Origin of the sequence: Lutibacter citreus (genome assembly GCF_003260195.1) — a bacterium.
Taxonomy (GTDB): domain Bacteria; phylum Bacteroidota; class Bacteroidia; order Flavobacteriales; family Flavobacteriaceae; genus Lutibacter; species Lutibacter citreus.
In genome coordinates, this window is sequence record NZ_QEIH01000013.1 from 57,672 (window position 1) to 114,991 (window position 57,320).

Annotated in this window: 52 protein-coding genes and 1 riboswitch (1 of these 53 only partly in view); of the genes, 37 read left to right on the top strand and 15 right to left on the bottom strand. The window is 27.9% G+C overall.

Features of this window, described 5'->3' with window-relative positions:
* Window positions 1–1,886 carry the 5' portion of a phage tail sheath C-terminal domain-containing protein gene (locus tag DAD81_RS19530; RefSeq protein ID WP_111710003.1) on the bottom strand. The gene continues 28 nt to the left of window position 1, outside the view, so the window shows 1,886 of its 1,914 coding nt (coding positions 1–1,886); its start codon is at window positions 1,884–1,886; its stop codon lies beyond the left edge, outside the window.
* 21 nt (window positions 1,887–1,907) lie between these two features.
* Complete coding sequence (locus DAD81_RS19535; protein ID WP_111710004.1) at window positions 1,908–2,558, bottom strand: DUF4255 domain-containing protein; 651 nt, start codon at window positions 2,556–2,558, stop codon at window positions 1,908–1,910.
* A 701-nt stretch (window positions 2,559–3,259) separates the two neighbouring features.
* Between DAD81_RS19535 and DAD81_RS19540 the strand changes: the two genes are divergently transcribed.
* The 13 genes from DAD81_RS19540 (at window position 3,260) to DAD81_RS19600 (ending at window position 17,003) form a co-directional block, all read left to right on the top strand.
* A complete protein-coding gene (locus tag DAD81_RS19540; RefSeq protein ID WP_111710005.1) occupies window positions 3,260–4,123 on the top strand; it encodes an AraC family transcriptional regulator in 864 nt (287 codons plus the stop codon).
* Window positions 4,124–4,222: 99 nt separating this feature from the next.
* The gene (locus DAD81_RS19545; RefSeq protein WP_111710006.1) at window positions 4,223–4,672 is read left to right on the top strand and encodes a MoaF-related domain-containing protein; all 450 of its coding nucleotides are present in this window, start codon (window positions 4,223–4,225) and stop codon (window positions 4,670–4,672) included.
* A 221-nt stretch (window positions 4,673–4,893) separates the two neighbouring features.
* A complete protein-coding gene (locus DAD81_RS19550; RefSeq protein WP_111710007.1) occupies window positions 4,894–5,856 on the top strand; it encodes an MBL fold metallo-hydrolase in 963 nt (320 codons plus the stop codon).
* Window positions 5,857–6,167: 311 nt separating this feature from the next.
* On the top strand, window positions 6,168–6,365 hold the full coding sequence (locus tag DAD81_RS19555; protein ID WP_111710008.1) for a hypothetical protein: 198 nt from the start codon (window positions 6,168–6,170) through the stop codon (window positions 6,363–6,365).
* 2 nt (window positions 6,366–6,367) lie between these two features.
* Window positions 6,368–6,748: a nuclear transport factor 2 family protein gene (locus DAD81_RS19560; RefSeq protein ID WP_111710009.1), complete on the top strand. Its 381-nt coding sequence runs from the start codon at window positions 6,368–6,370 to the stop codon at window positions 6,746–6,748.
* A 2-nt stretch (window positions 6,749–6,750) separates the two neighbouring features.
* Window positions 6,751–7,380, top strand: coding sequence for a ferric reductase (locus DAD81_RS19565; protein ID WP_111710010.1), 630 nt, complete (start codon window positions 6,751–6,753; stop codon window positions 7,378–7,380).
* A gap of 4 nt (window positions 7,381–7,384) precedes the next feature.
* Window positions 7,385–8,533, top strand: a complete 1,149-nt coding sequence (gene egtB, locus DAD81_RS19570; protein ID WP_111710011.1) for an ergothioneine biosynthesis protein EgtB — start codon at window positions 7,385–7,387, stop codon at window positions 8,531–8,533.
* Entirely contained in the window at window positions 8,534–9,481 is a 948-nt protein-coding gene (locus DAD81_RS19575; RefSeq protein WP_111710012.1) for an L-histidine N(alpha)-methyltransferase, read from the top strand.
* A 3-nt stretch (window positions 9,482–9,484) separates the two neighbouring features.
* On the top strand, window positions 9,485–10,150 hold the full coding sequence (locus tag DAD81_RS19580; protein ID WP_111710013.1) for an aspartate/glutamate racemase family protein: 666 nt from the start codon (window positions 9,485–9,487) through the stop codon (window positions 10,148–10,150).
* 102 nt (window positions 10,151–10,252) lie between these two features.
* Window positions 10,253–11,113, top strand: a complete 861-nt coding sequence (locus tag DAD81_RS19585; RefSeq protein ID WP_111710014.1) for an SDR family oxidoreductase — start codon at window positions 10,253–10,255, stop codon at window positions 11,111–11,113.
* 11 nt (window positions 11,114–11,124) lie between these two features.
* Window positions 11,125–11,853 (top strand): FAD-binding oxidoreductase, encoded by a 729-nt coding sequence (locus DAD81_RS19590; RefSeq protein ID WP_111710015.1) that lies wholly within the window; start codon window positions 11,125–11,127, stop codon window positions 11,851–11,853.
* Window positions 11,854–12,456: 603 nt separating this feature from the next.
* A complete protein-coding gene (locus DAD81_RS19595; RefSeq protein ID WP_111710016.1) occupies window positions 12,457–15,507 on the top strand; it encodes a SusC/RagA family TonB-linked outer membrane protein in 3,051 nt (1,016 codons plus the stop codon).
* 11 nt (window positions 15,508–15,518) lie between these two features.
* A complete protein-coding gene (locus DAD81_RS19600) occupies window positions 15,519–17,003 on the top strand; it encodes a SusD/RagB family nutrient-binding outer membrane lipoprotein (RefSeq protein ID WP_111710017.1) in 1,485 nt (494 codons plus the stop codon).
* A 246-nt stretch (window positions 17,004–17,249) separates the two neighbouring features.
* Here the strand turns inward: DAD81_RS19600 and DAD81_RS19605 are convergent, their stop codons facing one another.
* Window positions 17,250–19,802, bottom strand: a complete 2,553-nt coding sequence (locus tag DAD81_RS19605) for an ATP-binding protein (protein WP_111710018.1) — start codon at window positions 19,800–19,802, stop codon at window positions 17,250–17,252.
* A gap of 542 nt (window positions 19,803–20,344) precedes the next feature.
* Window positions 20,345–20,785: a hypothetical protein gene (locus DAD81_RS19610; protein WP_111710019.1), complete on the bottom strand. Its 441-nt coding sequence runs from the start codon at window positions 20,783–20,785 to the stop codon at window positions 20,345–20,347.
* A 314-nt stretch (window positions 20,786–21,099) separates the two neighbouring features.
* On the opposite strand from DAD81_RS19610, the gene DAD81_RS19615 reads away from it, so the two are divergent.
* Both DAD81_RS19615 and DAD81_RS19620 read left to right on the top strand, forming a co-directional pair.
* Window positions 21,100–21,705, top strand: coding sequence for a WG repeat-containing protein (locus DAD81_RS19615; protein ID WP_111710020.1), 606 nt, complete (start codon window positions 21,100–21,102; stop codon window positions 21,703–21,705).
* Between the two features lie 11 nt (window positions 21,706–21,716).
* On the top strand, window positions 21,717–22,148 hold the full coding sequence (locus DAD81_RS19620; RefSeq protein ID WP_111710021.1) for a DUF2267 domain-containing protein: 432 nt from the start codon (window positions 21,717–21,719) through the stop codon (window positions 22,146–22,148).
* Window positions 22,149–22,229: 81 nt separating this feature from the next.
* On the opposite strand, the gene DAD81_RS19625 is transcribed toward DAD81_RS19620, so the two are convergent.
* The 4 genes from DAD81_RS19625 to DAD81_RS19645 form a co-directional block, all read right to left on the bottom strand.
* Entirely contained in the window at window positions 22,230–22,532 is a 303-nt protein-coding gene (locus DAD81_RS19625; protein WP_111710071.1) for an HPF/RaiA family ribosome-associated protein, read from the bottom strand.
* A 986-nt stretch (window positions 22,533–23,518) separates the two neighbouring features.
* Entirely contained in the window at window positions 23,519–24,355 is an 837-nt protein-coding gene (locus DAD81_RS19635) for a universal stress protein (protein ID WP_111710023.1), read from the bottom strand.
* Window positions 24,356–24,447: 92 nt separating this feature from the next.
* Window positions 24,448–25,506, bottom strand: a complete 1,059-nt coding sequence (locus tag DAD81_RS19640; protein ID WP_111710024.1) for a response regulator — start codon at window positions 25,504–25,506, stop codon at window positions 24,448–24,450.
* Window positions 25,503–26,747, bottom strand: coding sequence for a PAS domain-containing sensor histidine kinase (locus tag DAD81_RS19645; RefSeq protein ID WP_111710025.1), 1,245 nt, complete (start codon window positions 26,745–26,747; stop codon window positions 25,503–25,505). Before DAD81_RS19645 ends, DAD81_RS19640 begins: the two co-directional genes overlap by 4 nt.
* A 226-nt stretch (window positions 26,748–26,973) precedes the next feature.
* Between DAD81_RS19645 and DAD81_RS19650 the strand changes: the two genes are divergently transcribed.
* Window positions 26,974–28,191, top strand: coding sequence for a metallophosphoesterase (locus DAD81_RS19650; RefSeq protein WP_111710026.1), 1,218 nt, complete (start codon window positions 26,974–26,976; stop codon window positions 28,189–28,191).
* Window positions 28,192–28,351: 160 nt separating this feature from the next.
* On the opposite strand, the gene DAD81_RS19655 is transcribed toward DAD81_RS19650, so the two are convergent.
* Genes DAD81_RS19655 through DAD81_RS19670 form a run of 4 tightly spaced genes read right to left on the bottom strand, consistent with a single transcriptional unit; the run spans window position 28,352 to window position 31,385 of the window.
* Window positions 28,352–28,846, bottom strand: coding sequence for a hypothetical protein (locus DAD81_RS19655; RefSeq protein ID WP_111710027.1), 495 nt, complete (start codon window positions 28,844–28,846; stop codon window positions 28,352–28,354).
* A gap of 18 nt (window positions 28,847–28,864) precedes the next feature.
* A complete protein-coding gene (locus tag DAD81_RS19660) occupies window positions 28,865–29,851 on the bottom strand; it encodes an MlaD family protein (protein WP_111710028.1) in 987 nt (328 codons plus the stop codon).
* 8 nt (window positions 29,852–29,859) lie between these two features.
* Window positions 29,860–30,600, bottom strand: coding sequence for an ABC transporter ATP-binding protein (locus DAD81_RS19665; RefSeq protein WP_111710029.1), 741 nt, complete (start codon window positions 30,598–30,600; stop codon window positions 29,860–29,862).
* 2 nt (window positions 30,601–30,602) lie between these two features.
* The gene (locus tag DAD81_RS19670) at window positions 30,603–31,385 is read right to left on the bottom strand and encodes an MlaE family ABC transporter permease (RefSeq protein WP_111710030.1); all 783 of its coding nucleotides are present in this window, start codon (window positions 31,383–31,385) and stop codon (window positions 30,603–30,605) included.
* A 165-nt stretch (window positions 31,386–31,550) separates the two neighbouring features.
* Between DAD81_RS19670 and DAD81_RS19675 the strand changes: the two genes are divergently transcribed.
* A complete protein-coding gene (locus DAD81_RS19675) occupies window positions 31,551–32,477 on the top strand; it encodes a L,D-transpeptidase (protein ID WP_245949375.1) in 927 nt (308 codons plus the stop codon).
* Window positions 32,478–32,539: 62 nt separating this feature from the next.
* Here DAD81_RS19675 and DAD81_RS19680 read toward each other — a convergent pair whose 3' ends face one another.
* Window positions 32,540–33,049: a nicotinate-nucleotide adenylyltransferase gene (locus tag DAD81_RS19680; protein WP_111710031.1), complete on the bottom strand. Its 510-nt coding sequence runs from the start codon at window positions 33,047–33,049 to the stop codon at window positions 32,540–32,542.
* Between the two features lie 559 nt (window positions 33,050–33,608).
* Here DAD81_RS19680 and DAD81_RS20780 point away from each other — a divergent pair.
* The 16 genes from DAD81_RS20780 to DAD81_RS19760 all read left to right on the top strand — a co-directional run bounded on the left by DAD81_RS20780 (window position 33,609) and on the right by DAD81_RS19760 (window position 52,029).
* Window positions 33,609–33,800 (top strand): hypothetical protein, encoded by a 192-nt coding sequence (locus tag DAD81_RS20780; RefSeq protein ID WP_157961199.1) that lies wholly within the window; start codon window positions 33,609–33,611, stop codon window positions 33,798–33,800.
* A gap of 5 nt (window positions 33,801–33,805) precedes the next feature.
* Window positions 33,806–34,177, top strand: coding sequence for a GerW family sporulation protein (locus DAD81_RS19690; protein WP_111710033.1), 372 nt, complete (start codon window positions 33,806–33,808; stop codon window positions 34,175–34,177).
* Between the two features lie 362 nt (window positions 34,178–34,539).
* The gene (locus DAD81_RS19695) at window positions 34,540–34,953 is read left to right on the top strand and encodes an HYC_CC_PP family protein (protein WP_111710034.1); all 414 of its coding nucleotides are present in this window, start codon (window positions 34,540–34,542) and stop codon (window positions 34,951–34,953) included.
* 109 nt (window positions 34,954–35,062) lie between these two features.
* Complete coding sequence (locus DAD81_RS19700; RefSeq protein ID WP_111710035.1) at window positions 35,063–38,827, top strand: efflux RND transporter permease subunit; 3,765 nt, start codon at window positions 35,063–35,065, stop codon at window positions 38,825–38,827.
* Between the two features lie 11 nt (window positions 38,828–38,838).
* Window positions 38,839–40,080, top strand: a complete 1,242-nt coding sequence (locus DAD81_RS19705) for a TolC family protein (protein ID WP_111710036.1) — start codon at window positions 38,839–38,841, stop codon at window positions 40,078–40,080.
* Between the two features lies 1 nt (window position 40,081).
* A complete protein-coding gene (locus tag DAD81_RS19710; protein WP_111710037.1) occupies window positions 40,082–40,639 on the top strand; it encodes a helix-turn-helix domain-containing protein in 558 nt (185 codons plus the stop codon).
* A 75-nt stretch (window positions 40,640–40,714) separates the two neighbouring features.
* Window positions 40,715–43,216 carry a heavy metal translocating P-type ATPase gene (locus DAD81_RS19715; protein WP_111710038.1) on the top strand — a complete coding sequence of 834 codons (2,502 nt, stop codon included), beginning with the start codon at window positions 40,715–40,717 and terminating at the stop codon, window positions 43,214–43,216.
* Between the two features lie 4 nt (window positions 43,217–43,220).
* On the top strand, window positions 43,221–44,993 hold the full coding sequence (locus DAD81_RS19720; protein WP_111710040.1) for an efflux RND transporter periplasmic adaptor subunit: 1,773 nt from the start codon (window positions 43,221–43,223) through the stop codon (window positions 44,991–44,993).
* An 18-nt stretch (window positions 44,994–45,011) separates the two neighbouring features.
* Complete coding sequence (locus DAD81_RS19725) at window positions 45,012–45,266, top strand: heavy metal-binding domain-containing protein (RefSeq protein ID WP_111710042.1); 255 nt, start codon at window positions 45,012–45,014, stop codon at window positions 45,264–45,266.
* A gap of 388 nt (window positions 45,267–45,654) precedes the next feature.
* A riboswitch (TPP riboswitch) is annotated at window positions 45,655–45,751 on the top strand.
* A 209-nt stretch (window positions 45,752–45,960) separates the two neighbouring features.
* Window positions 45,961–46,758: a hydroxyethylthiazole kinase gene (thiM, locus tag DAD81_RS19730; protein ID WP_111710044.1), complete on the top strand. Its 798-nt coding sequence runs from the start codon at window positions 45,961–45,963 to the stop codon at window positions 46,756–46,758.
* A complete protein-coding gene (gene tenA, locus DAD81_RS19735) occupies window positions 46,751–47,419 on the top strand; it encodes a thiaminase II (RefSeq protein WP_111710046.1) in 669 nt (222 codons plus the stop codon). The genes thiM and tenA overlap by 8 nt, the downstream gene beginning before the upstream one ends.
* Window positions 47,409–48,044: a thiamine phosphate synthase gene (gene thiE / locus DAD81_RS19740; protein ID WP_111710048.1), complete on the top strand. Its 636-nt coding sequence runs from the start codon at window positions 47,409–47,411 to the stop codon at window positions 48,042–48,044. Before tenA ends, thiE begins: the two co-directional genes overlap by 11 nt.
* A gap of 5 nt (window positions 48,045–48,049) precedes the next feature.
* Window positions 48,050–49,057: a thiamine-phosphate kinase gene (thiL, locus tag DAD81_RS19745; protein ID WP_111710050.1), complete on the top strand. Its 1,008-nt coding sequence runs from the start codon at window positions 48,050–48,052 to the stop codon at window positions 49,055–49,057.
* Window positions 49,058–49,062: 5 nt separating this feature from the next.
* Window positions 49,063–49,875 (top strand): bifunctional hydroxymethylpyrimidine kinase/phosphomethylpyrimidine kinase, encoded by an 813-nt coding sequence (thiD, locus tag DAD81_RS19750; protein ID WP_111710052.1) that lies wholly within the window; start codon window positions 49,063–49,065, stop codon window positions 49,873–49,875.
* A 267-nt stretch (window positions 49,876–50,142) separates the two neighbouring features.
* Entirely contained in the window at window positions 50,143–51,027 is an 885-nt protein-coding gene (locus DAD81_RS19755; RefSeq protein ID WP_111710054.1) for a LysR substrate-binding domain-containing protein, read from the top strand.
* 75 nt (window positions 51,028–51,102) lie between these two features.
* Window positions 51,103–52,029 carry a YeiH family protein gene (locus DAD81_RS19760; protein WP_111710056.1) on the top strand — a complete coding sequence of 309 codons (927 nt, stop codon included), beginning with the start codon at window positions 51,103–51,105 and terminating at the stop codon, window positions 52,027–52,029.
* A 128-nt stretch (window positions 52,030–52,157) separates the two neighbouring features.
* Here DAD81_RS19760 and DAD81_RS19765 read toward each other — a convergent pair whose 3' ends face one another.
* The gene (locus DAD81_RS19765; protein ID WP_111710058.1) at window positions 52,158–52,721 is read right to left on the bottom strand and encodes a DUF2179 domain-containing protein; all 564 of its coding nucleotides are present in this window, start codon (window positions 52,719–52,721) and stop codon (window positions 52,158–52,160) included.
* A 262-nt stretch (window positions 52,722–52,983) separates the two neighbouring features.
* On the opposite strand from DAD81_RS19765, the gene DAD81_RS19770 reads away from it, so the two are divergent.
* The 4 genes from DAD81_RS19770 (at window position 52,984) to DAD81_RS19785 (ending at window position 56,906) form a co-directional block, all read left to right on the top strand.
* Window positions 52,984–53,697, top strand: a complete 714-nt coding sequence (locus DAD81_RS19770) for a GDSL-type esterase/lipase family protein (RefSeq protein WP_157961200.1) — start codon at window positions 52,984–52,986, stop codon at window positions 53,695–53,697.
* Window positions 53,698–54,067: 370 nt separating this feature from the next.
* Window positions 54,068–54,322 (top strand): autorepressor SdpR family transcription factor, encoded by a 255-nt coding sequence (locus DAD81_RS19775; RefSeq protein ID WP_111710062.1) that lies wholly within the window; start codon window positions 54,068–54,070, stop codon window positions 54,320–54,322.
* A 3-nt stretch (window positions 54,323–54,325) separates the two neighbouring features.
* Window positions 54,326–54,976, top strand: a complete 651-nt coding sequence (locus DAD81_RS19780; RefSeq protein WP_111710064.1) for an SdpI family protein — start codon at window positions 54,326–54,328, stop codon at window positions 54,974–54,976.
* Window positions 54,977–55,112: 136 nt separating this feature from the next.
* Window positions 55,113–56,906 (top strand): hypothetical protein, encoded by a 1,794-nt coding sequence (locus DAD81_RS19785; protein WP_111710066.1) that lies wholly within the window; start codon window positions 55,113–55,115, stop codon window positions 56,904–56,906.
* Between the two features lie 97 nt (window positions 56,907–57,003).
* Here the strand turns inward: DAD81_RS19785 and DAD81_RS21095 are convergent.
* A partial coding sequence (locus DAD81_RS21095) for a transposase (RefSeq protein ID WP_245949377.1) occupies window positions 57,004–57,320 on the bottom strand: 317 nt, incomplete at its 5' end.

Consider the following 57,320-nt stretch of genomic DNA (forward strand, 5'->3'; position numbering starts at 1 on the left):
TCTAAGATGATAAATTCAGCGGGACGTGATGGAGCATATCCTATTTTTAGAATCATTTTTCCTTCTAAAATATCTTGTGCACTCATTGTTTGATTTAAACCTACACTTACAAAAAATGCATCTTCAGGTTTTGCTCCAACTAGAGCTCCGTCACTCCATAAGGTAGTAAGGTAATTTTCTATCATTCCTTTAACGTTTACCCAAGTTTGCTTTACATTTGGTTCAAAGACAAAATTCATACAAGCTTTTTTTGCAGATTCTTCAATCATATTAGCTAAACGACGAACATTAATATAGCGCCAATCATTACTATTACCATCAAGTGTTCTGGCACCCCAAACCAACAAGCCTTTTGTTGTAAACTTTCTAATTGCATTTATAGATTTACCTGAAGTATGAATGTTCATGTTTTCTTGTTCCTTATGGGTAATATCATCTGTTAATCCTATAATACCGTTAACACTTACATTTGCAGGTGCTTTCCATACACCACGTGTGGCATCTGTATTGGCATAGATTCCTGCAATAGCTCCACTTGGCGGCACGGTATTCATACTTTTAGAAAGTTCAGTTATAATAGTTGCATAAATTGGCATTTGTGAAACCAAATCGTTTTCTAACTTTCTTTCATATTCTTGTATGGTTGCTTTTATTGCTTGCATAGCAGTAGTTACTTGCCCAAATAATTTATCTAACTGAGCTTGTGTTTTTGAAAAATCGGCTGAACCTGGTGTTGAGCTACTTTCAATAAGAGACGTAAAAGGGTTTGTTCCTGTAATTGGGTAGTCTCCTGAAGCTCCATTACTTGTAAAAGTTCCCCATTCTGCAACAACAAAATCTGTTTGAACTCCTGTTCCTGATACATCTGAAGCTGTTCCTCCTAACCCTCCATATGCAGCATTAAGTTGTAACATTTTTTGAACTAAAGGTTTTAAAGAAACAGCAATCATATCTATTGCTAATGTTTCCAATCCAACATGAATTATAGATGTTTTAGGATCACCTAATGGAACTAATATTCCAAAAATATTTACTAAGTATTCTGCAACATTTGGATCCGCAACAACCGGAATTTTAGGATTCGCAATTAAGGCAGCCTTACATGTTTCAATAATTCCAGTTGTATCATCATTAATATCCGTATTTAGCATTGCAAATTCACTTAATGCCAATGAAATATCCGGGTCAGCACTATATAATGTTGCAAAATCTACTTTTCCGGCTGTAGTTCCATTAATTTCATTAAATCTAAAATCATATCCAAAACTGGCTTTTAAATCTGGATAATAAGCGGCACCATATTTTAAATTTTGATTTCCAATAGCATCTCTAAATTTTTCAGAGTCAGATTCTAAACTAGTCCCTGGAGTTTCCTGAATAACATCCATAATAGTGAACCTATCCATTAAACTTACACATTGCATTAATGCATGTTTCTGCACTAGTCCCAATTTGGCATCTCCAAGATTTATTGCATCAGGAAATAATAACAAGGTTACTTCATCAACTTTTTTAAGTAAATCTATACCATCATTAAAATCAGTATCTGAAGTAATTGTAGCAGTATCTTTATAATGCCCTATTGAAACAATATAACATTCACCTCCTCCATTTGCATAGAATAAGCGTAAGCTATTGTATAATTTAAATTGACTTTCGGTAACCTTATATTCAACATTTAGAGAAATATTAATTCCTGCAGGTTTTGGAGCTCCTCCAAATATTTGTTGATATTCTAATAATGAAGTTACTTTTGTAGGTACTGTTGATCCACTTTCCGTATATCCCACAAAGGCCGGAATAGCAGTAGCAACTTGAGCAATACTAGGAGGAAATGCATTAATCTCATTAATATACACTCCTGGTGTTTTAATTGAACTAATCATAGTTTTTAGTTTTATGTTTTATTATTCTTCGTTTATTATTCTTTCTATTAATAAAGAATTGTCTTTATTTGGCGTATCATGAAGTTCAATGGTAACTTCTTCTATAGCTTTTTCTTCAAGCAGTTTTTCATTTTGAATAGAAATCATTCGCATTTTGTAGCATACTGAAGGCATATATTTATTCCCTAACATAGACCATAATTGATTTAGTTCACTAAATTTTAGGCTTTCTAAATCTAGAATAAGTTTAGTATGGTTTGGGGTTTCTGGACTTACAATTGTATCACCAACAATATGAAAAACATTTTTTTCTTGAAAACAACGAATTACGTGTTCTAACTTTATAAGTCCATTCTCGTAGTTTTCAGCTTTTTGTTCTTGATTATATGCAGAGAATAGTAAAGTTATAATAAGGTTTTGAGCCGGATTAGTAAGTTTATTTATATCACTAGCATTAGCTCCATTTTTAATATAAATATTAGGGTTTTTTGCAATTTTATCTTCTTCAATATTTATTATTGATAAAATTATTGGGGATTTTGATTTTAAAAATTCATCTCCATCATTTATTGTAGCGATATTAGTTATTTCAATAATATCCTGAGAAACACCGTAATTATTTACAGTATTTTTTAAAAATGACAATGACTTTTTCAACAACTCAGTAGACATCTTTTTTAATGGTTTGGTTAGTGAAAATACTTAACGTAAAATCAGCCTTAAAAAAACATATTTTTATAGGAAGAAAAACAATAAATAAGTTAAATATTTGAATTATAGCTTTTTAAATATAGTGTTTTTTCTTGTTTAATTGAAATATTTTTTAATTAAACGTATAAAATTGTTGAAAAAAACTCAATTAAGGATAAGAATTACGAAGATTAAATAAGAATTACATTATAATTTTGATTCATTTTCTTTATTAAAAACACTCCCTATTTTGAAAAATTAATATATGAACTAAGCAACTAATTATGTTCTAAATTAATTCATTCAATTAGTGTTTTTTACTCTCAATAAAAAATTTCAAATAAAGTTTTTACTTGAGAACTTAAACTAAAACTTATTAGTAAAATACGAAGAGAAAAAATAGTGTTAAATCTATTTGATATTTACTTTTGCAGTTACAATCTTTATAACTTAATGAAGTAATATACTGAAAACTTAAAAAACCAAAAACAAAGCCTTTGATCTCGCTTAAATCTTAAAAAATCGTAATTAGAACAATAACTTTTAAAATTTATACATACTTTTAGCCTAAATAATAAACCTCAAAAATTATAACAATTAATTTGTTTCACTTGTAAAACCGTCAAGTTTTCAGTTACACAATTCTAATACAAATACGTTAGCAAAAAAATAAAGATTTATCATTGAACAATATACCTAACATATCTTTTCAAAGTGAAGAAAACACGAAAGATTTTGAACTTTTAAATCTCTCAAAATTATTTGCGAGACTTCATACAATAAATGATCATAACCCAACGCTGCCTCATAGAATTTCATTTTTCGCTTTACTTTTTGTTACCAAAGGAACAGGTAAACATCAAATTGATTTAAAAGAGTATAATTTAACAGAAGGAACCGTTTTAAAAATTGCTAAGGGTCAAGTTCATTCATTTCAGAAAGATGCTAAATATGAAGGTTTCTTGCTACTATTTACAGAAGATTTTTTACTTAATTATTTTTCAAAATCATCTATTAATATAATTTCTCATTTATATAATTACCATATAACTTCACCTATCTCTAACTATATAAATGGTAACGAAACTTTTTTAAACCAACTTATTTTAGAGCTAAAAACTAAAAATACATTTGCTAAAAAAAATATTGTTGCTGCTTTATTGGACCTGTATTTATTGAGGTTAGAACGTGAATCGAATAATCATAAACTACAAAATAACAATTCTAATCATTATCCTATTTTTATTGAATTTAAAAATTTTGTTGAAACCAATTACGTAACAACTCGAAACGTAAAAGATTATGGTAAAATGTTATTTATTTCTACCAAACTTTTAAACCAAATAGTAAAAAAATTTACGCTAAATACTGCCAAAAGTTTTATTGATAATTATGTAATTCTAGAAGTAAAAAGATCAATTGTAAGTAGCAATAAAAGTTTTAAAGAAATTGCCTTTGAAAATGGTTTTGATGAAGTAACAAATTTTACAAAATTTTTTAAAAAACATACAGAATTAACTCCTAAACAGTTTAAAATGGAACTATAACCATTTTAAATCCCACATTTACCATTAATCCTCAAAGATTTACCTTTATAATTATTACGTATTGTACGATCTTTGTATTAAACTTTTAAATCAATAAAAATGAAAACAAAATTAATTACATTAATATGTCTTACATTATTTACTGTAGGACTAAGTTTTGCTCAAAACATAACAGCAGAAGAAAACAACTTTCAATTTGGACAACCTGAACATCTATTAGACGGTTATTCCCTTAATTTTCAATATCAAAATGGAACTGCTTTACATATGGAATTTAACAATGGTAAAGCAAAATACCAATGGATTGCCGGACAAAGAAAAGGAAATGGAAATGAAGACATTCCATACCGATCTAGTAAAATTGGAGACAACCTTTACTTAGTTAATTGGCATGAGGTAGGTTTAAAAGACTATTTAACTATTGTTTTTGATTTTGATAAAATGACAATGCATAGTTCTATCATAGTTGGTTACGAAAACAAACCTGAAAGAACATTAAAAACAGTATTTTTAAGAGGTGTTATTGATCATTTAAAAAAAACTGAATAGTTTTCAATTCTATTCCATTATTAAAAATAAATATTAACTCCCAAATTATATAAAATCTGATGAAGACTTTACGGTCTTTATCAGATTTTTTCACGTTATACAATTGTATTTCACTTAATAGAAAGTATCACATTTACCATTTTTAACCTTCTTTTTATAAAAACATTTTTTTAGAATCTCATCAAATTTGCAGTATTAAATAAATTAAAACTTAAAAAATCATGAAGTATTTAAAATTAAATTTTTGGTTCTTAACTATAATTGTTTCGGCCTTATTCATTTCTTGTAATAATGATGATGATGACATTTCTCAAGTAGAGATAGTAGATTTTGGAACCGCTCCATCTAGTACAACTATTACCACAGGTTTAGTAGATGTAATAACAGAAAATACAGTACGCTACCACACCATAAATTTCGGTTCTGGTCCTTACACTGTAACAATTATTGAAACTGAAAATAATATTGTATTAGTAGATTTAGGTCCAGCGGCAGCATTTGCAGCTGAATTAGAAACTTATGTAGATATAATTAACAAACCTGGAGCTGTAATTATAACACACAATCATGGTGACCATTATGGAGGTGCTGGATATTTTACAGATTTAGATTTTTATGCCGAAAGTACTGTTGCTAACCAACTAAATAACACTGCTGATTTTACTAGCTTATATCCAAAAACTGTAATTGCTGTATCTAACTCTCAAGAAATTGGAGGTTTAACATATACTTTTAATAAAGTTTCTAACGCAGAAACGGGAGAAAATGGATATTTCTACAATGAAGAGCACAAAGTATTATTTTCGGGAGATCTTGTATATAATTTATCCCATCCTTATTTAAGAGAATATACTCCTACTGATGCGGAAGATGAAATAGACAATTGGGTAACCGGTTTAAATAAATTGAAAACTAATTTTTCTAATTACAATCATCTATTTGTAGGCCACAATGGTTCTCGTGCTGATGTAGGGACTGTAATTGATGAAAACATAACATATCTACAAAATGCGAAAGATATTATTTCAGGAGCACAAAAATTATCTAACGGAAACACAGCGACAACGCATCAACAAGTTATAGATGAATTAGAACTCTTATATCCTAATTATAAAGAAGGTGGACTTTACTTGTCACTTCCAGATGCTTTCTTCCCAGGTGATCCCGGAGCCAATTGGTTCTAATAAATTTTTATATAAAAAAGAATAATAACAAAAAAAGGAATAACATTACTGTTATTCCTTTTTTTGTTATTATTGTTGAATTCGGAACTTCGTTTAAAATATCTTTACTTTTTTAGCTCAAAAAACAAATCCGAAAATTATAACCTTTCATATACTTATGAATTGTAAAAACAACATAAAATATAACTATTTAATAGAAATAATTAAATATTTTCAACTTAATAACTAAATTCTCACATTTACCATTTTTATTTATAGATTTACCTTTTAAACCTTAGAAAATAACAGGATTTTTGAAAAAATAAAAAAAAATGAGCCAAGTAGCAACTTGCCCAACTTGTGGCAGCAAATCAAAAATAAAAGAATTAAACGGAGAAACTTCATATGAAGCTATTCAAGATGAAGAAGTTTTAAAAAAAGTAGGGCAACTAAAAAAAGCAATGCAAAAATTTAAAGAAAAAGCAGAAGCTTTAGAAAAGGAATTAGAAGAGTTGAAATCAAATAAATAGATATGAAATTAGATCAAAATAAAAAAAATGCTATTGCTTTCTATAAGATGGCATACCAAGGAAATCCTGCAAAAGCAATGCAATTATATGGAGGCAAGGAATATACTCAGCACAACCCTTTAGTAGCTAATGGCCCTCAAGCATTTATAGATTACTTTGATAGAATGCAAAAAGAATATCCAAAAAAAACAATAGCGTTTGTACGAGCTATTGCAGAAGATGATTTAGTGGCACTTCACACGCATCAAGTATGGCCAGATAATGATGAATATGTTACTATGGATTTCTTTAGATTTTCTGAAGATGGGAAAATAGTAGAACATTGGGATAGCATTCAACAAATACCCAAAACTGCTTTAAATAATAATACAATGTATAAATAATTATGAATTTTTTAAAAAGAAATTACGGCTGGATAATTGTTACAATATTAGCAACTTTACCAATGTTGGTTATCTTTAATATGATAAAGTTTGATTTCTCAAATGGATTATCAATTTCGTTAATTGAAGGCGCAGGTAGTGGAGATAAATCCACTTTAGAAATGTTATATCACGTTTCTGGTGAATTTGCTATTAGATGGATGACCGTTGTATTAACTTTAACTCCAGTATTTATAATTTTTGGAGTAACCAATTTATTTGTAAGACAAGCCATGGGGATTGCCACAGCTGTTTGGAGCTTTCTTCATTTTATTATCTTCATTTGGGCAGAAGGTTTTTTAGAAACGTTTACCCAAGTAAATTATATTGCTGGTTTTATAGCTGTCTTAATCTTAATTCCATTGTTTTTTACTTCTAACAGAAAATCAATGAAGTTATTAAAAACAAATTGGAAAAAATTACAAAGTTTTGCTTATGTTGCAATATTTTTAAGCTTACTACATGTTGCTATATTAGATAAAACCTGGCTTATCTATGCAATAATTACTGGTGTTGGCTTTATAATAAGAATCCCTGTTGTAAAAAATAAATTCATTAATTTTCGAAAAAATAGAAGAATGGTAAATTCTTAATCAAATGAATATAAACGAAAAATACAAACAAATAAGACAAGAAACTATTGCGTTTTGTAGTCATTTACATATTGAAGATTATGCCATACAGGTAGCTAAATTTGCTAGTCCACCAAAATGGCATTTAGCACATACTACTTGGTTCTTTGAAACTTTTATTTTAAAAACCTTTCTGGAAAATTATACCGAATTTGATTCTAACTTTAATTTTCTATTTAATAGTTATTACAACAATGCTGGTAATAGAATATTACAAGATAATAGAGGGAATATGTCTAGACCTAGTACCGACAAAATCTTTGAATATAGAGCATATGTTGATGAAAAAATACAAGAATTATTACAAAATGTTTCTGATAAAAAAATAATTGACTTAGTAACTCTTGGACTAAATCACGAACAACAACATCAAGAATTATTAATTACCGATGTAAAATACATGTTGGGTAATAACCCTATTTTCCCTCAATTTAATAAAGAATACAATTTAGTTAAAGATAAAAATATAGGTATAAAAAGCATAAAAATCAACGCTGGTATTTATGAAATAGGACATAAAGGAAACGCTTTTTGTTACGATAATGAATTGGGCATTCACAAGGTTTATATTGCTGATTTTGAAATAAATAATAATTTAGTTACCAATGGTGACTTTATTGAATTTATGGAAGCTGGTGGTTATGCGGATTTTAATCTTTGGTTAGATGAAGGTTGGTCTTGGGTAAATACACACAGCATAAATTCACCAATGTATTGGTATAAAATTGAAGGAGAATGGCACTATTATACCCTTGCTGGATTACAAAAGGTTGCCAAAGATACTGTTTTAACTCATATTAATTATTACGAAGCCAATGCTTTTGCCGAATGGAAAGGAATGCGTTTACCTACCGAATTTGAATGGGAAATTGCAGCTGAAAAATTAGATTGGGGTAAACGTTGGGAATGGACAAACAGTGCCTACCTACCCTATCCTAATTTTAAAAAAGAAAATGGAGCCTTAGGCGAATACAACGGGAAATTTATGAGTAATAAAATGGTATTAAGAGGTGCTTCTGTAGCCACATCAAAAAACCACAGTAGACCAACATATCGAAACTTTTTTAACCCTACCGAAAGATGGCAATTTACGGGAATTAGATTAGCTAAATAGATGAAAGAAACATTCAAAAAAGAAGTAAAACAAGGACTTGATGAAAATCCAAAAACGCTTCCTTCAAAATATTTTTACGACAAAAAAGGAGATGCTCTCTTTGTTGAAATAATGAATTTACCCGAATATTATTTAACTCGTAGTGAGTTAGATATTTTTCAGAACCAAACACAACAATTAATTAATACATTTGGTATAAAACCAGATAATTATTTTGAATTAATAGAACTTGGTGCCGGTGATGGATTAAAAACCAAAGAGTTATTAAAAACTTTAGATGCCCAAAATTATAATTTCGACTTCTTCCCTATCGATATTTCTTTAAATGCTCTAACACTTTTAGAAAAAGACTTAAATAAAGAAATACCTAATTTATCTGTTAAATCGCAACAAGGGGATTATTTTAAAGTGTTAGATTCATTAAAAAAGAAGGAAAAACCTAAAGTTATATTACTTCTTGGCTCTAATATTGGAAATATGACAGATGAACAGGCAGCAGAATTTATCTATAATTTAGGTGCTAATCTTTTACCAGGAGATAAACTTTTAATAGGTGTAGACTTAATAAAATCTGAAGATATTGTGTTACCAGCTTATAATGATAGCAAAGGTATAACCGCAAAATTCAACATGAATTTACTAACTAGAATTAATAATGAACTAGGAGGTAATTTCAACTTAAATAATTTTAAACATCTACCAGAATACAATGAAAAAGAAGGAATTGCAAAAAGTTTTATAGTAAGTACAACTAATCAAACTGTTGAAATTAAAGCAATTGGAAAATCTTATCATTTTAATGAAGGCGAAAAAATACATACCGAAATTTCAAGAAAATATAATGATGAAATTATAGAGAAAATAATTGCAAATACAGATTTTAATCTTGAAAATAAAATAATAGATAGTAAAGAATATTTTGCAGATTACATTCTTACAATAAAATAAAAAATGGACAAAACAACACTTTCAATATTAGGTCTAGGAAGCAGAACAACTTCATTTTATTTAAGTGAATTAAATAGATTGTATAATGAAAAAAACGGCGGTTACAGTACTTGCCCTCTCTTACTTTTAAACACTAATTTTAATTCAATCAACTCTCTTTTACCAAATACTTCTCAGGAGTTAGATGATATTATACAGCATTATATTACAGAACTTGAAAAGTTAGATATTAATCATATTATCATACCTAATATAACTCTTCATGAAACCATTGAAAGAATAAAAATAAATAAAAACATTATTAACCCTATTCTACTAACCATATCAAAAATTAAACAAAACAAACGTAATAAAATCGTGTTATTTGGTTCTTTACATACTATGAAATCCGCATACCTACAAGCTCATTTTAAAGCAAAAAACATTGATGTAATTCTTCCTTCAGAAGATCATATGTTTTTTATAGATAAAGTTCGTAAACAAATTTATAACAAAACAGAAACTAAAGATTTAATAGATACCTACCATTTGCTTTTAGAAAAATATTCAGAGAAAAACCTTGTAGTACTATCATGTACCGAATTATCTATTTTAAAACCATTAGATAACAAAAACCTTTTAGATATGGCTCAAATACAAATAGAAGAAGCAATAAATATTTCAAATTAGAATTTATCTCATATTTACCATTTTTAGTCTAAGATTTATCTTTTAAAATATGTAAATAGTTCTAATCTTTGTATACATAAAAACAATTATTAAAAGAATATTATGAAAATAGCCGTTACATCAGCAAGTGGAAAATTAGGAGCATCAATTGTAAAACATTTGATTAATTTAATAGGAAAAGAGCAAGTTGTTGGAATTGCACGTACACCAGAAAGAGCACAATATTTAGGTATAGAAATTAGAAAAGGAGATTATAATGATGAACAAGAATTTAATGTAGCTCTAAAAGGTATTGATGCTGTTCTTTTGGTTTCAGGAATGGACGACCCTCAAAAAAGAATAGAGCAACATAGAAATGTTATTAATGCCGCCAAACAAAATGGCGTTAAAAAAATAGTTTATACCAGTATTATTGGTGCCGAAGAAAATAATGCCTTTAGCCCTATTGTTCAAACTAACAGACAAACAGAAAAAGACGTTATAAATTCTGGTTTAGAATGGGTTATTGGTAGAAATGGAATTTATATTGAGCCTGATTTAGAATATATAGAAACTTATAAAAGAGAAGGTGAAATTAGAAATTGTGCAGGCCAAGGAAAATGTACTTACACAAGCCGAGAAGAATTGGGTTATGCCTATGCTAAAATGTTATTAGAAGATAAACATAACGGAAATACATACAATTTAGTAGGAGATGCTATCACCCAAAGTGAACTTACAACATACATGAACCAAGTTTTTAATACTAAACTAGTTTATAATTCTATTCCTGTTGAAGTATTTAAATCTGAAAGAATAGCAGAACTTGGCGACTTTATAGGAACAATAATAGCAGGTATTTATGAAGGAATAAAAGATGGAGCAAATGATGTTTCATCTGATTTTGAAAAAGCAGCAGGAAGACCTCATAAATCTGCTTTAGAGTTAATAAAAAATTATCATCAAAATCATACACAAAATTAATTATTACACAAATGAGTTTCATAGAAAATATTCTAAAAACGGTAGTTTTGGATGAAGCAACTATCTCAGAAAAAGTAGAACTTTCTGCGGCTGCTTATAGAATTCGTCTACAAGGTAACAGCATTCGAAAAATCAATTTTATACCTGGCTCATTTTTAAAGATGGGAATTGGTATAGGTAAAGCAGAATTGTCTATGAAAGACAAAATAAGAAGTTACAGTATTTGGGATATAAATAAGGAAAAAGGTTTTCTAGATTTAGCCATCGCTACCCACAGTAATGGGATAGGTTCGCAATGGGCAAAAGAATGCCAAGTGGGAGATACTGTATATTTTAAATTGAAAAAAGGTAATTTTTTAGCAGATGCCTCTGCAGATAGTTATATTATAATAGGAGACCTTTCTGCTCTTTCTCATTTATATGCAATTAACAAAAATATTGGAAAGAATAAACAAGTAGCTAGTATTTTATACAACCAACAAAAAAGTGAGTTATTTCCAGATATCAATGGTAAATTTCCTCTTGATTTTTATGAGTTACCTCAAAACCCCAGTAACGAAATTATTGCTAAAATAAAAGAAATTATTCCCAGCTTAAAAGGAAAAACAATAGCTTACATTGCTGGTGACAGTAGAGTATGTATAGCTTTAAACAATTTTTTGAGACAAGAGCTAAATTGGGAAACAAAACAAATCAAAACAAAACCTTTTTGGAATCCAGAAAAAAAAGGTTTGGAATAATCTTATTACTTTTTTACATTATTCACTGAATTTATTAATTCAAAAATTAAATATTTTTCTTGAATTAGTTTACTTCTTTTATATAAAATATATAGCAAAAAAACTTTGCTTTACTTTACCGTTTATTAGATATTATTTTAGGCTATTTTCATAATTAAACATCTTTTGAATTATAGCAGTCTCCTATGTTTTCTCCAAAAAACTATAATACACATAATAGTATATTAAACTTCATTCTACCTTTGTATACGGTTAATTTTAGAGCTTATTATCTTAATAAAATAATATTAATATAACTCTTTTATCTCCTTGCTAAAGCTATTTCATTATCCCTATAAAAGTATTCAATTCAATACGTTATATACTCAATTTACAGTATTAAATGAAAATATGACTTGAAACAAAGCAATAAAAATACTACATTAGCTAAAAAGATTGCAAAACTCACAGTGAATATCTACAATAATTCTAAACAACATTTAAGTTTAGATTTATTAATACCTAATTACTTATATATAAACTATAAACATTATTAAAAAAACGAAAATACTTAAAAAATAGTCAAACTATATCAATATAATAATTACTAATAAACTAACCATTATGAAAAAATTATATGATCCATTTTTGATACTCCTAATGGTATTTTTTGCTCAAAGTATATTTGCGCAATCTATTACAATTAAAGGAGTTGTAAAATCAAATGAAGATGGACTCCCTATACCTGGGGCAGGTATTATTATTAAAAATACAAAAACAGGAAGTACCACAAATTTTGACGGTGAATATAAAATTAAAGCTGAAATGAATTCAGTTTTAGAATTTTCACATATTGGCTTTTCTACTCAAGAAGTTACTGTAACATCAAATATTATAAATGTAACTCTTGTAGCGGGTGAAAGTTTAAATGAAGTAGTTATTACTGCACATGGTATTAAAAAAGAACGAAAATCTCTTGGATATGCAGTTCAAGCTGTAAAAGCTGACGAACTTTTAGAAGGTAACCAGAGTAGTATGGTAAACGGATTACAAGGAAAAGTATCTGGAGTTACCATTGTAAATTCAGGGGGTGCACCTGGTTCTTCAGCCATTATAATGATCCGTGGAGGTTCTTCCATCACGGGTAATAATCAACCTTTATTTATTGTTGATGGTCTTCCAATTGACAATTCTACTTCTTCTAGTTTAGAAGTTGCCAGCTCAAATAGAGCCTCGGATATTAACCCTGAAGATATTGAAAGTATCTCTGTTCTTAAAGGTCCTGCAGCTGCTGCCTTATATGGAATAAAAGCTGCAGAAGGTGCCGTTATTATAACTACTAAAAAAGGTAAAGGGGGCGCAAGTGTTGTAACATATACAGGTTCGGTTTCTATAGATAATATTTTAGGAACACCCAATGTACAAACACAGTATGGGCAAGGAAAACAAATTGTTACTTCAACAGGTACAACTATTGATACTGATTCGCCGTTGTCTTGGGGAAATAGCACATCAGGAGCTTCAATATATAATAATATAGAAGATTTTTTTGATACAGCTATTACTTCAAATCATACAGTAAGTTATTCGGGAGGTTCAGAAAAAAGTGCTGTTTATTTTTCAATTGGTGATATCTCTCAAGATGGCGCTATTGAAAGTACTAGCTATGATAAAACATCTTTTAGAATAAATGCTTCTTCAGACATTAATAAAAATCTTACCGTAGGAATGTCTGCTAATTATATTACCACAAAAACTAATAGTACAAAACAAGGGAATGCTTCGGGAAGTAGTTTTTTAAGTTTATTGGGATATCCAGCAAATGTAAATGCTAATGATTATTTAAATGCGGATAATTCTCAGCAAAGTTTTTTTCTTGATCAACAGTTTGATAATCCATACTGGAGTATTGCCAATAGTCCAAATACAGATGAAATAAATAGATTAATGGGAATTGTTAATTTGAATTATAAATTTTTAGAAAACTTTAGTTTAGCCTATAAATTAGGAATTGATAATTATACACAATTTAATAGAAAAATAACTGGAGATGGATCTCTTGTTGAGAATAGAGAAAAGGGCTATATCAATCAGTTTGAAAGTGATCATAAAAGATTAAATTCAAATTTTATTTTAAGTTTTCAAAAGAAAATAACAACAGATTTTTCTTTAGATGCCTTGCTTGGAAATTCTGTTGAAGAAATAGATGTTAGAAAAACATATACTTCAGGAGATGGATTTCAAGCTCCAGGAATATATAGCATTGGAAATGTAAAAATTGAAGACCAAAATATTAATGAATTAATTACCCGAAAACGCATGGTGGGAGTTTTTGGAGAGTTAAAATTAGGTTGGCAAGATGCTTTATTTTTAACTGCTACAGGAAGAAATGACTGGTCTTCTACATTGCCTAAAGCAAAAAGATCATTCTTCTACCCTTCTGTAGGTATGTCTGCAGTTGTAACTGATTTATTCAAAAAAGCTGGGAATGACATTACATCTTCAAATGGGTTAACCTATTTACAATTAAGATCTACTTGGGCTAAAGTTGGTAAAGATGCTCCCATTGGCGCATTGGAAAGTTCATTATCTACTAATATAAATTCACTAGCTAGTTCTGCATATACTTGGAATGGAGTTGATGTTGGAAACCCAAATTTAGAGCCAGAATTCACAAATAGTTTTGAAATTGGATTAGATGCTCGTTTTTTTGAAAGTAGAATAGCATTAGATCTAACATATTATACAAGCACATCAGACAATCAAATATTAAGAGATATTAGGGTACCTCCTACTACAGGTACTTTTTATGCTACATTAAATGGAGGTTCCATTACTAACAATGGTTTAGAAGCTTTACTTTCAATAAAAATATTACCTAATACTTCAAAATTTAAATGGAATGTTGATTTAAATTTCGGAATGAATGATAGCAAAGTAAATGAGTTACCTGGTTTTTTAAATGAAGTTTACCTTTCTGATTCTTGGACATTTAATTCTACAGCTGCTGGTGCCGCAATTTTAAATGGATCACTTTTTGGTTTAAGAGGCTTTAGACCTAAAAAAAATGAGAATGGAGATGTGATTATAAATTCTAATGGATTGCCAACGTTAGTTGTTGAAACCTACAATGATGTAACACGTATGCCAGATTGGACTTTAGGAATTTCTAATGCTGTAAGTTATAAAGATTTTCGTTTATCGTTTTTACTAGATATTGTGCAAGGTGTTGATGTATATAATGCAACAGAATCTGCTTTAGTTTACCACGGTTTAAGTACACAAACAACCAATAGAAATGAAACAATAATCTTACCTGGAGTTGATATAAATGGAGCTGCTAATACTGTTCCTGTTTCAATGGATCAGGCTTTTTATCAAAATTATTACTATAAAAATACAGAGAATTTTATTGAAGATGGTTCCTTTGCTAGATTAAGATACGTAACGCTATCATATAAATTGCCCAATAATTTATTGAGTAAATCGGCATTCTCTTCGGTAGAATTATATGCAACAGGGCGTAATTTATTTACAATTACTAATTATAGCGGTGTAGATCCTGAAGTAAATACATTTGGTGCTGGTATCTCTGGTGCTGGGTCTATGGCTATAGATAATTTAGGAACTCCAAATATTAAAGGGTTCGATTTAGGCTTAAAAGTTAGATTCTAAAAAAATATATTATGAAATTACACAACTATTTAATATTAATTTTAATAGCTATAACTTCTTCATGTAGTGATGACTATTTTGATGTAAATGGCTCAGAAACCAAACCTACCACTTCTTCTTTAGCTCCACAGTATAGAATACAAGGAGCTATAGAGAACACAACGGCTCAAGCTCAATACAGAGGTAGTCGTGAAGTTTTAGGAATTACTCAATATGGCTCTCAAAATACGGCTAATTATTATTCTGAAACTTGGAGTTCTTCTTTAACAACAGGACGTTATTTTCTATGGCAAAATGCCTATGTGTACTCTTTACCTAATACGGCTGATTTAATTGTTTTAGGAGAAAGAGATAACTCCCCAAATTTTGTTGCTGTTGGGAAAATTTTACGATCGTATATTTTAGGTATGACCACAGATCAATATGGTGATATTGTTTTAAATGAAACTTATGATGGTGTATCTTCAATGAATATTACTCCAAAATTTAGTACTCAAGCAAAAATTTATGAAGCCATTTTTAAATATTTAGATGAAGCAATAGTTGCATTGGATGAGACAAGTGAAATTGAATTAAACGAAGAAGATGGTGACGTTCTTTACCAAGGAAATAAAGAATCTTGGAAAAAATTCGCCTATGCGTTAAAAGCCAGATATTTAAATCATTTAAGTAAAAAATCTTCATATGATCCAGACGCTATAATAGCTGCTTGTCAATTAGCAATTAATTCTAACGCTTTAAATGCTCAAAAAACATATGGAGGAGGACCAATATCTAATGACATTCAACCTTTTGCAGTTGGAGGTTATGGCTCCTCAAGAATGGACTATTTTTCTGACTTTTTTATAAAGTTATTAAAAAACCCATTAAATTTAGAAGATGCAGATTGGGATCCTCGATTAACTATTATTGTTCCAGAAGCTGTTAATGGAGGCTATAAAGGTGTTGTTATTGGTAGAGGATTAAGCGGTGATTCTGGAGATGATTATTCTTTAGGAAATGGAGGTTTTTATACAAGCCCTAATTCTACTACAGATATGATAAATTTTAGTGAAGTTAAATTTATTGAAGCTGAAGCAAGATTTAGAAAGAATGATATTTCTGGTGCTTTTAGTGCATTTAAAGCTGGTGTACAAGCTGACTTTGAAAAATTAGGTATAGCTCCCGAAGCTACTACAACCTATCTAAATTTATTAGATACTGAAATAGGAGAAGATAATTTAAGTTTATCACATATTATGGTTCAAAAGTATATTGCGAATGTTTTAAACCCTGAAACGTGGGTAGATATGAGAAGAATGGATTATAGTTCTAATATTTATAAAGGATTACAACGTCCTGAAAATGTTAATCTTGATATATTTCCAAATGATAATGATTGGATACAAGCTATGTGTTATGAATACAATGAAGAGGATAGAAATTATGAAAATATGCCTAATAATGATCCTTATGTTCGGTTAACAACTCCATTATGGTGGAATACTGCGGATTAAAATTTCACCTCAAAAGTTGATTAAGTATTTAGATTTTTAAAAACTTTTAAAAACTTAAAAAGTTGTACCATCAAAAACAGAAGGCTATTCGTTATTTATAAATTAATTCAATCTTCTTTTTATTAAAGATAACACAGCCCCCTTAATTATCTTTTTAAATGCTTTAATTTATAATAATTACGGAAATATTTAATATTAAAAAAGGTTTTAATTATGTGATAAATATTGAAAAGGAGAGTTAAACTGTTACTTTTCTTTTAGTTGATTACTTATCATTTCTAATAACTTGTTTTCATCAACAGGTTTTGAAATAAAATCATTACAACCAGTTTTAAGCGCTATATCTTTTGATGTTACGTATGCTGTTACGGCTATAATTGGAATTTCTTTATTAATTTTTCTTATCTCTTTGGTAGCTTCAATCCCATCCATTATTGGCATTTTAATATCCATTAAGATTAAATCAATATTATTGTTTTTAAATTGCTCAACACCTTCTTTACCATTAAAAGCATAAACTAAATTAAAACCATTTTCCATAATAGCTTCTAAATACTTATAATTAATTTCTTCATCCTCAACAATTAATATGGTTGGTGTTTTTATCTCCTTTGTTTTAAGATTAGTGCTTAAACAATTATGTTCATTTATATTTTCAACTATACAATCTGGTAAGGTAAAATGAAAAGTAGCTCCTTTGTTAAGTTCTGATGTTACCCAAATAGTACCACCGTGTTTTTCTACTAATTCTTTACAAAGAACCAATCCTAACCCCGAACCCTTTTCTTTTGCAGTTCCTATAGTTGTTCCATTAGTTTGCAGGGTAAATAATTTATTACGACTTTCTTCATTCATTCCAATTCCATCATCTGAAACTATAATTTCAACCAAATCATTTTTATGTATTGCATTTACTGTTATTTTACCTTTTAAATTGGTAAATTTAATAGCATTAGTAATTAAATTTAGTAAAATTGTTTTTAACATATATTGGTCTGCATAAACTTCAATACCTTCTATATTAATGTTTTTCAATATTATGTTCTTTAATTTTGCTGTTGGGTTTAAATCTTCTATTGTTTTAGTTATTATTGCTTGCAAATCTAATTTTACTGGATTAAAACTAATCTGTCCCGTTTGAGATTTTGCCCAATTCAAAAGATTATCAAGTAATGCAAGCGTATTTACAGCCGTTGAATTAATATAATCACTAAATTTTACAATTTTTCTAGTTTCTAGGTCTTTTCCATTGTTCTTTAACAAATCTGAAAAACCTAAAATAGTGCTAAGTGGACTTCTTAAATCGTGCGCTATAATTGAGAATAGTTTATTTGTAGTTCTATTCAGAATTTTTAATTCTCCATTTTTACGACGTAATTTTGTATAGAATACATATATAATTATTGCTATTAAAATAACAATTAGAATTACAAATATCATTAAATTTTGAGAAAGACGTTGCTCTTTAATTTTTAAAACATTAACAACATTTTCTTTTTTTAATTCGTTTATTAGCCTGTTTTTTTCATCTATTTCATAGAAAGTCTGTAATAGGTCTATTTGTACATCTGCTTCACCAAATAAAATTAAATCTTGTAATTCAATTTGTTTATCTTTATAAAAAATCGCTTCTTTAAAATTGTTATTATTCAAATAAATTTCCGCTAGTTTTGAATAAATTTCTAATTCATTTTTCTTAAAGTTGTTTACCGAAGCTATTTTAAGACCTTTTTTTATTTTTTTGATTCCTCCGTCTAAATCCCCAGTTTTAATAGCGCAAAGACCTAAATACATAAAAACACTAGGCTTACTGTGTAAGCTTAAATTTCCATTTTTTATTTCCAGAGATTTATTTAAAAGTGATTCAGCTTTAATATAATTCCCTTTTAAATAAGCTGATTTACCTAATAAGCCATAAGCATTAGAAATGCCATAAGTAGATTTATTTTTAATCCGAATTTCAAGTAACATATTTATGTATCTACTTGCTTCGTCAAAATTCTTAAGCTCCAAATTTAATAATGCAATTTGTTCATAACATATAGCAATACCATTAGTGTTACCATCAATAGAATTCAAAACTTCATATTTGCTTAATGATTCTTGGAAATACTGCATTGCCTTTTCCGAATTTAGCAAGTCTGAATGAATTTGACCTAACAAATAGGCTACCCAAGCATCACCTTCACTAAAATTAGCTTTTCTATAATTTAACCTAGATTTGATAAAATACTCAATAGCTCTGCTATAAGCCCCATTTACACGAAAAATGGTTCCAATCATAGAGTATGTAGCTCCAATAGTTTTAAAATTATTTGATAATTGACAATAGTAAAGAGCCTCATTATAAGTTTCAAGTGATAATTTTGTATTATTTAACCTATATTGAATTTTAGCTATTCTATATAAAATATCACCTATATACCAATTATCTTCAATTTCTTGAGAGAGTTTTAGCGCTTTATCAAAGTATGTTTGTGAAACTTTTAAACTATCAACGTTTATTATGCCCCTTCCAAGAACATATAAGGAGCGCATTTCTAAATATTTATTTCCTATTTTTTGAGATTCTAGTAAACAAGATTTAGCTAATTCATGAGATTTTTCATTGTTTTCTTCAATTATATCTAAAGCACTTTCTAAACGAAGAATAATTTTGTTTTCTTTTGTTGTATCCTTCTCCTCTATTCTTTGACTACTAATTTTTGTTTCCTGCTTATAATCATTAAAAATAATGAACACAAGAATAGAAATAAATAGTACAATTAGTAATATTATAAAGGATCTTTTATTTAACATTAAGGGATTGGGAATAATATTTAATTTGAATGAAACTTGCTTAGATCACCATACTTTTAATGTGTTCAATTATTTATATTAAAAAAATATTAAAACCTTATATTCGAATTTTTATAACTATAATAAAATGTTATTCAAATATAACCATTTTAAGTTTTTGGCAATAGTTTTTAAGAAATAAATACAATATTTTATAAAGTCTTATAGTTCTTATAAAAATAACTTCATACAATTTAAATTTAATTCCATTTTTTTTATTGAAAATACATTTAAATAAAACTTGAAATTAATTATTAAAACTCGCTTTAAAAAATCATAATTCACTTATACAAAAAAATATGTTTCCATTTTGCATTTCAATTAGGATTAAATTTAGCATAGCCATTTATAGTTCCAATCTTTCAGGAACAAAAGAAAATAATATTATCTAATAAAAGAGGATAAAATAGTTAATACAAGCAACAACTATTATCCTCTTAAAAGGTATTATGTAAAAATGTTATATCTAGGTTACATTGCTTCTACTAAAATTATAAAATTCTTTAAGTAATTAACTTTTTTACCTTTTTTTCTCTCATTACTTTTTCTACAATATTGAAAATATTTTTTTTAAGTTCTTTGTAATCATAAAAATAATTTTCTAATTCTTCTTGTAAGTCATAATGTTTCAATAAAAAAGTTTTATTATCAATCATACTTTTAGTTGAAATTAAATCTGAAAGAACCATTTCATGTTCTTCAATCATTTTTAAATAGGTTTTACCTGATTTTTTTTCAATTGATATTTTATTTACTAGCGATTCAATTTTTTTATACAAACCATCATGTAAAAAATCAATATAATTTGAACCCAATAAATGTTCTAAAAAAACCATTTCATCTTCAATAAATTTAACTTCAGATTTCCATTGCATGGAAGCATAATGTAATTCTTCATTGCTTTTATGTTTTCCGTACCAGTCTTTATTTATTTTATTTTTCATATTAAGGGAATTTAAATTGTTAACATTTCTATTTTATTAAATTATTTTACCCAAACAAAACAATAAGAAAACTTTGTTTTTAAATTCTGTTTTTTGATTTGGTTGTTATTTTTTTCTTCTTATAAAGTAAAATTTATTTTTCTTATTAACTAAGTTCTATATAATATTCGGCATTTTATATGATATTAATCAAGAACTAAAATTATCATTTTTAAAATGGTAATTGTAAATTTTTTTATTGTGTGATTTATTGATGAATATCATTTATTTTATTCATTAGTAATCTTAATTTCAATGTATTAAATAAGTATATTATGAAAACTCTATTAATTTTTATTATTTGTTTTTGTTTAAACTCTCAAGGGTATTCACAAATTATTGGATCATTAGACAAAGTAACACCTTTTAATGACGAATTCTCTGCAGTTAAAAAAGGTGACAAATGGGGATTTATTAATAAAAATGGAACCTTAGTTGTAGACTTTAGGAGTGATTTTGTTTTAAATAAAACAAAATCAAATAACCCACACCCTATTTTTGTTAATGAACGATGTTTAATTAAACAGTTAATTAATGACGTAAGTTATTACGGATTTATAAACACCAATGGTGAAAAAATAATTCCTGCTACCTTTTTAAATGCTTCACAATTTAAAGATGGTTATGCTATTGTCTCAGTACTTTTAAAAGATTCTATTGGGTTTAATAAAGTATTGCAAAAAAGTATTTCTTCATACGAAATTGAAGAATATGTAATTGATAAATCTGGAACTCGTATTAAATATTTAGAAAACCCTTTGAATTATAATATTACAAAATTGAAATCTCAAACGCCTCCAAAATTGCGTTCAAAATTTATAGCTCCACATTTGGTAGCTGTTCTTAAAAAAAACCAGAAATGGGATATTTATAAATTCTAAATTACTAAAAAATGGCACTTAACTTTAATCACTTTGCATTAGAAGCGAATACTTTTATGAAAAAGTATGCGAAAGAATTACAGCTAGGTAATGATATGGACCAAGCAGGAAGGATTCTATCTTCAATTTTACATGGATTACGCCACGTTATATCACCTGAAGAATCTTTACAACTAATGGCGCAATTCCCTATGTTTTTAAAAGCTGTATATGTAAATGGCTGGAATGCACATTCAAAAGAAAAAATTAAAAAAATGAATGATTTTATTGAATTAATTAGAGATTTAAATGGTGTTACAGCCTGGCATGATTTTGAAACTGATGAATTAGCAGAAGAATATATAAATAAAACATTTAAACTATTAAAAGCATATATTTCATTAGGTGAATTAGAAGATATTAAAAGCGAATTACCTAAGGAATTAAAATCAATAATTTCATAAAACAATATGTTTAAATATATTTGATATGCATAAAAGTTAATTTCAATTAAATGGAATTACTATATAAAGCCAATTAATATTTTATTGATAAGGTTTCATTTTACTTTTCAGTTTTTCTAATTGAATTTCTAAATCACGTATTGTTTCAGCCGCAGCTTCTTCGTAACTAATTTCATTAGAACCTGCAAAAATTTTGGGACCTATATGGCTTAATTGTATTTCGCAAATTTGCCCTTTTCCTTTTGGATCTGTTTTGTGTTTAAAAAATACTTGAGCTTTAATAATCCAGCTATACTTTTTATATAATTTATTTAACTTTTTTGTTACAAATGATTCCAAATAATCATTAGTTGGTAATTTTACAAATTGAATAATGATTTCCATAGTACGAACTTTTAAGATTAACATTCTATTAAATATACTAAGAAATAAAAGATTATGCTATGATATTTATCAAATAAAGATCTTTTTACAACCAATTATATCTAAAAAAATTTGACAAGTAAACTCACCTTTAAAATCTTTTTATTTAAGATTTACAGCTAAAAAAAAAGAGACAAGAGATTAAAACCTCTTGTCTCTTTATAAAGTATTAAACCACTTACCAAACTATTAAATAAACTTATTATGTCAATTTCTGAAAAACCGAAACTTAAATTATTTTATAATTCAACCAAACTTAAATACCCCATACCCAATAATGAATATATTTTAAAGAAACAGGGAGATAAAACTCCCTGTTTCTAATTATGAAAAAATTTTAGCAACTTATTAACTTAGATATAATCTTTCAATATTTTTACTTCTAAAAATAAATACTAAACCAAAACTAGTTAAGAGTATCTAAATCTTTTCATTATTTTTTTATAATTATTAATTTGTCTGAACTTATAACTTGATACTACAAATATATTAACTGGTATCTACCAAAACAATGATAATGAACAAGTTTAAATATGATAGTGATCAATTAAAAATAAAAAAACCGTAGCCTCGGTTTAATAAGAACATTCCTATTAGAAAAAGAAATATATAAATTATTTGAACAAATTTAATATTTATATAGCCTAACCATATAACCATATATTTTGGTAAAATAAACAGCGCTAAACCTAAAAAAAATGTTGCCCAGCCTATTAGGGTAATAATTATTCTAAAATCATTTTCCCATACATTGTGAAATAAAATATTTAAAATTCCTATAACTATAGTATTTAAAGATATTAGAATCACAAACTTTTGATCATTTAGATCATTCATTATTTGTGAAATTCTTTTTGGATTGAAACTTAATATTAAGAAAATAACAATTAAAAACCATCCCCAAAATTTTGCTAAAAAAAGTGACGTATTTTCCATTTTTACAATTTTTATTCATGCAACACTAAAAATGGAATTTCTGTATGATAACTAATATCTTCAACAGTTGGTTTAAATAAGATTCTTTGAAAAAGATTTATATTTTTCGCAATCATAACTATCATATCTACATCTCTACTTTCAACAAAACACTGTATCCCTTGTTCTATTTTTTTATTAGTAATAAAATGAAAACTATGATTCTCATTAGCAAAAAAGTTACTTAAGAATTCCTTATTTTCTATTTGAAAATCTGTTAATTCTTCGCCTTTTCTACCAACATGAAGTATTCTTAAAGATGATAAGTTTCTTTTTGCTAAATTTAATATTTCTAATAAAATATCAGGATTATAATAAATATTATAATCTGTAGGAAAAGCAATTTCTCTTGGAATTTTATACTTTGAATTTTCTGGTACTATTAAAACAGGACATTTAACCTGTGTAATTAAGTCAGCTGTATTACTTCCTATAATTATTTCACTAAGCCCTGAGGCTCCTTTTGTACCCATAACTATAAAATCTATATTATTTTCTTTAATTTGAGATTTTACAGCATCAATAAAAAAATTATAACTGTTTAGTAATTTAAAATGGTGATTTTTATTCTTATCAATATTTTTTACTTTTTCCAATAACTTCTCTAAATCAACTTTAGATTTATTTATTAGAGTTTCATCAATTTTTATTCCTGAAGTAATAGCGGTATCCTCATTAATTAAATAAGAATACATTGTAACGTGCAACAAGTAGAATGTACATTCTGTATTTACAAAATAATTTAAGCCATACTTTATGGCATTCCACGAATTGTCTGAAAAATCTGTAGGAATTAATATGTTTCTCATTTTCTTCTCTTTTTAAATTATAATTAAAATTAAAAAGTAAATCATAATTATAAAATGATATATATCAAAACAAGCTTAATTATTTTAAAAAATTAATTTACCTTTTTTAATCTTTTTAGATCTAAAATTTCAATATTATAACCATTAATATTAATAAGTCCTTCTTTTTTAAAATCAGAAATAGTTCTAATAAAAGTTTCTGTTGCAATTCCTGCAATACTTGCCAAATCACTTCTTGAAATTTTTATAGTATCTTCAGGTTTCTTTTTAATTTTTTCAGTGAATTTTAAAATTGTATTTGCTGTTTTTTTACGAACAGAACTATAAGCCATTTGTAATAATTGACCTTTAAATTCGGAAACACTATCTGTTAAAAAATCTATTAACTCTAAGGTTACATCATGATTATTTTGTAAAATAGTTTTTAAATCTTTTTTTGATAAACGTAAAACTTGTACTTTTTCTATTGATGTTGTAGATTCTTGATAAGGAATATTATGTGAAAAGGATGTAAAACCAAAAAAATCACTTTCTTTATAAAGTGCTGTAATTAATTCTTTCCCATGTTCATCAACATTATATGCTTTTACAACTCCTTTTTTAACTAAATATATATAATTAGAATTTCCGCCTTCTTGATAAATAATTTCATTTGGCAAAAAAGAATATTCATTTAATTTTTCATAGAAGAATTTTTTAAGGTTTTTTAAATTTTTTATTTGCGTATCAGACTTATCAACTATTTCATTTATAGGTTTGTTTTCAAAACTTTCTTTAATAATAGCAACCTTGGCAAGCCTACTCTCAATTGCAGTATATAATTCAGATTCATCAAAAGGTTTTGTAATATAATCATCCGCCCCCATGTTCATTCCCTTTCTAATATCTTTCTGTTCTGTTTTGGCAGAAAGAAATATAAACGGAATATGTTTTGTGTTTTTGTCTTTTGAAAGTAGTTGTAAAACCCCATAACCATTTAATTCTGGCATCATAATATCACAAATAATAATATCTGGAATATGTTTTCTTGCCTGAATTAATCCACTTTTCCCATCTGGCGCACATACAACTTTGTAATTTGCAAGTTCTAAAAGTTCCGCTGTATTTTCCCTAACTACCTTATCATCTTCAATTAATAAAATTTTTTTCATGGCTTATAACTTATAGGTAATTCAATTTTAAAAATTGAGCCCTCATTTATTGTACTTTTAAAACAAATAGAACCTCCTAGATTCTCTATATGCGATTTTACTATATTTAATCCAATACCCGTTCCTTGAGTATTTAATACATTCTCTGCCCTAAAATACCGGTTAAAAATAAACTTCTGATCTTTTTGGGGAATACCAATACCTTTATCAGAAATTTCAAAAATAATATTCCCATTTTTTTTATTAAATTTTAAATCTATATCTGAATTTTGCGGTGAATATTTAATAGCATTATTAATTACATTGGTTAATGCTAATTCTAAAATTTTTTCATCTTGATAAAGTATGTAATCATCTAAATCTTGAAAAATATTAATCTTTTGTCTATTTTTTAAAAGAAGATTAGCATTATAAACTACTTCATTTATAATTTTAGTTAAATTAAATCTGGTAAACTTATAAATAACTTTATTAGATTCTATTTGCTCTATAGATAAAAAATCATTCAAAATATTATTCAAATAATGAACCTTATTTGCAATTATATTAATGTGTCTATCCCGTTTTTCTTGTTGTTCTCCAAGTGTATATTTATTTAACAACATAGTTGAAGTTAAAATACCACTAAGTGGGGTTTTAAATTCATGAGAAACTAAGGACAAAAATTTACTTTTTAATTCATTTAGTTCTATTTCTTTTTTTAGTGCAATTTTTATTTTTTCTTCGGCATGAGTTCTTTTCTTAATTTCTAACTTAAAATTTTCATTTAAGTCTTTTAATTGACTAATTGTATTTACCAATTCAGCAGTTCTTTGCTCAATTTTAGTTTCTAATTGAGAATTCAAGAATTTAATTTTTCTCTCGTTCTCTTTTCGCTTGGTTATATCTATAACTAAAGCAATTATGTAAGTGTTTCCATTAACATTAAATGGGTTTAAGCCAATTTCTACTGGAAATTCTTTTAAGTTTTTAGTAATCCCAAATAAATTCATTTCACTAGAAACTTTTCTAATGCTACTTTTTTTTAAATAAGAATTAAAATGTTTTGGATGTAAAGAATGGTATTCTTTTGGAATTAAAATTTCTAATGGTTGGTTAATTAACTCTTCCTTTTTATAGCAAAACATCTCCTCTATTGAAGAATTTGAAGCAGTTATTATTCGTTTATCATTAACAACAATAACTCCTTCAGGAATCGCTTCAAAAAGAATATCAAAAATATTTTGATTCAGATGAAACATAATACTTTATGCTTTAAAAATTCATATTTATAAAGTTCGTGAAAAATAATTAAAATATTCATTTTTAAAGACTTAATTTATAAATCTTAGAACATGTGATTGTTATCATTTTAAAACTAATTTTCAAATACTAATTTTAGTATAAATTGAAAAATTAACTTAAACGTTAACTTAAAAAAAAGTAAGTCAAAAACTTATATTAAAATAATAAACACAAACAGTTACAATGCGAAAAGTTTCATTTAAAACAATTTTATTTTTATGTGCAGCTATTATTATTGTTGATATTATTGCTTTTTACTGGTTACAATCCATTACTCAATTAATCACAATACCATATGTACAAAACATTATAAATGTTTTATTTTGGGCATTTACAATAGGGCAAACTACAGCCATTATATTTTTAAAAATTAGACTTAAAAATCTGAATCCCTATCGTAAACAAATTTTAATTTCCTCTCTCTATGGAATTTCAATTCTATCATTTATTCCTAAATTTATCTTTGTAATAATTATAAGTAGTTTGTATTTTACAAATTATTATTTTTCTGAAAAAGAATCTTTAATTATTGTTCCTCTTGTGGGGCTTTTATCTGGAATTCTTCCTTTTACCGTAATTCTATTTGGAATTTTTAAAACTTTATATAGATTTAAAATCCATCGTATAAAAATTGAACTTAACACATTACCTAAAAATTTTGAAAAACTTAAATTTATACAAATTTCAGATCTTCATTTAGGAAGCTTCAGCTTTAGATATCATATATTAGAAAGAGCTGTGAAATTAATTAATCACCAAGAACCTGATTTTATATTTTTTACGGGAGATTTAGTAAATAACCATGCCTGGGAATTAAAAGGCTGGGAAAATGTACTTAAAAAATTGAAATCTAATATAGGAAAATACGCCGTATTAGGAAATCATGATTATGGCGATTATAGTACATGGAAATCTTTAAAAGCCAAACAATCCAATTTTGAACTTATTAAATATTTTTATAAAAAAATTGACTTCAAGTTACTTTTAAACGAGGCTAAAATTATAAACTATGAACAAGAAAAAATGGCTATTATTGGAGTTGAAAACTGGGGTAATCCTCCATTTAAACAATATGGTAATTTAAAAAAGGCTCTTAAAGATGTAAAATCAATTCCCTTTAAAATTTTATTATCACATGACCCAAATCATTGGAGTGAAGAGGTTGTAAAAAATACAGATATTCAATTAACACTTTCTGGCCATACACACGGAATGCAAGCAGGAATAAATTATAAAACAAAAAAGTGGAGTCCAATTCAATATAAATATAAACATTGGGCTGGGTTATATAATTTGGGTAAACAATTTTTATATGTAAATAGAGGTTTAGGATGGCTTGGTTTCCCCGGAAGATTAGGAATGCGACCTGAAATTACCCTAATTACTTTCAAAAGAAAATAATATTGATTCTTCATTTGTGGTATTAACACCATCTTTCCCTAAACTTAATACAAAATCTCATTGTATGAGTTTAGATTTACAATAAATTGAGATTTTTCAGCACCGTTAAGAATTAAATAACTTTTAGTTTTTAACATTTAGAAAACATACAAGAAATAAATTATTTAATGTATCCCACCTTTTTCTTAATTGCAGGAACTTCCCATTCCACCATTTTTTTTAAAAACTCATCTACTTTTTCTATAATTACTTTTTCTGTTATATTTTCTGGTGTAAAAATTGCCAAATTAGTATCATCCTCACCATCAATCATATTTTCAGGAACCGGAAATAACATAAAAACATTAATATCTCCGCTATAAGATTGTGAAAACACTAACGCTCCGCCTTGTATAAACTGATATGATGGAATTTTATTTGTACTTTCTATTAAGTCTGGAGGAAAAGAATCAAAGGTAATATTCACAGCTTCATTAGAATTTATCCAACTCAATTCTTGAACTCGCCACCCAATATTGTATTGATTTACAATATTATTTAATGTTTTTAGCAGTAAATCTCTTGTTTTAGTTTCCCATAAAATTTTCTTTTCAATAACCGTTTTTATAGATGTTTTATAATCTTTAATACGCTCTTCTAAATGTTCAATTTTCATAATTTTAAATTTTAAGAGTTACTTCTTATTCTTCTCTTCTTTAGCTTTTTGTCTTTCTAATTTTTTAAAATAACCACGCGTTAAAAAATTATGTTTTAAGGCTTCTAAGTTTTCATTTAGTTTAATACTTCCCTTTTCCAAATTTTTCATAGTAGAATCTATTTTCTCAACAAAAGTACTGTCCTTTAAAAAATAGTTTATTGCTCCAGGTCCATTAGTAGCGTTTAATAAAACTTCTTTTATTTTTAATACAACAGTGTCAATACCTTCACTAGATTGCTCCAAATTTGTAATAATAGCTTTAAATTGAATGGCAGAAACGGTATCACTAAGTATCAATCCTGCTAAACTTTTATCATAATTAATTGCTGTAATAATATTTTTAATTTCTTCCATGGATTTAGAAGCATTTAAGCTCATACTTTTTAAATTAGAACTGGTTTTTTTTAAATTTGAAGCCATTTCTTGATCGGTAATTAACAAACCTAATGTTCCCTTTCCTTGTGTTATAGATGAAGTAATTTTTAATAAATCTGAAACTAACAAAGCTGCATTTTCATTGGTACTGTTTAATGTTGAAAGTATATCGGTAGTTGTAATTCTACTATAAGTTTTAATAGTATCTCCTGGTTTTAATTGAGTTGAAGCTTTATGATTAGGTACAATATTTATAACCATACTACCTACCAAACCATCAGACCCTATTGCTGCAATAGCATTCTTTTTTATATGTTTTAAAATTTTATATTCTAAAATCATATCCACACATATAGCAGTGTCATTTTGCATTGTAATCCTTTTTACCGTACCAATATTAATACCTGAATACCTAACATTATTTCCCAGTTGCAATCCATTTACATTATTAAAAACAGCACTTACATTAAACGTTTTTCCAAAAATATTTTGCCTATTTCCTATAAAGTATAATATAGAAATTAAGAGTAATGTACCAATTACAATAAATAATCCTAAACTGATTTTTTGAGAATTTGACTTTTTCATTTCTTTAACTATTTAAAAAATGACTTAACTTTTTTATCTTTTGAATTTTCTAACTCCTTAAAAGTTCCCTCTACATAATTAGTACCGTCAATTAATAAGATCATTCTATTTGAAATTACTCTGGCACAATCAATATCGTGTGTAATTATTAGTGACGATGTGCTATATTTTTCTTGAATATCCCTCATTAATTGAATAATTTCTTTGGCCGTTATTGGGTCTAAACCTGTTGTTGGCTCATCATAAATCATGATTTTTGGTTTTAATATTAACGTTCTAGCCAATGCAACACGTCTTTTCATTCCTCCTGAAAGTTCATCTGGCATTAAATCAATTGCTGAAAGAAGCCCAACACTCTCTAAACTTTCAATAACCAATTCATCTTTATTTTCATACATTTCTTTATGATTACGTAGTGGGAATTCTAAATTTTCACGAACCGTCATAGAATCATATAAAGCACTTCCCTGAAATAAAAACCCAATTTTTGTTCGCAAAATATTTAAATCCGTTTGTTTTAATTTTGAAATATCTTTTCCCATTATATGAATTTCTCCACTATCTGCATACATTAACCCAACTAAGCATTTTATCATAACAGATTTTCCTGAACCAGATTTACCCATAATCACTAAATTTTCTCCTTTATATAAATCCATTGAGAAATCAATTAGCACATGATTATTATCAAAACTTTTATTTAAGTTTTTAATTTCTAAAACGGGCTTTATGTTTGTATCTTTTTTCATAATTAAATTTCAAAAAATATGTCTGAAACAAAAACAGCAATAAAATCAATAATAAATAATAACATTGATGAATAAACTACTGCTGAATTAGAAGCTTCACCTACTCCTACAGTTCCTTTTTTACAGTAAAAACCTTTAAAACAACCTACTAAGCCAATTGCAAATCCAAAGAAAAAAGATTTTATTGTGGCGGGTAAAACATCCGAAAATTTTAGCGCATTCACTACTTTATTAAAATAGAGTAAAAATGAAACCTCTCCCTTTAAATATTCCACCAAGGCAGATCCAAATAATGCAATGGCATCTCCCAAAATAATTAATAACGGTAACATAAGAGTAGCCGCTAAAACACGAGTAACAACTAAGTATTTAAATGGATTTGTGCCTGACACTTCCATAGCGTCAATTTGTTCAGTAACACGCATAGAACCAAGCTCGGCTCCTATTCCTGAACTAATTTTACCGGCACAAATTAGCGCAATTATTATAGGCCCAATTTCTCGTACTATTGAAATGCTAACCATAGATGGCATCCAAGCTTCAGCTCCAAATTCCATAAGAGTTGGACGAGATTGTAAGGTAAAAACCAATCCCAAAATAAACCCTGTAATACTAACCAACAATATGGATTTATTTCCCATATTGTAACATTGCCTCATTAACTCTTTAAACTCAAATGGTTTTGTAAAAGCTTCTTTAAAAAAACGTAAAGCAAAGTATATGAGTTCTCCTATTTCAAGAAAAAAAGTTTTTATACCTTTTGATACTTTAAGTGAAATTGCCATAATTAGATATTTTAGTCAAGATTCACTCTTCAAATATCGCACTTTGTTCTACTATTCTCAAATGATATATATCAGTTTAAAAAATCTTAGAAAGTGATTTTAGTTATTTGAAAAGAACTCAATTAAAAATAACTTTACTAAAAAGACAATTACAAATAGTTAATTATGATACTCACATTAAAAATACTATTTAAAAACTTTGGAGTTATTGCACTTCTAATTGGTGTTTGTTCTTTAAATAAAATGAATAAAAGTTATGATATCTCTATAATAAAATCTAATAGTGATTCTTTAAAAACAGTATTAATTACCAAAAATATTAAAGTAAAAAATTATTTTAATTTTATTGATTCTATTGTTAATTCACATAACAAAACAGCTAATTACAAATTAACGGAACATTTATTAGTGCGTTATAACCCTTGGATTATTGATTCATTAGTACAAACTGATTATTATAAAATGAAACAGAAAGATTCATTTACTTACAATCAAAAAGAATTGATTGCCTTAAAAAAGGGAACTAAAATTAGAATACCTGATTCAATAGCAACAGTTAACCTTTTAAACAAATTTGCTAAAACAAAAATAGACATTAATATTCCCGAATTTAAATTAAGAATTTTTGAAGATACTCTTTGTAAATATGAATTTAGTGTAAGAGTTGGCCGTAACGAAAAAAAATATTTAAAAATGGGAGATAGAATTACCGATTTAAGAACTATAAGAGGGAAAGGAAAAATTGTAAAACATATTCGCAACCCTAGTTATTATAATCCTACAAATGGTCATAAATATTACCTAACTACACGAGATGATTTAAAAATCACAAAAATGCCTCAAATACCATATATTGAAACTGAAATTAACGGTATTCGTAATGGCCAAATGATACATCCAACAACTAACCCCATAACATTAGGGAAAGCATACTCTAATGGCTGTATTGGAGCTTCGGAAGGTAATATTTGGATAATTTATTATTATGCAGAAATTGGAACAACAGTAAATATTAGATACGATTTAAATTGTGTAAATGATAAAGGTGAAAATATAAAACTTAAAAATATTTATAATTATAAAAAAAATTAACACTTAAAGTTAAAAAAAGAAGTTCCTGTAAACAAGAACTTCTTTTTTATTTATAAGAACATCTAAATAATATTTCCTTCATTATCTGTAAATACTTTAATACGTTTTCCGTTATTTTCTAAGATAATTTTGAATGTTTTCGTGATTTTACCTGAATCATCATAATTTGCTAAATAAACATTATTTGTTATACTCCAGTTAGGATAAGTTTCTCCTATTAAATTAAGAGTTTCTCTAGGTATTTTGACTCCTCTATACTTTTCAGTTGTTTTTAAAATATCACCATTTTTATTATAAACTGCTAATATTTTCCCTTGAGGTATAAAAAATGAAATTGCAAAAGTATCATATTCTTCATTATAATATTTCGAATTTATCAAATCAAAACTTGCTGCTTTTTGTTCTAAAACAGAAACAGGAAATGAAGTTTTCTCCACACCTAATTCAGATAGATATTTATAATTTAAAGCAGTTATTACTACCTCAGATAATTCTTCATCTCTTGTTATTACTTGTGCTTGTGTTTGGATGGCAAATCCAAAAATAATTAAGCCTATAATTAATTTTTTCATCACTTTATATTTATTAATTAATAATTGAAGTAATATTAAATACTTCCCTTTTCATAATTAAAGATATAGTAGATAATTTCAATAAAAAATGAATTTAATCAGTTATACTTATGATACTTATCAAGCTCTCTAATAATAACTTAAAGAAAAAAAACTTTCTCAAAATAATTAAAAATAATATCAGCCGTTTTGATCGATATCATTGACAAATTTCATTAAATATTGTTACTTCAAGGTAAATAAATAAGTTATGGTTTTAACAAGTTTTTTAATATTGATTTTACTGGTTATTATTTATTTATTAATAATACCAATTATTCTATTTATTGATACCAATACAAATCAATATTACATTCAATTAAAAGGTTTTGCAAAAGCAAGTATTGAATCCAGAAAAATTGAATTCTTAAGAGTAAAACTCAACATTCTTTTTATGACATTTTATTTTTATCCAATACAATACAAACAATCTAAAAAAAAGAATTTAAATGAGAAAAAATTAACACATAAACGATTCTCAAATTTCAAGAGAATAATGCGCCTATTAAAATCATTTAAAGTGAAGAAATTTTTAATAAATATAGATACTGGAGATCCTATTTTAAATGCAAAATTATATCCAATATTTTCATTATTAAATATTTCTAAAGGAAACTTTAATGTGAATTTTAAAAATATAAATCAATTGACTCTGCATTTAGAAAACAGACCCATTGATATTATAAAATCATATATTAATCTAAAAAAATAATAATTATGGAATTACATTTTGACGAATTATTGAAACAAATTACGGACTTCATTAAAACTGAAGCGAAAACAGAAACTGTTGTTGGTAAAGCATTTGATTTAGGAGAATTTAAGTGTGTACCAGTAATTAAAGTAGGATTAGGATTTGGATCTGGTGGAGGAGAAGGTTTTGAAAAAAAAGACCTTAAAGGTGAAGGTATGGGAGCTGGAGCTGGTGTAGGAATCGAGCCAATTGGATTTTTAGTAACTAAAGATGATGAAATCTCATTTCTTGAAGCTGGTAAAACTCATGGATTAGCTGCTTTATTTGAAAAAGTTCCGGATCTTATTGAAAACCTAGCCAAAGCTAGAATGACTCAAGAAGAGGAACCTGTTTAAAACACAATCCTTTTTTTGTTAATCACTAATTAAAAAGTAACCTCTTTATTTTAATTAAATTTTAAAAGAAAGAGGTTATTTTTATTATTAACCTTAAAATTTAAAAATAACCTAAACCTTTATAAAAATTACATCTTACTTTAAAACTCTTTTCCTGCTCACAGATTAAGGCATATACAGTTTAAATTATAATTATTACATTTTTAATTATCAACAAAACCAATGCAATAAACACACTTATTTAAGTAATTTTAAAAGGATTATCTATTTTAAAAGATTACAACAAACTGTTCTCCTTATAATTTGTTAAAAAAAGTTAAAATTATTTAGAATCATTCAATTTTTCTACCTTTGTAAGAATTATGAAGCAGGTATTCCATAAAATAGTCGCATTCTTAATGGCTTTTGTAGTGTTATTCTCTACAATGTCATTTACTATTGATATGCATTATTGTGGCGATACTTTAGTTGATTCATCTATTTTTCACAAAGCAGAAACTTGTGGAATGGAAATGGAAAAGTCTTCTGAAAAAGACTGTTCAATTTCTAAGAAAAATTGTTGTAGCAATGAACAATTAAATGTTGAAGGAACAAATGAATTACAAAATTCAATAGATACTATTTCTTTTGAACAACAGCTATTTATTTCATCATTTATTTATACCTACATTAACCTTTTTGAAGGTTTAAAAGCCAATACATCTTCTTTTGAAACTTATAGGCCACCACTCGTTAATAAGCTAATCTTTAAGCTAGACGAGACTTATTTAATTTGATTTTTAAACAATAGATTGTGATATCCTATAATAGTAATATTATAAGGATAATTTGTTGTATTCGGTGTTTTTTCAACACTACTTTCTAACTATTTAATAATCAAAACTAATGCTAAATAAAAGCATAAAATTCTTAATAGAACATAAATTCATTTCAGTTTTACTACTCGTCCTTTTTGTAAGTTGGGGAATTGTAAATGCCCCTTTTAATTGGAATACTGGATTTTTACCAAGTAACCCTGTTGCTGTAGATGCAATACCTGATATAGGCGAAAACCAACAAATTGTATTCACCAAATGGGATGGACGTTCGCCACAAGATATTGAAGACCAAATTACATATCCCTTAACCTCTTCCCTATTAGGAATTCCAGGGGTAAAAACCATTCGTAGTTCTTCTATGTTCGGCTTCTCAAGTATCTATATTATTTTTGAAGAAGACATTGAATTTTACTGGAGTAGAAGTCGTATTCTCGAGAAATTAAATTCATTACCAAGTAATTTATTACCAGATGGAATAAACCCTACTTTAGGTCCAGATGCAACAGGATTAGGTCAGATATATTGGTACACATTAGAAGGTCGTGATGAAAGCGGAAATGTGACTGGTGGTTGGGATTTACAAGAATTAAGAAGTGTTCAAGATTTCTATGTAAAATATGGGTTATCATCTGCCAGCGGTGTTTCTGAAGTTGCTTCTATTGGAGGTTATGTACAAGAATATCAAATTGATGTAAATCCAGAATTAATGCGTCAGTATAATATTGGATTAAACCAAGTTGTAAAAGCAGTTAAGGAAAGCAACAAAGACATTGGCGCACAAACTTTAGAAATCAATAAAGTGGAATATTTAGTACGTGGATTAGGCTATGTTAAATCCGTTGAAGATATTAAAAACGCTGTTGTGACTTCCCAAAATTTTACTCCCATTAAAATTAAAGATATTGCAAAAGTATCTTTAGGCCCTGCAGCCCGACGTGGATTACTAGATAAAGAAGGTGCTGAAGTTGTTGGTGGTGTTGTAATTGCAAGATATGGCGCCAACCCAATGAAAGTGATCACCAATTTAAAAACAAAAATAGAAGAACTTAAAGGCGGACTGCCTTATAAAATATTGGCTAACGGGAGAACCTCTCAGCTAACTATCGTTCCTTTTTACGATCGTTCAGAACTTATTGTAGAAACCTTAGACACTCTTAGTGAAGCACTAACCTTAGAAATTTTAATCACAATTTTAGTAATTATTGTTATGGTCTTTAATTTAAGAGCCTCCATTTTAATTTCCGGATTGTTACCTGTAGCTGTGTTAATGGTTTTTATTGCTATGAAACTATTTAATGTAGACGCTAATATTGTGGCACTTTCTGGTATTGCAATTGCTATTGGAACAATGGTAGATGTTGGCGTTATACTTGCAGAAAATATGATTCGGCATTTAGATGAAAAAAGACTACAATTAAAAGAAGATGGCACACCTTTTACAACTAATGAAATTGTATACAATGCAACTGCCGAAGTTTCAGGTGCTATTTTAACTGCGGTTTTAACTACAATTATAAGTTTTGTACCTGTTTTTACCATGATTGGTGCCGAAGGTAAACTATTTAGACCTTTAGCCTTTACAAAAACAATGGCGTTATCCGCATCTTTGGTAATTGCCTTATTTATAATTCCACCATTTGCAGCGTATTTATTCCGTAAAACAATACTTAAAAATTCATTTAAACATATTATTAATGGCACTTTAATAGTTGCCGGGTTTGTAATTATAATAAATGGTTATTGGTTAGGAATCATTTTAACTGCTTTAGGAATTACTGGTTTACTAGGAGTTTTAGGGAAATTAAATAAGAAGAAAGTAAATTTAATAAACATCATTATTTCTTCAGTGGCTATTGTTTTCCTTCTTGCTGAATATTGGAGACCTTTGGGTTTTAATCGTAGTATATCAATCAACCTTGTTTTTGTAACTATTATTTGCTTTATAATTTTAGGACTCTTTTCAATTTTCAGAAAATATTATGGCCAAATTTTAAAATGGGCTTTAGCTAACAAACTATTGTTTTTAATGATTCCAATAACTGTTCTTATTTCTGGTGTAGTCATTATGAAAAACACAGGAAAAGAATTTATGCCTTCTTTAAATGAAGGTTCTTTTTTACTTATGCCAACCTCATTACCACATGCAGGTGTAGAAGAAAACAAACGCATATTACAGCAATTAGATATGGCTGTTGCTAGTATTCCCGAAGTTGAAACTGTAGTTGGAAAAGCTGGTAGAACAGCTTCAGCTTTAGATCCTGCACCTTTATCTATGTATGAAAATATGATTCAGTATAAATCTGAATACATGCGTAATTCTGAAGGAAAAAGACAACGTTATAAAGTAAATGATGATGGCTTGTTTGAGTTGAATGATGGACGCTTTATTGTAAATCCGAATAATGCAGAAAATGACATCTTAAAAACTTCAATTCCGCACAGTACAGGCTCCATCAAAAGGTCTCAATTAATTGAAGACAACAATGGTGAATTCTTCCGTAACTGGCGGCCAGAAATTAAGAATCCTAATGATATTTGGAAGGAAATAATAAAAGTTAGCAAATTACCAGGAATTACCTCCGCACCAAAATTACAACCTATAGAAACAAGATTAATAATGCTCCAAACTGGTATGAGAGCACCAATGGGAATAAAAGTTAAAGGACAAGATTTAAAACAAATTGAAGCATTTGGATTAGAGCTAGAGAGCCTTTTAAAAAAAGTGGAAGGTGTTAAAATAGAAGCAGTTTTTGCAGATAGAATTGTTGGTAAACCGTATTTGCTAATTGATATTGATAGAGAGAAAATAGCACATTATGGAATTTCTATAGAAGATGTTCAAAGTGTGTTAAAAGTAGCAATTGGTGGTATGCCTTTAACGCAAACTGTTGAAGGAAGAGAACGTTATGCGGTTCGTGTACGTTACCCAAGAGAATTACGTGGCAATCCTGAAAACATAAAAGACATCTATATTCCCGTAGAAAAAGGAAGCCCTGTGCCTTTAAGTGAATTGGCCACTATTCGTTATGAAAAAGGTCCGCAAGTGATAAAAAGTGAAGACACCTTTTTGGTTGGCTATGTTTTGTTTGATAAACTAGACGGTTTTGCAGAAGTTGATGTTGTAGAAAATGCGCAAGCACTATTTCAGCAGAAAATAGATTCTGGCGAATTAATTGTTCCTAAAGGAGTCAGTTATAAATTCACTGGTACTTATGAGAACCAGCTACGAGCAGAAAAAACATTGGCAGTTGTTGTTCCATTGGCATTAGCTATCATCTTTTTAATTCTCTATTTTCAGTTTAAATCAGTAACAACATCATTAATGGTATTTACAGGAATTGCAGTTGCATTTGCAGGTGGTTTTATTATGATTTGGTTATATGGTCAAGATTGGTTTTTCAATTTTAGTCTCTTTGGTGAAAATATGCGAGATCTTTTTAATATGAAAACCATCAATTTAAGTGTGGCTGTTTGGGTTGGTTTTATAGCTTTATTTGGTATAGCTACAGATGATGGAGTTGTAATGGCAACCTATCTAACTCAAACTTTTAATCGTGACAAACCATCCGATAAAATGAGTATTAGAATTGCTGCTTTACAAGCTGCAGAAAAACGCATTCGTCCGTGTTTAATGACAACAGTAACTACTATTTTGGCTTTGTTACCGGTTTTAACTTCTACAGGAAAAGGAAGCGATATTATGATTCCAATGGCTATTCCAATTTTTGGAGGAATGGTGATTGATATTACCTCCTACTTTATTGTTCCCGTTTTATATAGCTGGAGAGAAGAGTTTCTTCTAAAAAGAATAGAAAACAAAAAAATAGATTAAAGCCTACAGATATGAAAAACATTCACAAACAAATCAGATTAAATGGAGTCTTTCTTCTTTGCTTTCTTTTCTTTTTTATGAAAGGACATACGCAGCAATTGGATAAACTCGTTCACGAAGCTTTAGATAACAATCCCGAAATTCAAAAATTTGAATTAAAGTATCGTATTGCTTCCGAAAAAATTAACGAAGTCAATACATTACCTAATACTGAAATTAGTGCTGGTTATTATGTACTAGAACCTGAAACACGAACAGGTACACAACGTTTTAAAGTATCAGCAAAACAAATGTTACCTTGGTTTGGTACTATTACTTCAAGAGAAAATTATGTAAGCTCTTTGGCGGATACAAAATATGAAGACATTGTAATTGCAAAACGAAAATTAATGGTTTCTGTATCCCAATCTTATTATAAATTATACGTAAACAAAGCAAAACAAGCAGTTTTAGTTGAAAACAGTAAACTACTTAAAACCTATGAAAACTTAGCATTAACAGGTATTGAAGTTGGTAAAGCATCAGCCGTAGACATTTTTAAATTACAAATACGTCAGAATGAATTGGAGCAATTAAAACAGGTTTTAGAACTGCAGTATTTAGCAGAGCAGACTGCTTTTAATAATTTGTTGAATAGAGAAAATGATATTAAGATTGATGTTGTTAATACATTATTAATGCCTTCCAAAGATTTTGAAATACCTACTAAAAATTTAGCATTGCATCCAGAATTACTGAAGTATGACAAACTATTTCAATCTGTAGAACAATCTGAATTATTAAATCAAAAAGAAAGTAATCCTTCTTTTGGTTTCGGATTAGACTATATCAATATTCAAGCAGGTTCTGATATTACTTTTAGTGAAAAAGGAAAAGACATTTTAATGCCAACAATATCATTATCTATTCCCATTTTTAGTAAGAAATACAAATCGAAAACCAAACAAAACAAATTACAACAGCAAGAAATTAAAGCGCAAAAGAAAGACCGTTTAAATATCTTAGAAACACTTTTAGAAAAAGCAATTAACGATAGAATTTCAGCCAGAATAAGTTATAACACACAATTAAAAAACCTAAAGAAAGCTAAAGATGCTGAGGGTATTTTAATCAGAAGCTATGAAACAGGAACTATTGATTTTAATGACGTTTTAGATATTCAAGAATTACAATTAAAGTTTCAAATGAATCAAATTGAAGCGATAAAAAACTATTATATTCAAACAACTAGTATTAATTATTTAATTAAGTAAAATGGCACATACATTAATAATAAAAAATATGGTTTGTGCTAGATGCAAAACAACAATTATAGAATTACTAACTAACAAAAATCTAGAGATTGAATCTATAGAATTAGGAAAGGTTGTTGTAAAAAACGACCTTAAAAACAACTATAATACCATTAAAAATGAGCTCAAAAAGTTAGGTTTTGAACTTATTAAAGATGAAACTAAAGTATTAATTGAAAAGATTAAATTAATTGTAATTCAGTGTATTTTAGAAAATAATACAGATCATATTATTTCAAAAATAACAAAAGAGATAGGCAAAAATGATTCAACAATTAGTAAGCTTTTTAGTAAATCAGAAGGTATTACACTTGAGAAATATATCATCAATTTAAAAATTGAAAAAGTAAAAGAGTACATACAATTGAATCAATTAAATTTTTCTGAAATAGCATACAATCTAAATTATAATAATAGCAGCCATTTGGCAAAACAGTTTAAAACAATAACCGGAATGTCAATGTCTGTATATCGAAAATCACAAGATTGGGATAGAAAAGAATTAGACCAAATTGTATAAAATAAAACCAAAATTAGGAAAACTTATTTTTTAAAACAGAGATACATTTGTTTATAAAATATAAAGAAATTTAAAATGAAACATACATATCATATTCACGGTATGACTTGCAACGGTTGTCGCGGTCATGTTGAAAAAACTCTATCAAAGATTGTGGGAGTTTCAAAAGCTACTGTCAATTTAGAAAAGGCCAATGCTGTGATTGAGATGGAAACAAATATTCCAATAGAGAAATTTCAAGAAGCATTGCAAAATGATGGCGGTAGTTATAGTATTCATAAATTAGGAGAACATCACCATCATACATCAATTAAAAAAGAAGCAAAGCCAAAAGGAAAAGGAACCGGAACATTTTATTGTCCAATGCATTGTGAAGGTGATAAAACCTATAACAAACCAGGCGATTGTCCGGTTTGTGGAATGGATTTAGTAGAGGAACAAAATCTATCTATTAATACATCAGAACAATGGACATGCTCAATGCATCCAGAAGTTATAAAAGACACATCTGGTGCCTGTCCTATTTGCGGAATGGATTTAGTACCTATGAAGCCAGATATTTCAGCTGAAGAAAAAACATATAAAAAGTTATTGAAAAAATTTCAAATTTCGGTTCTATTCACATTTCCAATATTTTTAATAGCAATGAGCGAAATGTTACCTAACAATCCGCTATACAATGTTATGGAACAAAAAATGTGGAATTGGGTTCAGTTTATACTAAGTCTTCCAGTAGTGTTTTATACTACATGGATGTTTTTTGAGCGTGCTTACAGAAGTATTAAAACATGGAACCTAAATATGTTTACACTGATAGGAATTGGAGCTGGTGTATCTTGGTTATTTTCTGTATTTGGAATGTTTTTTCCTGAAATATTCCCCAGTCAGTTTAAAACAGCATCTAATGCTGTACATGTTTATTTTGAAGCAGCAACTGTTATTTTAACTCTTGTACTACTAGGACAATTATTAGAAGCACGTGCACATAGTAAAACAAATTCAGCAGTAAAAGAATTACTAAAATTATCACCTAATAAAGCAATAAAAATTATAAATGGAATAGACGTTGAAGTTAGTATTGATAAGATTGAGTTACATAATATTTTAAAAGTAAAACCAGGCGATAAAATTCCTGTAGATGGTGTTATAACACAAGGAAATACAACTATTAATGAATCCATGATTACAGGAGAACCTCTTCCCGTAAACAAACAAAAAGGTGATAAAGTAAGCGGTGGTACTATAAATGGAAATCAATCTTTTTTAATGAAAGCTGAAAAAATTGGTAGTGACACCCTACTCTCTCAAATTATTCAGATGGTGAATGACGCTAGTAGAAGTCGTGCGCCAATTCAGAATTTAGCAGATAAAGTCTCAGGATATTTTGTTCCAATAGTTGTATTAATTTCGCTAATAACATTTGGAATTTGGGCTATTTGGGGGCCAGATCCAGTTTATGTTTACGCGTTTGTAAATGCCATTGCTGTATTAATAATTGCGTGTCCTTGTGCTTTAGGATTAGCTACGCCAATGTCTATAATGGTTGGTGTTGGTAAAGGTGCGCAAAATGGTGTATTGATTAAAAATGCAGAAGCACTAGAAAAAATGAACAAGGTAAACACACTAATTATTGATAAAACCGGAACCATAACCGAAGGAAAACCAACAGTAGAAAAAACAGCCTCATTCAATGCTATTTTAAGCAATAATGAAATACTTCAATACATTGTTTCTTTAAATAGTAATAGCGAACATCCCTTAGCTGAAGCCACCGTAAAATTTGGTAAAGATCAAAATATAGATATTTTAAAATCTAATGAATTTGCTTCCGTTACAGGTAAAGGAGTTGAAGCTACTATAAATGGTAAAAAAGTAGCCCTAGGAAATCCCCAAATGATGAGTTATGCGAATGCTAAAATCACTTCGCAAATGGAACTAGAAGCAAAAACCTATCAAAAACAAGGTAAAACAGTTTCTTATCTATCTGTAGATAAAACAGTAGTTGGTTATGTAGTTATTGAAGATAAAATCAAAAAAACGAGTGCAAAAGCTATTAAAATTCTTCAAGATAAAGGTATTTCAGTAATAATGCTTACTGGCGATAATTACGATACTGCACAAGCTGTAGCAACTGAATTGAATCTTACCAGTTTTAAAGCTAGTATGTTACCTGAAAATAAATTACAAGAAGTAACAGATTTACAACAAAAAGGAAAAGTAATTGCTATGGCTGGAGACGGAATTAATGATGCACCTGCACTGGCTAAAAGCGATGTTGGTATTGCAATGGGAACGGGAACTGATGTGGCAATTGAAAGCGCAATGATTACTTTGGTAAAGGGAGATTTACATGGAATTGTAAAAGCGCAACATTTAAGCAAAGAAGTAATGAAAAACATTAAGCAAAACCTATTTTTCGCCTTAATTTATAATACTATAGGAATACCAATTGCAGCAGGTGTATTATTTCCATATTTCGGAATTTTATTATCACCAATGATTGCTGCTTTAGCAATGAGTTTTAGCTCAGTTTCTGTTATTTCTAATGCATTACGATTAAAAAGAATTAAAATATAAAAAAATGAAAAAATATATCATTTATATTGGAATATTAGTAATTGGACTATTGCTTGGCAAGATATTTTTTGGAGGTTCATCACATACAGAAGTGGAACACAAACATAATGCTCAAACAGAAACTAATGAGATGTGGACCTGTTCCATGCATCCACAAATTATGCAAACTGAACCAGGAGCCTGCCCTATTTGCGGAATGGATTTAATCCCTGTAAAAAGTAATAATGAAGGTTTATTAGCAGATCAATTTCAGCTATCAGAAAATGCACTAGCATTAGCAAATATACAAACATCTATTGTAGGTAAAACCCTCACTAATGAAGGTACAGGGTTTATTTTATCTGGAAAAATTACAGAGAATGAAAATGAAACGGCAACCATGCCAGCGCATTTTGATGGTAGAATAGAAAAATTGTATGTAAACTCATTAGGTGAACATGTTAAAAAAGGACAAGCGATTGCGCAAATATATTCACCAGAACTTATTGCAGCCCAACAAGAATTAATTACAACTTATAAATTAAGAACATCACAACCTCAACTATACAATGCTGTTAAAAATAAGTTTAAGAACTGGATGATTCATGATGCTCAATTAAATACAATTGAACAAACTGGAAAAGTAAAAACCCAATTTACTATTTACTCTCATGTCTCAGGTGTGGTTACGGAAATTTTAATAAATGAAGGTTCTCATATTATGGATGGAAAACCAATATTTAAAGTTTCAAATTTAAAAACAGTTTGGGCAAATTTTGATGTGTTTGAAAATCAAATTAGCCAATTTAAAAAAGGCCAAGATATTATAGTAACAACTAACGCATATCCCAATAAAGAGTTTAAAGGTAAAGTAGATTTTATAGATCCTATTTTAGATACCAAAACAAGAACTGTAAAATTAAGAGTTGAACTTAATAATAAAGAAGATCTATTTAAACCAGGAATGTTTGTTGAAGGAAAAGTTAAAGGCGTTTCTTCTTTAAATAATGAACATGTATTAACAATACCATCATCTTCTGTTTTATGGACAGGAAAACGCTCTGTGGTGTATCTAAAAGCTAATCCAAAACAACCAGTTTTTGAAATGCGAGAAATTGAATTAGGAAATCAAATAGGCAGTAATTATCAAGTTTTGGAAGGATTAAATAATGGTGATGAAATTGTAACCAACGGAACCTTTACAATAGATGCTGAAGCCCAATTGCAAGGAAAAAAATCCATGATGAACAAAGAAGGTGGCAAAACAACTACCGGACATGAAGGACATCTTAAAATGATGGTTAATGCTTCAGAAAATGAAAAACCTATAATTAAAAATGAAAGACTAAAAGTACCTAGGGAATTTCAAAATCAACTAAAAAAAGTTTTTGAATCCTATATTAAATTAAAAGATGGTTTAGTTGATGAAAATTCAATAAAAATAATAGAAGGATCTAACAATTTACTCGTAAATTTAACTCAAGTAAATATGAAATTATTAAATAATAATGCACATAATTATTGGATGACTCTAGAAAAAGAAATAATAGCATCAACAACTTCAATTTCTAAAACATCTGACATTAAAATGCAAAGAAGTTATTTCAAATATCTTTCAGAAAATTTAACTATAGCTGTTAATTTGTTTGGAGTAAATGAAAAAATTTATAATCAATTCTGCCCAATGGCTGATAAAAACAAAGGTGCATATTGGTTAAGTAAAGAAAAGGAAATATTTAACCCGTATTTTGGTGATGCAATGCTAAAATGTGGAGAAGTTAAACAAATAATAGAATAATCTTAAAATTTTTAAAGGATGAAGACAGTATTTATTAGTATAGCTATAATAGCTCTCATTGTTTTAACAGGTTGTAAAACTGATGTGAAAAAAGACAAAGAACCGGTTAAAACTGAAGAAAAAATGGAAACCGTTACTATGGAGGTTTATCAATGCCCTATGGATTGCGAAAAAGGTAAAACATATGAAAAACCTGGCAGTTGTCCAGTTTGTAAAATGGATTTAAAAAAGGTTAAAAAAAATACTGAAGATCATTCAGATCACAATCATTAATAAAATAATAAAAGCCCTTAATTGGGCTTTTTAATTTAAATAAAAATCTTTTAAATAATTCTTATTCAATAACTTAAAACACTTTACCTAATTCAAAAATATAAGATTGATTAAAAATTACTAATGCAAACAAAATACTAAAGTAAATAAGAAGTGAAATTTACTTAATCTTTTAATAAAATACCTTTATCCTTCTTTACTTCTAAACTATTAGGAAAGCTTTTACATATTTATATATAACAAAAGCCAAAGTACAAACTGAAGTTTACAATTTAGTAAAACCTGCTCCTCCTTTTCAATATCCTTCATTAATTAATATGTTTTATACGCAATGATAATTTTAGGTTTTAAACATTAATTCAAACATATTTTTATTTACTTTTGTTAATATAACTATTAGGGGTGCCTTAAAAATTACAGGCTGAGAATATACCCTTGAACCTGAAATGTATAATTACATCGTAGGGAAATGGTTTCTGATATTAAAAATATAATTATTTTTATATAAGCCGTTTCGTTTCATACGAAGCGGCTTTTTTAATTTAAACTAAATGAATAACAAAAGTAATTTTAATAAAAATGCAAGTGAATATACTTCAGCCTTTTTTCGAAAATATTAACTTAAAAAGATTTAAAGCAAATTTAGTCTCACACTTAATAAAACATCCACTTTATTCTAATAAAAAATAAACCTATGATAACAAAAAATCAAATTATTGAAGCATTACAAAAAGTACGAGAAAAATCGCCTTTAGTGCATAACATTACTAATTATGTAGTAATGAACAACACCGCCAACGCTCTTCTTGCTATTGGAGCATCTCCCGTAATGGCACATGCTATTAACGAAGTTGAAGATATGGTGGGCATAGCTTCAGCTTTAGTTATTAATATGGGAACGCTTAGTGATAAATGGGTAGAAGCTATGATTTTAGCAGGAAAAAAAGCAACAGAGAATTCAACTCCTGTTATTTTTGACCCTGTTGGTGTTGGAGCAACTGAGTATAGAAATAAAGTTGCTAAACAAATTATAGAAAAATGTAAACCTAATATTATCAGAGGAAATGCATCTGAAATAATGGCCTTATACAATACCAATGTTAAAACAAAAGGAGTTGACAGTACATTATCATCTAATGCAGCTCTCGATTCTGCTAAATTATTAGCTAAATCTACTAATTCCATTGTTGTTATAAGCGGTGAAATTGATTATATAACTGATGGTGTAAAAGTAGTTACTATTGGAAACGGAGATGTTATTATGGCAAAAGTAACGGGTATGGGATGTACAGCTACCGCTATGTGTGGTGCATTTGCCGGAACAATAGACAATTTATTTAATGCAACTGCAAGTGCTATGGCCATAATGGGTATTGCAGGTGAAATAGCGGCAAAACAATCAAAAGGCCCAGGTACTATGCAAACAAACTTTTTAGATACACTTTACAATCTAAAAGATACTGATATAACAAATATGTTTCGATATGAATAAAAATTGGTGTGATAATGCGTGGGAAGCATCTTCCTTAAATTATAAAAAAATAACAGAATTAAAATTTATTAAAGGATTAATAAACGGATCACTAACACAAGACCGGTTCTCTTACTATATTCAACAAGATTCAATTTATTTAGGAGAATATGGAAGGGTTCTGGCAGGTATAGGTGCTAAATTATCCAATCCAACATATCGAAGTTTGTTTTTAAAATTTGCAGCCGACACAGTATTTGTTGAACAAGAATTACATCGAGAATTCCAAAAGACTTTAAAAAGTAATATAGAATCTGAAACTTCTCCTGTTTGTTTATTATACACCTCATTTTTGCACAAACAATTGGCTATTGAACCAATTGAAGTAGCTATAGCTGCAATTCTTCCTTGTTTTGTTATTTATGGGAAAGTGGGAAACTATATAAAAGCAAATCAAACAAAAACTGAGAATCCTTACCAACAATGGATTAATACTTATGGTGGTGAAGAATTTACAAAAGCCATAAAACAAGCTGAACAGATTACCAATGATTTAGCAAAAAATACCACAGAAGAAATACGCAAGAAAATGATTGAAACCTACATCATGTCTACAAGAATGGAATATATGTTTTGGGACAGTGCTTACAAACTAGAAAAATGGCCCTTAAATGAAAAATAAATTAGACGTTAGTCTTTATTTAGTTACCGATCAAGAACTATCCAAAGGTAGATCGCATGAGTTTATAGTGGCTGAAGCAGTTAAAGGTGGTGTAACTATGGTTCAATTACGGGAAAAAGATATTTCATCGTTACAGTTTTATAAATTGGCAAAATCTCTTATGCAACTATTAAAACCTCTTAATATCCCATTAATTATAAACGACAGATTAGATATTGCCCTTGCTGTTGATGCCGATGGTTTACATATTGGACAAAGTGATCTGCCCTACTCCATTGCCAGAAAATTATTAGGCAAAGACAAAATAATTGGCTTATCTGTAGAAACCATAAAGCAGGCCCGTGAAGCTAATAATTTAAATGTAGATTATATTGGTTTGTCTCCAGTGTTTTCAACCAACACAAAATTGGATATAAATATACCTGTTGAGTTAACAGGAATTAAAGAGATTGCAAGTTTCACAAAACATAAAACTGTTGCAATTGGAGGAATAAATAATTTAAATGCAGAAAGTGTAATTGCTAGTGGAGCTGATGGAATTGCAGTTGTTTCGGCTATTGTATCCCATGAAAATCCGAAGGAAGCAGCATTTAATCTTAAAACAATAATTAGTAAAGCCAGATAATTAGTATGGATTTAAAAGACATTGGTGAATTTGGATTTATTAATCGCTTTGCAAACAAGTTTAACAGTTTTATTAAAAAAGATGAAATAGGCATTGGTGATGACTGTGCAGTCATCCCAATTAATGAATCCTACAACTATGTAATAACTACAGATTTATTAAATGAGGATATTCATTTCTTAAAAAATAAAATATCTCCCGAAGAATTGGGTTATAAGTCTTTAGCTGTTAATTTAAGCGATTTAGCAGCAATGGGTGCTGAACCTAAATTTTCATTTTTATCCATAGGTATTCCTAACCATATTTCAGTGGAATACTTAGATGCTTTTATAAGCGGATTTTATAAGCTTTCAGAAAAATATAAGATGCCTTTAATGGGTGGAGACACCACAAAATCATCTGATAAACTAATTATAAATGTTACGGTTATAGGCCAGTGTGAAAAAACAGAAATGCATTTACGGTCAATGGCTAAAGAAGGAGATTTAATTTGTGTTACTGGGTTTCTAGGAGATTCTGCAGGAGGTCTTAAAGTTTTACTTAATAATTTAGAACCAAGCCCAAATAATAAATATTTGGTACAAAAACATCATACTCCAGAACCAAGAATACAAGAAGGAATGTGGTTGGCAAAACAAAAAACTGTACATGCAATGATGGATATTTCTGATGGAATTGCATCTGATTTAATACATATTTTAAATGCATCAAATAAATCTGCCATTATACATACCGAAAAATTACCCATAAGTGAAGCATTACTTAAAGGTTCTACAGAAAATAACTGGAACCCTATTGAATTAGCCTGTTCAGGTGGTGAAGATTACGAATTACTTTTTACTGTTTCCGCTAAAAATATTGATAAATTAAAAAAAGAATATACTGCTCAATTCTCTGAAAATATTTCTGTAGTTGGTGAAATAAAAATAGGTGAAACTGGAATAAACTGGTTAAAAAATGGAGTGGAAATAACGAATAACAAAAACGGATTTAATCATTTTTCAAATAAATAATATAGATGAAAACATATAAAAGAGTACTCACAATTGCAGGCAGTGATTCAGGTGGTGGAGCAGGAATTCAGGCAGATATAAAAACAATTTCGGCTTGTGGTTGTTTCGCTTCAACAGCTATTACAGCAATAACTGCTCAAAATACAGTTGGAGTAACAGATATACACCCTATTCCAATTAGTACTTTAAAAAAGCAAATTAAAGCTGTATTGGAAGATATTGGAACCGATACTATAAAAATAGGAATGCTGCATAATTCAGAAACAATAATAGCTGTTAGGGACGCCATTAAACAGTTCAAAATTACAAATATTGTACTGGACCCTGTGATGGTTTCAACTTCAGGAAATAAATTATTACAAACTGATGCCATACAAACTTTAATAGCCGAGTTAATTACTAAAGTAAGAGTAATAACTCCCAACATTCCCGAAGCCGAGATTCTTCTGGGAGAAAAAAAATTAAATCAGAAGGATTTTCCAGAACATGCCAAAAATCTTGGGCGTAAATACAATGTATCTGTATTGTTAAAAGCGGGGCATTTAGAAGATAATGATTTGATTGATGTATTTTTTAATAATGAAACAAATGAAATAATTGAACTAAAATCTAACCGTATAATAACCAAAAATACGCACGGAACTGGTTGTACTCTTTCATCTGCATTGGCTTCATTTTTAGCTCAAGGTCTTGAGCTTAACCAAGCAGTAAAAAAGGCAAAACATTATATAAACAATGCTATTATAGCTGGTGTAGATTATTCTATTGGTAAAGGACATGGTCCTGTGAACCATTTTTACAATTATTGGGAAAAATAAAATTTAAAGCAGTATTCATAAGTTTTTTCATGTCTTTGCTTAGCATTGGTATTGTTCTAAAAAAAGAGTTAAATAATCATATAGAAAAAATGAGTCTGAATTAATATCCTAATAAAACAAAAATAACCTATTTCAGGATTATATTAGAAAATAAAAGTATCAGGAATTCTTTTGTAAATTAGCATACAAATTCAACAGATGTTGATATATTGAATGCTGAAATAAAATGATTAAACAATTCAATATTAAGCTATTGTACAAACGCAGATGAAAACAAAACTACTTATTTTTAAAACGGTTTCAAACTATTTAAGTTTTACTAAAGCTGCGGAACAATTATTTATATCTCAACCTGCTATTTCTAAAACAATACGAAATTTAGAAGAAAAGTATAAAACAACTTTGTTTTTAAGGAAAAGAAACTCAATAGAATTAACTAATGATGGAAAAGCATTTTTATTATACGCTAATAAGATTTTAGAAATTTATGCTGAAATGGAAAATCAATTCTTGCATAAAAATGAAACTGTTCCAGATTTAATAAACTTTGGTGTTAGTACAACATTAGCAAATTATATAATGCCTAAAGTAATTGCAAAATTTAGGATTCAATTTCCAAAAACTAAATTTGAAATAACTACTGGAAATTCAGACGATATTGAAGAACTTATTTTAAGTCAAAAATTAAACTTTGGAATAATAGAAGGAAAAAACACCAATCGTAAATTACAATTCAATAAATTTATAAAAGATGAAATTGTTTTGGTTACAAATGCCAAAAATAAGACTTTTAAAAAGGGAATTATTAATTTAAAAGTATTACAAGAAATTCCAATTATTATGCGGGAAATGGGGTCTGGAACAAAAGAAATTGTTTTTGAATATTTGCACAAACAAAATATAAAGAAACTAAATACTGTTGTAACCTTAAATAGTACCGAAGCCATTAAAAATTATCTCTTAAATTCAGATAATTATGCTTTTATTTCCATTCACGCTATTTCTGAAGATTTAATTAACAACAAACTTAAAATTATTGATGTTAAAGATTTAACTATAGAACGATGGTTTTATTTTGTTTCTAGAACAGGATATCAATCTAATTTAATGAGTTTTTTTGAAAAGTACACACTAAATAACTATAACTTTTAGTTATATCAAACAACAATTTAATTTCCTAAATAGTTATTACAGCTAACTACTTTTGTACCGTTAAAAAATAACGATATGAAAACTAGAATAACACAAATTATTTTTATCTTAATTATAATTATTACACTATTTGGAACAATTAATAGCCCAACAGCTTTAATTATTGGGTTTGTATTTGCTATAATTTTTAAAAATCCTTTTAAATCAATTAGCTATAAAGCAATTCACCATTTCTTAAAAATAGCTGTAGTTGGGTTAGGTTTTGGCATGTTTATAAAAGAAACGCTTACTACTAGTAAACAAGCCTTTGGCTTAACATTATTTTCAATTATTTTAACTGTAAGTTTAGGATTGTTCCTAACTAAACTATTTAAGCTTGATAAAAAATTAGGACATTTAATCACTTCTGGAACTTCCATTTGTGGTGGAAGCGCAATTGCTGCAATTTCACCCGTAATTAAAGCAAATAGTAAATCTATTTCTATTGCTTTAGGCATTGTATTTTTATTAAACTCAATTGCTTTATTTGTTTTTCCTGTAATTGGATATTTATTACACTTATCTCAAGAACAGTTTGGTTTGTGGTGTGCAATTGCAATCCATGATACTAGCTCAGTTGTTGGTGCAGCAATGAGCTATGGTGATGAAGCATTAAGAATTGCTACAACTGTAAAATTATCTAGAACACTCTGGATAATACCACTATCCGTTCTATCTATGTTTATTTTTAAAACAAAAGGAGAGAGAATTAAAATTCCGTATTTTATTTTGTTGTTTATACTTGCTATTTTTTTAAATAGTTACAATCTCATTCCTTTATCAATAACAAGTGAAATTGTTTTTTACTCAAAAAGAATTTTAATATTAACATTGTTTCTTGTAGGTTCAACAATTTCAATAAAAGATATAAAATCAACTGGAATAAAACCGGTATTCTTAGCCTTAAGTTTGTGGATATTTATATCAATCTTTTCAATAGTATATATTAAATACCTTATATAAAATTAAATAACTGAATAAAAAAAATGTAAAACACTAATTATACGCTTCTTAAGTCAAAATATAATAAACCTAAACCAAGTTAATAACTAGCTTATTTTAATTAAAAGTTAAATTTATTTTTTATACTATTATTTGTGTTGAGTTTTTGACCAAATATTTCTTTTTAAAGGTGGTAAATATGCAGATTCACTCACAAACCGTATGTCTTCTATGGTATAATTTGCTTTTGGATTATGCTTCTTTACCAAGGCAATTACCTCGGGCATAACCTTCCTTTTCAAGATCAGAAAAACTATACCTACTGCTCCATCTTTTCCTTCACCATTAACACTAGTAACTGCATAACCTCTTTGGCGTAATATACTTACCAAATCATCCACTTCTGAGCGCGTAATAATTCGCAATAATTCATGTCCCATTGCAATTTTCTCTTCAATACGCATTCCAACATAAGTCCCCATACCAAATCCCGCAGCATAAGCAACATATGTTAGCCAATTATCTAGGTTTTCCATAATTCGGGTAATTGTTATAATCCAAATTAGTACCTGAAAAAAACCAACAATTGGAGCATACTTCCTATATCCTCTGGAAACCATAATCACCCGAATGGTGTCTAATGATACATCACAAATACGAGCCAGAAAAATTAATAATGGCAATACTAAATAATCATAATAAATTGAATCCATTCTTTATGGTATAATATAAAAAATACCAAAGTTACTACTTAATAGATTACTGTAGATATATAATGTAACTATTTAATAACTATAGTACAGAGACCCTTTTCCAAGATAAATGGTAGAAACATGAAAAAAAATCTTTACTACAAATACAAATCTTATAAAAACCTTCGTAATCTTTATATTTATGTTTTATTTGATAACTTTATAAATTAAAATCTATACCAACCATACACAAAATAGTTAGCAGTAATAAAAAATGGACACTATGAACGAATTATTTAAAATTTCAATAATAATTAATATTTTATTTATTTTGTTTGGTGGCTATATAATTCATAAAAAAGGCGGAATTGACTATTTAAAGACAAAATTTAATACACTTACAAAAACAACAGTTGAAAAGGACTATGGTGATTTTTACCAAATAAAAAGAAGTATTTTTAAAATTTTACCCAATGAAACAAATGAAATTATCTTTTTAGGAAACAGCATTACTACTTTTTGTGCTTGGAATGAACTATTTGGTAAAGCAAATATTAAAAATCGTGGGATTAGTGGAGATATGATTAATGGGGTTATAGATAGATTAAATGAAATAGTTGAATCTAAACCAGTTAAGATTTTTTTAATGATTGGGATTAATGATTTAGGAAAAAAAAGAAGTGTTAATCAAATTCTTGCTGATTATGAAAAACTAGTTTCCTTAATTATAAATAAATCTCCAAAAACTAAACTTTATTTACAAAGTATTTTACCTACAAAGAATAGGAAAACAATGAAGAATAATGATATTATAGAAATTAATAAGGGGATAATTAAGATTGCAAATAAATATTCCTTAACGTACATAAACTTATTTGACTTGTTTAAAACAAATGAAAATGAACTAAATATGAAGTATTCATTAGATGGCCTTCACATAAATGGACAAGGTTATGTACTATGGAAAAACGCTATAATAGATAATATTGAAAATTAGCATAACACCAAAAATGTGTTAAAAACAGATATACTACTGTAAATATGATATTTACAACATATTATTTCTTAAAAAATGGTAAAAATAAAATAACAAAAGACTTGTAGAAGAAGCAACAATAGTAATTCTCCTAAATTTTTACTTTGGTTAATATATCTACTCTACTCCTATTAATAAATTTACTTTATTTAAATTTGAAGTACTTCTATAAAATTGCGAAAATATTAGTATTTAATAATTGTTATCCCGGTTTAATTGTGGGATATCCGTAGATATTATAGTTATATAACTAGTCCTATGCCATTTGAAAAACGCAAAACATTTGTACATTTGAAATAATATTTAGATATTTGTCTAAATAACTAAATATATGAATTCACTATTTAAAGCTCTTAATGATGAAACCCGTAGACAAATTGTCGAATTATTAAAAGAGAAAGATATGAATGCAGGAGAAATTGCAGAACAATTCAATATATCCAAACCAAGTATTTCGCATCATCTTGACATTTTAAAAAGAGCAGATTTAATAACAAGCGAGAAAAAAGGACAATTTGTAGAATATTCATTAAACACTAGCATATTAGAAGATTTAATAAACTGGATAATAACACTAACAAAATAAATTATGAACCTAAAAAAAGAATTACCACTAATTACAATCGTATTATTACCCTTTTTCTATTTAGCATACATTTGGAATCAATTGCCCGAAAAAGTTCCTATGCATTGGAATATTAAAGGAGAAATAGATAGATATGGAGAAAAAATAGAATTAATAATAATCCCGATTTTATTACCTCTACTTGTTTATATTATCTTTCTAGTTGTTCCAAAAATTGATCCAAAAAATAAACTGAATAAAATGGGAAACAAACTTCAAACCATAAAGATTTTATTAACCACTTTTATGTCAATACTAGCCTTATTTATAATTTATTCAGTTAAAAATCAATCTTTCGCTAATCAGAATTATATTATATTATTAATTGGAGTTTTATACATAATTCTTGGTAATTATTTTAAAACAATAAAAGCAAATTATTTTATCGGAATTAGAACGCCATGGACTTTGGAAAATGAAACAGTTTGGAAAAAAACTCATAAATTAGGCGGAAAATTATGGTTTGTAGGTGGGATTATTGTTGTGCTTACAAGTTTGATTTTAGATAAAGATCCGAATGTTACCGTATTTTTAATAATTACTGGAATAATTACAATAATACCAATAGTGTATTCATACATTATATTTAAAAACGGAATAGAACACCGTGTATAATTAATTACTTGGTTTCAGCCAATTTACGAAAGTCCTCGCAGTCTACTTTCTTCCTCAATAATTATTTACTAAATTACTTGCTTAAATCACGCAACTAGCCATATAAAATCACGTTAGCTGTCATTAACATAAAACTGTGAATTTAGATTACTATCAAAGACCATTTTTTCTAATCTCTCAACCTATAGCTTCAGAGGTTATAAAACAACCACATTCAAAGAGAAAATCTTATTGGAGATTAATCCCTAAGAAAGAATACAATCACCTACAATCCAAGCAATTAATTGACACTTACTATTCTTCAATCTTAAAAGAGATAGAGAAAATTGTTTCTACAAAATCAAGAATGTATTGGCTTCACTTATCACGTAGAATTCTTCCTAGTACTTCAGGTAAGGATAAATCACCTATAACAGTAGGAGTTACAAGAAAAATTATTGACGGTGCCATTGAAAAATATGCAAAAGATGAGTTTTGTGAACACATTGGAATTACTGGAGAAATTGACATTAGTGAAGTATTTGATGGTTTGCTATTAAGAAATGATTTAGAATATGAAAGAGAATTATTGAAAAGTTTGCCACGACAGATTGTACTGACTAAATTCAATCAAACTAATATGCTTGAGTACTATACGCTAGAAAAATTGGCATATGAAGTTTGGAAATGCGGTGCAACTTTAAGAGCTTTAGGAAAAGGAGCAACTATTAAGATTAATCATTCAGACAAAGAATACTTTACAGAAATTAGATCACCTGAACTTGCTTTCTTAATTGATAATTATGACAATAGAACCTTTTCTTTTATTACTTCACGAAAGGGTGTTGTATTAGAAGATAAAGATGACTTGAATTCTGGTAAACTATTAGTTCCTATTTACAATGTTTCTAATAGTAAAATGGATTTTTTTAATCCCATTTTTAAACAATTTGGTATATCCTTATCATTTGGAGATAATATGATTACTAATTTTTTACCAATATTATACCCTTTAAAAGGTTTTTACAATAATAATAAACCACTATTTGGTTCATTTTTTAAAAAGTATAAAATTGAAGTTGTTTCTATTTTAACTGTAATTACAGCAGTTGCGTATAAAATTTTTCACAAGCTATTTTTAGAAAAAGATGTAGGAATGGTTAAACCCTTATTTTTAAGAGGTTATCAAGGACCTATTTTAGAAAGGGACATTTTAAAAGAATTAAATTATTTTAAACATTTTGCTTTTCTCAATTTAGGATTAAATGAAGATGAAAAAAAGAGGGTTAATATTGAAAAAGGCTTTGACTTTTTAAAACTTCAAAATAGAGATACGATTGATTTACTTTTTACAGCTCCATTAAAACTATTTATTCCTGTTTCAAAAGATAGAGTTGTAATTGATTACAGTAAAATTTCTCAAATATTAGATGACTTAATGTTTCAAGTAAGAATAAAGAATGAAAATTTTAAAGGAGATTTATTTGAGTATGTAACAAATAAATACAAATCTATTTTACCAACAAACTTATGTCGTTCAATTAATAATTCATCAAAACAAATAGATTATGCAATAGCAATAAATAAAATTCTAGTAATATGTGAATGTAAACTAAAGGAAAATTCAATTGGATATTATAAGGGTAATATGCAATCTTTAAAACAAAGAAGAGATAATGTAATAGACTTATCGATTAATGAATCAAACCAAAAAGCAATTTGGTTATCCAAAAACCCAAAAGGTACAAACTATGATATCTCTGTATTTGATTATATATTACCTCTTGGATTATCTGCTTTTAAAGAGTTTATACCATCAACTAGTAAAAAATATTGGATAACTGATTCTATACCAAGAGTATTGACAATTGAAGAGTTTAATAAGATTATTGATAGCAATACAATTTCAGAAAAAAATTACAATTTGATTAAAATAAAAAACGTCAGATAACAATGGTAATCGTTGCACAAGGCACTAAAAAACAAAAATTACAAATCAAAAACTCCTTTTTAAAGGAGTTTTGTTTTTTCAGAAAACATACTAAGTTTTAAAAATTGAAGATTGCAAAAGGTCTAATTTGAGGTGTAATTAAGGCTTTTATGTTTAAAATAAAACGATGCATTGCTTTTGCATCACTTTTTACAGTTTTTGAGATAAATTTCAAGTACTTTTTAAGATTATAAGCCATTGCTGAAAGGTGCATTACCTTATTTGCTTGTTGTATGCCAATGGTATTTATTTTACGAAGTCCCATAAATTGAGTAAGGGTGCCAAATACTGGCTCAACGGTACTTTGCCGTTTAGATTTCATATAACGACCTTTTTTACTCTCTACTCGTTTGTTATTTCGTTGATATTCTTCGT

Bases quoted from the DNA above. Each gene is read 5' to 3' on its own strand.
- DAD81_RS19535 (WP_111710004.1), bottom strand. From the start codon at position 2,558: ATGTCTACTGAGTTGTTGAAAAAGTCATTGTCATTTTTAAAAAATACT.
- DAD81_RS19545 (WP_111710006.1), top strand. From the start codon at position 4,223: ATGAAAACAAAATTAATTACATTAATATGTCTTACATTATTTACTGTA.
- DAD81_RS19550 (WP_111710007.1), top strand. From the start codon at position 4,894: ATGAAGTATTTAAAATTAAATTTTTGGTTCTTAACTATAATTGTTTCG.
- DAD81_RS19555 (WP_111710008.1), top strand. From the start codon at position 6,168: ATGAGCCAAGTAGCAACTTGCCCAACTTGTGGCAGCAAATCAAAAATA.
- DAD81_RS19560 (WP_111710009.1), top strand. From the start codon at position 6,368: ATGAAATTAGATCAAAATAAAAAAAATGCTATTGCTTTCTATAAGATG.
- DAD81_RS19565 (WP_111710010.1), top strand. From the start codon at position 6,751: ATGAATTTTTTAAAAAGAAATTACGGCTGGATAATTGTTACAATATTA.
- egtB (WP_111710011.1), top strand. From the start codon at position 7,385: ATGAATATAAACGAAAAATACAAACAAATAAGACAAGAAACTATTGCG.
- DAD81_RS19575 (WP_111710012.1), top strand. From the start codon at position 8,534: ATGAAAGAAACATTCAAAAAAGAAGTAAAACAAGGACTTGATGAAAAT.
- DAD81_RS19580 (WP_111710013.1), top strand. From the start codon at position 9,485: ATGGACAAAACAACACTTTCAATATTAGGTCTAGGAAGCAGAACAACT.
- DAD81_RS19585 (WP_111710014.1), top strand. From the start codon at position 10,253: ATGAAAATAGCCGTTACATCAGCAAGTGGAAAATTAGGAGCATCAATT.
- DAD81_RS19590 (WP_111710015.1), top strand. From the start codon at position 11,125: ATGAGTTTCATAGAAAATATTCTAAAAACGGTAGTTTTGGATGAAGCA.
- DAD81_RS19595 (WP_111710016.1), top strand. From the start codon at position 12,457: ATGAAAAAATTATATGATCCATTTTTGATACTCCTAATGGTATTTTTT.
- DAD81_RS19600 (WP_111710017.1), top strand. From the start codon at position 15,519: ATGAAATTACACAACTATTTAATATTAATTTTAATAGCTATAACTTCT.
- DAD81_RS19605 (WP_111710018.1), bottom strand. From the start codon at position 19,802: ATGTTAAATAAAAGATCCTTTATAATATTACTAATTGTACTATTTATT.
- DAD81_RS19610 (WP_111710019.1), bottom strand. From the start codon at position 20,785: ATGAAAAATAAAATAAATAAAGACTGGTACGGAAAACATAAAAGCAAT.
- DAD81_RS19615 (WP_111710020.1), top strand. From the start codon at position 21,100: ATGAAAACTCTATTAATTTTTATTATTTGTTTTTGTTTAAACTCTCAA.
- DAD81_RS19620 (WP_111710021.1), top strand. From the start codon at position 21,717: ATGGCACTTAACTTTAATCACTTTGCATTAGAAGCGAATACTTTTATG.
- DAD81_RS19625 (WP_111710071.1), bottom strand. From the start codon at position 22,532: ATGGAAATCATTATTCAATTTGTAAAATTACCAACTAATGATTATTTG.
- DAD81_RS19635 (WP_111710023.1), bottom strand. From the start codon at position 24,355: ATGAGAAACATATTAATTCCTACAGATTTTTCAGACAATTCGTGGAAT.
- DAD81_RS19640 (WP_111710024.1), bottom strand. From the start codon at position 25,506: ATGAAAAAAATTTTATTAATTGAAGATGATAAGGTAGTTAGGGAAAAT.
- DAD81_RS19645 (WP_111710025.1), bottom strand. From the start codon at position 26,747: ATGTTTCATCTGAATCAAAATATTTTTGATATTCTTTTTGAAGCGATT.
- DAD81_RS19650 (WP_111710026.1), top strand. From the start codon at position 26,974: ATGCGAAAAGTTTCATTTAAAACAATTTTATTTTTATGTGCAGCTATT.
- DAD81_RS19655 (WP_111710027.1), bottom strand. From the start codon at position 28,846: ATGAAAATTGAACATTTAGAAGAGCGTATTAAAGATTATAAAACATCT.
- DAD81_RS19660 (WP_111710028.1), bottom strand. From the start codon at position 29,851: ATGAAAAAGTCAAATTCTCAAAAAATCAGTTTAGGATTATTTATTGTA.
- DAD81_RS19665 (WP_111710029.1), bottom strand. From the start codon at position 30,600: ATGAAAAAAGATACAAACATAAAGCCCGTTTTAGAAATTAAAAACTTA.
- DAD81_RS19670 (WP_111710030.1), bottom strand. From the start codon at position 31,385: ATGGCAATTTCACTTAAAGTATCAAAAGGTATAAAAACTTTTTTTCTT.
- DAD81_RS19675 (WP_245949375.1), top strand. From the start codon at position 31,551: ATGATACTCACATTAAAAATACTATTTAAAAACTTTGGAGTTATTGCA.
- DAD81_RS19680 (WP_111710031.1), bottom strand. From the start codon at position 33,049: ATGAAAAAATTAATTATAGGCTTAATTATTTTTGGATTTGCCATCCAA.
- DAD81_RS19690 (WP_111710033.1), top strand. From the start codon at position 33,806: ATGGAATTACATTTTGACGAATTATTGAAACAAATTACGGACTTCATT.
- DAD81_RS19695 (WP_111710034.1), top strand. From the start codon at position 34,540: ATGAAGCAGGTATTCCATAAAATAGTCGCATTCTTAATGGCTTTTGTA.
- DAD81_RS19700 (WP_111710035.1), top strand. From the start codon at position 35,063: ATGCTAAATAAAAGCATAAAATTCTTAATAGAACATAAATTCATTTCA.
- DAD81_RS19705 (WP_111710036.1), top strand. From the start codon at position 38,839: ATGAAAAACATTCACAAACAAATCAGATTAAATGGAGTCTTTCTTCTT.
- DAD81_RS19710 (WP_111710037.1), top strand. From the start codon at position 40,082: ATGGCACATACATTAATAATAAAAAATATGGTTTGTGCTAGATGCAAA.
- DAD81_RS19715 (WP_111710038.1), top strand. From the start codon at position 40,715: ATGAAACATACATATCATATTCACGGTATGACTTGCAACGGTTGTCGC.
- DAD81_RS19720 (WP_111710040.1), top strand. From the start codon at position 43,221: ATGAAAAAATATATCATTTATATTGGAATATTAGTAATTGGACTATTG.
- DAD81_RS19725 (WP_111710042.1), top strand. From the start codon at position 45,012: ATGAAGACAGTATTTATTAGTATAGCTATAATAGCTCTCATTGTTTTA.
- thiM (WP_111710044.1), top strand. From the start codon at position 45,961: ATGATAACAAAAAATCAAATTATTGAAGCATTACAAAAAGTACGAGAA.
- tenA (WP_111710046.1), top strand. From the start codon at position 46,751: ATGAATAAAAATTGGTGTGATAATGCGTGGGAAGCATCTTCCTTAAAT.
- thiE (WP_111710048.1), top strand. From the start codon at position 47,409: ATGAAAAATAAATTAGACGTTAGTCTTTATTTAGTTACCGATCAAGAA.
- thiL (WP_111710050.1), top strand. From the start codon at position 48,050: ATGGATTTAAAAGACATTGGTGAATTTGGATTTATTAATCGCTTTGCA.
- thiD (WP_111710052.1), top strand. From the start codon at position 49,063: ATGAAAACATATAAAAGAGTACTCACAATTGCAGGCAGTGATTCAGGT.
- DAD81_RS19755 (WP_111710054.1), top strand. From the start codon at position 50,143: ATGAAAACAAAACTACTTATTTTTAAAACGGTTTCAAACTATTTAAGT.
- DAD81_RS19760 (WP_111710056.1), top strand. From the start codon at position 51,103: ATGAAAACTAGAATAACACAAATTATTTTTATCTTAATTATAATTATT.
- DAD81_RS19765 (WP_111710058.1), bottom strand. From the start codon at position 52,721: ATGGATTCAATTTATTATGATTATTTAGTATTGCCATTATTAATTTTT.
- DAD81_RS19770 (WP_157961200.1), top strand. From the start codon at position 52,984: ATGAACGAATTATTTAAAATTTCAATAATAATTAATATTTTATTTATT.
- DAD81_RS19775 (WP_111710062.1), top strand. From the start codon at position 54,068: ATGAATTCACTATTTAAAGCTCTTAATGATGAAACCCGTAGACAAATT.
- DAD81_RS19780 (WP_111710064.1), top strand. From the start codon at position 54,326: ATGAACCTAAAAAAAGAATTACCACTAATTACAATCGTATTATTACCC.